Below are 41244 nucleotides of genomic sequence, written 5' to 3'. Positions count from 1 at the left end.
TTGACTCTTTGGGGATGTAGCAAAATTGTCTACGCGATCGCAGAAAAATTTGACACAATTCACTATTTATGGGGATGTCATTCTGGTGTGAGTGAGTGAAAATTCCATCAACAGGTTGAGTTACAAAACTTTTTGTTTAGCATAGGATTTGAGATACTGCAAGAAGCTAGGGCGTGTTGTGCTTGGCAATATTTTGTAACGCGCGTTAGCTCAGTTATCCTGCCTGATAAATCTGCAACAGGAGCTTGACCGTATGTACTTCTCACTCTGGCCTGGTAGACCATATCCTCTGGGAGCAACCTGGGATGGTAAGGGTACAAACTTTGCTCTTTTTTCTGAACATGCTACAGGAGTAGAATTGTGTCTGTTCGATCAAAAAGGGCGAGAAACCCGATTAGAACTCAAAGAAGTCACTAACTTCACCTGGCATGGTTATGTCCCTGGTATTGGCCCTGGTCAAAGGTACGGTTTTAGAGTACACGGCCCTTTTGCTCCTGAAGAAGGACATCGCTTTAATCCCCACAAACTATTAATTGATCCCTACGCTAAGGCAATTGATGGCGATGTGCGTTTTGGTGAAGAAATTTTTGGTTATTGTTGGAGTGATCCAAGCCAAGACTTAGGATTTTCTGACCTTGATGACGCTCATTTAGTTCCCAAATCTGTTGTTGTCGATGAGTCTTTTGATTGGGAAGGAGACGAATTACTGCAAGTTCCCTGGCATGAGACGATTATTTATGAAACTCATGTCAAGGGATTTACAAAGCTACACCCGGAAATTCCCCCCAGGCTACGCGGAACCTACGCTGGACTCGCCCACCCGGCGGCGATTTCTCATTTGCAATCTTTGGGTGTGACGGCAGTGGAATTAATGCCGATCCATCATTTTCTCGCATATCCCGGACATTTAGTAGACAAAGGTTTAAAAAATTACTGGGGCTACGATTCTCTTTCCTACCTAGCTCCCTATTCTGGTTATAGCGCGAGTGGTTCTCTGGGGCAGCAGTTGAGAGAGTTTAAGCAGATGGTGAAGGCATTACATAATGCTGGGATAGAGGTGATTTTGGATGTGGTGTACAATCACACAGGTGAAGGGAACCACATGGGACCTACTTTATCTCTGCGTGGTATTGATAATGCTGCTTACTACCGCCTAGTTGATGGCAATTGCCGTTACTACATGGATTTTACTGGTTGTGGTAATTCTCTCAATGTCCGCCACCCCCAAGTGCTGAAATTAATCATGGATAGTCTACGCTATTGGGTGTTGGAATGCCATGTTGATGGTTTCCGTTTTGACTTGGCATCGGCACTAGCACGGGAATTATACGCAGTCGATCGTCTGGCAGCTTTCTTTGATATCATTCACCAAGACCCAGTGATCGCAGATGTGAAATTAATTGCCGAACCTTGGGATGTGGGTGAAGGAGGCTACCAAGTAGGCGAATTTCCACTGTTGTGGTCGGAGTGGAATGGTAGGTATCGCGATACAGTGCGGGACTTTTGGCGTGGGGAAGACAGCCGCATGGCAGAATTTGCTTATCGGTTTACAGGCAGTTCTGATTTGTATCAGTTTAACGGTCGCAATCCCAGTGCCAGCATTAACTTTATCACCGCTCACGATGGTTTTACTCTTTATGACTTAGTAAGTTACAACGAAAAGCACAACGAAGCCAATGGCGAAGATAACCGAGACGGAGAAAGTCACAACCGTTCGTGGAATTGCGGTGTGGAAGGGGAAACAGATAACTTAGAAGTATTGCGTCTGCGGCGAAAGCAACTCCGGAACTTTTTGGCAACCCTGTTTCTTTCCCAAGGCGTACCCATGTTAGTAATGGGTGACGAAATGGGGCGATCGCAACGCGGTAACAACAACCCCTACTGTCAAGATAACGAAATTTCCTGGCTCGACTGGGACTTACAAGAAGAAAACGAAGCACTGTCAGATTTTACCCGCCAATTAATTGACTTACGTCGCAGACATCCTGTGTTCCGCAGACGTAAATGGTTCCAAGGGCGTGCTATTCACGGTTCTGGTGTGCATGACATCCTGTGGTTTAACCCCGACGGTGGCGAAATGACCGAGGAACAATGGAACGATGGTTTTACCAAAGCGATCGGTATTTTCCTCAATGGCGAAGAAATAGCCACACCAGGACCAAGGGGTGAACGGATTATTGATGATAGCTTTTTGTTATTCTTCAACGCCCACTACGAAATGGTGGAATTTCAAATTCCCCACAGACTACAAGATTGGGAATGGCTGACTATTATCGATACTACCAAACCCCGTTTTGTGCAACGCGGTAAACGTTACATAGAAGATAAACCTGTACAAGTAGAAGCGCGATCGCTTGTCATGTTGCAACGTCTGGGCAAAGTTTCTCGTGATGATGAGGATTAGTTTGTTGTTTGTTGTTTGGAACAATCAACGATCAACAACCAACCACCAACCACCAACCACCAACCACCAACAACTAACATGCATATCGGCTCTCAATATTTAGGCGATCGCACTTGCAATTTTACCCTCTGGGCACCCTTAGTTGACGAGGTTGCTGTTCACCTTGTCGCCCCAGCCGAAAAAATTATCCCCCTGCAAAAGGATGAATGGGGTTATTGGCACGGAACTGTGAATAACGTTGAGCCTGGTTGTCTCTATTTTTACCAGTTGTCTGGTCAAAAAGACACAGCTGATCCCGCTTCTCGTTCTCAACCAGAGGGGGTTCACGGGCCTTCGCAAGTGGTTGACCACAGCAGCTTTACTTGGAATGACAGCGAGTGGCGAGGAATTCCCTTAGAGCAAATGGTCATCTACGAATTGCATGTAGCCACTTTTACTCCAGAAGGGACGTTTGAGGCAATAATTCCTCGGATTTCCGAATTGCTGGAGTTAGGGGTGAATGCGATTGAAATTATGCCTGTTGCTCAATTTCCAGGCGATCGCAACTGGGGTTACGATGGCACTTTTCCCTACGCAGTGCAAAATTCCTATGGTGGCGTTGATGGTTTGAAGAAATTGGTTGACGCCTGCCATCAATATGGTATGGCTGTCATTTTAGATGTTGTATATAACCATCTTGGCCCGGAAGGAAATTATCTTTGGGGATTCGGTACTTATTTTACTGATCATTACAAAACACCTTGGGGTAGTGCAGTTAATTTTGATGGCCCTTACAGTGATGGGGTACGGAATTACTTTGTCCAAAATGCCCTTTACTGGTTAGAAACTTTCCATATCGACGCTTTACGTCTCGATGCGGTCCACGCCATCTATGATTTTGGGGCTAAGCATATTTTGGCAGAGATTGCCGCAGCTGTTGCTAAAGTTTCGCAACAAACCTATAAACGCTACCTGATTGCCGAAAGTGATTTGAACGATCCCCGGATTATCCGTCCTCCCCAGGTGGGTGGTTACGGAATTGACGCCCAGTGGAGTGATGATTTTCACCATGCTTTACATACTGTACTAACAGGAGAAAATCAAGGATACTACAAAGATTTTGGTCAATTAGAACAGCTTGCCGAAGCCTATCGCCACAGCTTTGTCTACGCCTGGGATTACTCCCCCCATCGCCACCGTTACCACGGAAACGATGCTAGTGATTGTCTTTCTCAACAATTTATCGTGTGTTCTCAAAATCACGATCAGGTAGGTAACAGGATGATGGGCGATCGCCTTACCTCCCTCATCTCCTTTGACGGGTTAAAATTAACTGCGGCAGCTGTGCTGTTATCTCCTTATGTTCCCTTGTTGTTTATGGGTGAAGAATACGGCGAGACTGCTCCTTTTCTCTACTTTGTGAGTCATAGCGACCCTGACCTGATTAAAGGTGTAAGGGAAGGTAGAAAAGCAGAATTTGCTGCTTTTTTTGAAGTTTATGGTCAAGAAGCACCAGATCCACAAGCAGTAGAGACAATGGAGCGATCGCGCCTCAATTGGGAAAAGCGTCATGAGGGCAAAAACCGGATGTTATGGTTGTTTTATCAAAAGTTACTCGAACTGCGCAGAACAATTCCTGCACTGGCTAACTTAGATCGCAACAACCTAGAAGCATCGGTAATAGAACCAGAGAAAGTTTTACAGCTGCGGCGGTGGTGTGACGATAACCAAGTGTTATGCTGGCTGAACTTTAGCTCAGAAGTTGTTAAGATTAAAGCAAATATACCTAGTGGAACCTGGAAAAAACTACTCGACTCGGCTGATCCCGCTTGGGGTGGTGATAATTCCCCATTACCCGAAATACTAAACGGCGAATCCCAGTCAGCATTTGCACTTCATCCTGAGAGTGTAGTTATTTACTGTCAATAGTCATGTGTTGTTTATTGTTTGTTGTTCGTTGTTTGGTGTCGTAAAAACCACTAAACCCTGTAGGGGCGCAAGTATTTGCGCCTTTAATAGCAACCAACAAACAACCACCAACAAAGAACCATTTAGGAATCATGCAAATACCTATAGCAACATACCGGATACAATTCACCCCTAGTTTTGGTTTTGAGCAAGGTAAAGCGATCGCTTCTTATCTAGCAGAGTTAGGAATTTCAAATTTATACGCCTCCCCTATTTTGACAGCGAAAAAAGGTAGCACTCACGGTTACGATACTGTCAATCCCAACGAAATTAATCCAGAATTAGGTGGAAAAGAAAAATTTGCAGAATTAATCGCAGAACTCAAGCATCTTAACATCGGCTGGATACAAGATATTGTCCCTAACCACATGGCTTTTGATAGTCAAAACCACATGCTTGTAGATGTTCTCGAAAATGGTTCTGACTCTCAATATCGTGACTTTTTTGATATTGATTGGCATCATCATTATCCCGAAAATCAAGGTAAAGTACTTGCACCTTTTTTAGGGAAATTTTGTGGTGATTGCTTAGAAAGTGGTGAATTACAACTCCAATACGAAGAAAATGGTTTAACTATTAATTACTACTCACTCAAATTTCCCATCCGCATCGAATCTTACTCTCAAGTTCTTACCTACGATTTGGGACGTATACGGGATAAATTAGGCAGAGATCATCCCGATTTCATGAAACTTTTGAGTGTTCTCTACATGTTGAAATACATTCCATCAGGAGAGGAAGGTAGAGAACGCTACGACCAAATTGTGATTATCAAACGCATGTTATGGGAACTGTGGAATGATAGTCCTGAAGTCAAGAAATTTATTCAAGAAAATATTTGTGTTTTCAATGGTGAACCCGGAAAACCTGAAAGTTTTAATCATTTAGAAAACCTACTCAACGAACAATTTTTCCGCCTTGCTTACTGGAAAGTTGGCAATGAAGAACTCAATTACAGACGTTTTTTTACTGTTAATGATCTAATTTCGCTCAAAATCGAAGATGAAAAAGTTTTTGACACCACACATTCCTGTATCTTAAAATTAGTTCAAGAGGGAACAATCAGCGGATTAAGAATTGACCATATTGATGGTCTTTATGATCCTACCCAGTATCTTAATCGACTACGTGAACATGCTCCGGAAGCTTACTTAGTTGTGGAAAAAATTCTTGAACCTCATGAAGAATTGCCCATCAATTGGCCAATTCAAGGCACAACAGGTTATGACTTTCTCAATCAAGTAAATGGCATTTTCTGCCAACAATCAACAGCAGCCGAATTTGATACTATTTATCAGCGCTTTTTGGGTAGAAAAGTTTCTTGTGAAGAATTAATTGACCAAAACAAAAGGTTAATTATTAGTAAACACTTAGCAGGAGATATTGATAATTTAGCTCACTTACTCAAGCAAATTTCCGGTCGCTATCGCTATGCTAGCGACTTTACTATGTATGGGTTAAAAGCTGCGTTGGTAGAAATTTTAGCGCTGTTTCCTGTTTATCGCACCTATATTAATAGTGCTGGGGCTAGCAAAGCAGATCGGGAATATATTCAGCAAGTAATGACGCAAGCTAAAAAGAATATTCCCAACTTCCTCAACGAATTAAGCTTTATTGAAAAGTTTCTTGTCCTTGACATTGACGAACACCTCTCCCCAGAAGATCAGGAACAATGGTTGCATTTCTTGATGCGGTTACAACAATTTACCGGACCATTGATGGCTAAAGGTGTAGAAGATACAGTTTTATATGTCTACAATCGCCTGATCTCCCTCAATGAAGTTGGTTCTCATCCTACACATTTTGGTATTTCTCTAGAAGATTTTCATCTGTTTAATCAACAGCGTTCTTCTCAATGGCCCCATGCGATGAATGCAACTTCCACCCACGATACTAAACGTGGTGAAGACATGCGCGCACGTATAAATGTTTTGTCGGAAATTCCCCAAGAGTGGGAAAATCATCTCAAACAGTGGCGGGAAATCAATGCTCCCTACAAAGAAACTATTGATGGACAGGATGTACCAACTCCTAACGATGAATACTTTTTCTACCAATCGTTGATCGGTGCTTTTCCCTACAACGACGAAGAATATCCTAGCTTTGTAGAACGGATGCAACAATATATTATTAAGGCAATTCGTGAAGCCAAAGTCCACACAGAATGGATTAAACCAGATACAGCTTATGAAAACGCCTTCACCAATTTTGCCGATCGCGTCTTGAAAGATCCTCAGAAAAACCCATTTCTCGAGGCTTTCCGCCCCTTCCAGCGCAAAATCCAACACTACGGCATTTTAAATTCTATCTCCCAGACTTTAGTGAAAGCTACTGTCCCGGGTTTGCCAGATTTTTATCAAGGATCGGAACTTTGGGATTTGAGTATGGTAGATCCGGATAACCGTCGTCCGGTGGATTTTGACATCCGCAAACAATATCTGCAAGACATTAAAACCAAAGCAGCACAAGACATATCAGGTTTAATAACAGAACTACTGCAAACCCCAGAAGATGGACGAATTAAGCTATTCCTGACATATAAACTTTTGCAAGCAAGGCGAGAACACTTAGATGTATTCCAAAAGGGAACCTATGTCAAATTGTCAGTCGCAGGTAGCTTAAAAAGCCATGTTGTGACATTTGCTAGAGAATTACCAGACAAGAGAATAATTGCGATCGCTCCTCGTTTTCTCACCTCCCTAGTTAAAGAAGGCGAGTATCCTTTAGGTGAACAAGTTTGGCACGAAACCCGCATTGTTCCTCCTCCTGGTTCCTCTGATGTTTGGTATGACGCCATCACCGGACAGAAAGTGCAAGGCGAAGATACCCTCTGGCTGCGGGAAATTTTGCAACAGTTCCCCGTAGCATTGTTGGTTAATCAAGCAGAAGCAGCATTACAAGAAACAGAAGGTAACAAATAGGAGACGAAGTAAAACAAGTTATCTTGTTTCCACACAGAGTATTATTGTTGCCATGCTCTGCGTGGAAATTTTTCAGAAAAAAGGCGTTGCAGAGAAAGCAGGATGTTTTTGAATTGTTGTAAGCTGAAATCCTGCACTAGGCCATATCCCGCCTAATAGCACATTTAAGAGAAGTAATTTTACGTGGTGTACTGGAAATTCCTCGCGAGCAAATTATTGGTATATCTGTATTTTTAGTAGTCTTAGGAGTAATTCTCATCGCCATTTTGAACACATTAAAATTAATCAACCTAAAAGCACAGAAATAACTACGCAATTATTGACTGAAAATTCCCTTTCTTCAGATTAATTGTAAATACAAATACAGCAATTATCCTCAATTTAATCTATTTTATTTACCTGATTGTATCCACCAAAAAACATCAAGTTCGATAAAAAAAATCAGGTAATTTTAACATTTAAAATCGCTAGATAGTTTGCAATGTGCTATGCTAACGTTAGGGGAATTAAAAAGTATGGGTTACAAGCACACTTTCTTATAAACAAAAAGACAGTGTCAAAGATGTATCACCCTTGTGTAGATAAAGAAGACGCTGCAACAACTCGATAAAAGTAGGTTATGTTACCTGATTTATGCAGTAAATTTTAAGAGTCAATAGTGATATTGAGCGTAAATTTTGAACTATTGACTCACTTAATAATTTACAACTCCTAACTTCAGGAGAGGATTGTTAGAATGAAAATAGCCTTCGCAACCAGTGATAGAGTTCATGTTAATGCTCACTTCGGATGGGCACAAGAAGCAGATATTTATGAAATCTCAGATACTGGTTATAAATTTATAGAAACCCTCAAATTTGCTGGTAGTTCTAATAAAGATAAAGATGCTGAAAGTGAAGATAAAACAGCATCCAAGATTGAGGCATTAGCTGACTGTACTATTGTCTACGTGGCATCAATTGGTGGTATTCCCGCTGCTAAGTTAATTAAAAGAGGTATTATGCCAGTCAGACCACAGTCAGATAAAGAAGAGATTATCAGTATTCTGAATAAATTAGTGCAAACTCTCAAAGGTAATCCTCCACCGTGGTTACGTAAAGCCATACAAAAAAGTTAATTGATATGATATCTGTCAATTTGCGATCGCTTTCACATTTGTAGCGAATGTTGTTGTGTTCATAAACAACCTCAAGACGTTGGTTATAAATCGGCTTTTTGGAAGGCGATCGCCAATCAGCATCTACCAAGCGAGACAATGTTCGCAATCGCGTTTGGAAAAATTTTTCCATTTTTCAGGAGTGTGTCGATTAGGGGGTCTAGAACCCTCTTCCTGTAATCATTCCAGATGTGAACTCTTTCCATAACACTTCCCCTCAACGGGGACGAAAACCATTTACGGTTGTCACATTTCCACTAGTATGACATCGTTGTGTAATATAAATCACAAAATGGCGTTGCAGAGAAAGCAGGATAATTTTATTTTCTTTTCTAATTGAAAAACTCAATTCTTGGCGTTCTTGGCGTCTTGGTGGTTCATTTTCTATCCCCTTTTTACACAATCCCACAAAAAATAAGTAGTAAATATTTGTCACCTCATTAGATAGAAATAATTGTACCCGCACTTCTTTAATGTGAGGCAAGAGGCAATAGTATCAAATCCGGCTAATTATTCGATTATTGCTCTACTGTGCAGAAATTTGCTTTCGGCATGGGCGACGATGCTCAAATGAAAGCTTGTGCTGATTTGTGTCGTCGTTGTGCAGAATCCTGTCAGCGGACGTAGTAGTGGAATTTACGTTACCACATTGCCTACCCCAGAAAATATTCTGCCAGGAATTGTGACAACTATTGTTCCGGGTAAAAAAGCCAAATTAGTCCTAGCGTCAGCAAATGCTCGAGATTTAGTTTATTTGAAAGAATTAATTGAAGCAGGCAAACTTCGGACTGTGATTGATCGTACGTATTCCCTGCAAGATTTAGCCGCTGCTCATACTTATAGCGAAAGTGAGCGTGCTGTAGGGAAAATAGCGATCGCAGTGATTTAAGAGTGAAATCATTTTATGAATGCCGAAACAACATCTCGCATACCTGTTGCTTTAACTATTGCTGGTTCAGATAGTGGTGGTGGTGCAGGAATTCAAGCGGATTTACGTACCTTTGCTTTTCACTGTGTCCACGGTACGAGTGCAATCACTTGTGTTACAGCTCAAAATACTTTAGGTGTTACCAGAGTAGATGCGATACCACCAGAAGCTGTGATTGCCCAAATGCAAGCTGTATGTGAAGATATCGGCGTGCAAGCAGCAAAGACAGGAATGTTGCTCAACAAAGAAATTATTGCAGCTGTCGCCCAGCAAGTAGAAGCTTTACAAATTCACAATTTAGTTGTTGATCCTGTAATGGTCTCAAGGGCGGGGGCGCAATTAATTGACGATGAGGCTGTGAATACACTTTGCCATACACTCATACCTCTAGCTGCGATCGCTACACCGAATCGCTACGAAGCCCAGATTTTGAGCGGTTTAGAAATTAACACTCTAGATGATATGCGCAAGTGCGCCCAAATTATTCATGAGAAATTCAAAGCTAAAGTGGTACTAGTCAAAGGTGGTGGGATGTCGGGAAGTGGACGGGGAGTCGATGTTTGGTTTGATGGACAAAAACTCGAGACTCTCAGTGTTAAACAAGTAGAGACAAAAAATACTCACGGTACTGGTTGTACTTTATCAGCAGCGATCGCAGCTAATTTAGCGCGTGGCGATGACTTATTCACCGCAGTGCAGCAGGCAAAAGAGTATGTTACCAATGCTCTATCCTACGCCCTAAATATTGGTCAAGGGCAAGGCCCTGTCGGACATTTTTACCCACTGTTGCTAACAACTAACTATTAACTAATTCCATCAGATAGAATGGGAGATGCTGTCTTTAATTTTAATTAGTAACAGACTCAATGGCAAAAAAGAGCATGATTGAGCGCGAGAAAAAACGCGCCAAGTTAGTGGCAAAGTATGCTGCCAAGCGGGAAGCTTTGTTAGAAGAGTTCAGAACTACAGAAGATCCAATGGAGAAGCTGGAGATTCACAGAAAAATTCAGCAGCTACCCCGCAACAGCGCACCCAGCCGCCGTCGTAACCGTTGCTGGGTTACTGGTCGTCCCAGAGGAGTTTACCGCGACTTTGGACTATCTCGGAACGTTTTGCGGGAATGGGCGCACGAGGGTCTTTTACCTGGTGTAGTTAAGTCTAGTTGGTAGTTAGTTGGTTGTTGTTAGTTGTTAGTTGTTGGGAAACCACTAAACAAACCAAACAACAACGAACAAAGTATTATTGTCCACAGCACTTATCAATTCCCAGACTTTCTAGGAGTAGATCGCTAACGGCGTTGGCGATCGCAAACTCTCCATAAAAACTTTTGGAAAAATCAAATGCCTGCATCTCTGTGACAATAGCAATTACCAGAGAACCAAGGTCATTTTCTCCTTCCATCCGTTGCCGAACAAATATCTGTGCTGCACGTTCGGCAATGTTTTGGTTAACTGCTTCTGGAATAAATTCTGCATCTAGCCACCCCTGCAAACGTTGCTTTAACCATTCGCCTTCAAGCTCCGGATTTTGGGATGGTGGCAGGGTAATAGGTGGAATAGGTTCAGTCATCTTCTTTATTTTAAAACGCAGAGTGGCGCTCAGGAAATCCCAGAGGAACGCAGGGGATGATTGATAGCATCTATAAGAGTGTTCCTCTCGTTTTTTATTTTTGTGTTATTTATGCAATATGATATCGCCAGTATCATTCAAGGCTATGCCCAAGGTTATTTTCTCATGGCTGATGAAGATAATTCCTTGGGTTGGTATGGAAGTCGCGATCGTACTCTGATTCCTTTGGATGATCGATTTCGCTACCCCAAGTCACTACGACGTGTCCTGAATCAACAGCGGTTTACCGTCGCGGTTAACCGTGATTTTGCAGCTGTCGTCGAAGGTTGCGCTAACCGAGAAGTAACTTGGATTTCTTCAGAATTAAAGGATATATACTGGCAGCTATACCAAACAGGTTGGGCGTACAGTTTTGAAACTTGGCAGGAAGACGAACTTGCTGGAGGAATTTTAGGGATTGTTGTTGGTGGTGCTTTTATTGGGGAATCGATGTTTTATCGCATTCCCGATGGTTCTAAAGTGGCACTAGTGAAGTTAGTAGAAAGGTTAAGAGAAAGGCAATTTGTGTTATTTGATGCCCAAATGATGAACCCCCATTTAGCAAGATTTGGGGCTTATAGAGTGGATAATAAAGAGTATCAAGAGTTACTTTATAAGGCTTTATATCGCAAGTGTTCTCTTGTTTAAAATTTTTATTTTGTCATATTTTGCTCACAATTATAGCTAATACTTTATGGTAAGTAATTCAACATAATTAGTTACATATAGCCATCCTATCTGCAAAATTGAGAATTGAGAAAACCAGATCCCCGACTTCTTTAAAAAGCCGCTGATCTTGTTGTTATAAATTATTTTTTAATGTCTATTATCTCTGATAAACTAAAGTCTTTTACTTCTTTAGGTAGATGAAGAACATGTCTTTGGTGTGGATACTTGTGTAAACATACTTCTTGTAAATAATCTCCAGTAAACGCAACTATATATTTGCTCGTTTACCAATTAATAACATAGTGGAAAATGGCCGTCATGAATTATTTGGCGAACTGTTAATTTGACCTTAAATTCATCTCCTCAACAACATTATTATTACTTCAGGGTCTATTGTCTATGCTTGCAAACATTTGTACTTTATTTGAAGGTGATTATCATTACGGTGTAGGGGTATTAGTTAATTCTCTTTACAATCACGGCTTTCGCGGTGTAGTCTGGGCAGGATATCGAGGCAATTTACCTCCTTGGGCAAATTCTATTAAAGAAGGTGAAGGATATCAAGAGTTTTATGTGGCAAAAGATTGTGTAATTCGATTTATCAAGCTCACCACTTCAATATTTTTTGCTAATTACAAACCTGATTTCATGGTGCAACTTTGGGAAAATTATTGTCCAGAAGTTGAAGCATTATTTTATTTTGATCCTGATATTGTCAATAAACGTTGTTGGGATTTCTACCTTGATTGGGTTGAGCGTGGTATTGCCTTATGTGAGGATGCTTATGATTATATGCCTGCCAATCATCCCTATCGGATCGTTTGGAAAGAACTTGCTGAACGCTACGGTTTTTCTTGCCAACGTCAACTAGATCGCTACTATAATTCTGGTTTTATTGGTGTAAAGCAAAGCCAGAAATCTATACTTTTGTTATGGCAAAAATTATTACATATCTTTGAAGAAGCAGGTTATATCAATCTCAAGGATTTTTGTCTTGCTTTGAATCGTTATCCCTATTTCCAAACTGATCAATGTGTCTTGAACTTGGCATTAATGTTAAGTTCTGAACCACTTAGTACTGTGAGTCGGATGGGAATGGATTTTGGTGGCGTTAGCGTAGATATCATGTCACATGCGTCGGGAAGCCAGATCAAGCCTTGGCGAAAACAACTGATTTTTAAAGCCTTGGAAGGATCACCACCAACATTGACAGATAAAGCTTATTGGCAAAACACGCAAACACCAATGCAACTTTATTCACCTTGGCAATACTACCAGAAAAAAATTGCTCTCCGGTGCGCTGCTGGGATTGGGCGTTTTATTCGTCGCTCTTAATTTATACTGAATTCACCCGATGTTCTGTCACTAAAGTCAAACTCACCCATTCTCCTTTATCGTTGTAACTACGAATCATGCGTTGACGGAGATTTGCTGTAATTAACCAACCCACCTCCAAAAATAAGGGTTGACGAAATTGCACTTTTAATGGTGAAGTGGCAGAAGCACCATCGGGTAACAGCAAGACTTGCACCTGTTTTTGCAAGTCTTGACTAAATGTAAGAATAGAACCGTTGATTGTAGCGGTGGAAGTAATTGTGCGATCGCCAAACGAAAGACTTTGGACTAAACTTCCAGAACTGTCTAGTTGCAATTGCATTTTGGTAGAGTAACGAGCAGGCGATCGCCAATCTGGATATATCGTCACTGCTTCGCCTTGCCATTCTCCTAACAATGCTTCTACTGCTAAAGCAGGGCTTTGTATAGCTGGGGTTCCGGCTAGATGTTCGCGGATGAGGGTAAATTGTTCTAATTGACCATTTTTATCAAACAACTGTACGAGGCGCAAACGGCGATTTTCATAAATTAATCCTAATTCTGCTCCAAATTCAGAAAACGGCCCTAGCTGAATCGTACCTTGAGAAAAAGCACCATTCTCAAAAAATAATACACCCCGCCCTAAAGAACTGTATTCTAAGACTTTTTCATTTCCATCTAAGCGAATAATTTGACGAATTGTTTGATTATTATTTAACCCTTTTAAAGACACAACGCTAGGTGTATCTGCGATTATTTCCCCGTGAGGAGATACACGAGTAAATGAACCTCGCCATTCACCAAGATTTTTGAGCAAACATTCCCATTGAGTCATTTGTTAGTGGTTAGTGGTTAGTGGTTGGTTGTTGGTGAACAGTGAAAAAATTAACCTGATAATAGATAACTGATAACAGACAACTGGTTATTTGACTAACTTTTCGCAAATTTTTGCACAGCAAATAAACTTCCTATTAATCCTACCGTTGCACCAAAGTTTAGAAGAATAAAGGGTAATAATAAAGTTTGTAACGGAGTCAGTTGTAAACCGTTGGTGAGAAATTTGATAAATTCGGGTTGATTAGCCAGTAAATGTCCCAGGAACTGTTGAACAATGCTAATAAAACTCCAAGCGATCGCACCTCCAACCAAGCCAAAAGCAATTCCCTGCAAGATAAACGGTAGATAAATCCAAGCGGAAGTTGCTCCCACTAGCTGCATGATTTCAATTTCTCGGCGTCGCGCCATAACTATTAATCTGATAGTGGTGGTAGTAACAGCGATCGCTGTTAAAGTCAAAATTATAGTAATTGTTAGTGTCACCCAGTTTAAACCTCGATGCAACTGAGAAATCCTTCTGACTGCTTCATCTACATACTGAACTGCATCTACACCATGCAACTTTGCTAGTTGTGTTGCTAAGGTTGGTACTACCTCAGAGTTACGCGCTTTCACCTTCAATTCATCCACAAGCGGATTTTCACCTAGCTGCTGAGTAGCACCTTCGATATCAGAAATTCCCAGTTCTTTAACTAACTTCTGCCAAGCTTGTTCCCTAGTAATAACTTCTATGTCTGCAACCTCTGGGATTGTTGACACCAACGGTTCAACACTTTCAGCACGCGCATCCGGATCAAGATACACAGATACTTCCAACTGACTACCGAACTGATAAAGTAATTTTTCTACTTGCCAGGAAGTTTGTAAACTCAAACCGAATAAAAATAATAACACAGTAACAGTACTGATAGCAGCCCAATTCATCCAGCCACCGCGCTGCAAACCAATCAAGGTTTCTTTCAGCAGATAGTCAACCTTTGTCAGTATTTTCAACATTATATAACCTATCGTTTATACAAAATAATCAAACTCTATTATTAGTCATTAGTGATTTGTCAATGGTCAATTGTCATTGGTTTAGTGGTAATTGGCTAGTGGTCATTGGTTGTTATTGACTCCTCACACTCCTCACACCCCCCACACTCCCCACACCCCTCACATCCCTCACACCCCTCACACTCCCCATCTCCCCACCTCCCTACACTCCCACAGATTGCTAAGATTGAATAAAGCGGAATCATTTCCAATCCATAATAGGTGAGATAAAAAAGAATGCCTTCGGAAGTCGCTGTTGAGAAGAAAAAGTTACAAAATCCGCCCTTGGAACTGCATTACCTTGGCGATCGCGTTTTGCGCCAAGGGGCCAAGCGCGTTACTAAAATAGACGAAGAAATCCGCAAACTAGCACGGGAAATGCTACAAACCATGTACAGCCAAGATGGTATTGGTTTGGCTGCACCCCAAGTCGGAATTAATAAACAAGTTATTGTTATTGATCTTGAACCAGATAACCCAGCCAACTCCCCACTAGTGTTGATTAACCCTACTATTAAACAGGTGAGTCGGGACATGTGCGTTGCTCAAGAAGGATGTTTGAGCATTCCAGGAGTTTACATGGACGTCAAGCGTCCTGAAGTTGTAGAAATCTCCTACAAAGATGAGTATGGACGTCCTAAAACACTGAAGGCTTCAGATTTACTAGGACGCTGTATTCAGCACGAGATTGACCACCTCAACGGTGTAGTATTTGTAGACCGTGTAGAAAACTCTTTGGCTTTAGCGCAGGAGTTATCCAAGCACGGCTTCTCCTATCAAGCTGTCAAATCAGTCGTGTAGGATGGTGTGCTTGTGAACGTCATAACTCCCAAAAGTGGTTTATTTTTAGCCTGTTCTTGCATTAGTGCGATCGCAGGAGTAGGTTCTATTTTTGAACTTACCTCAGGTCAGCCTGATTTAGGTACTCAAACCACCGCCATTATTTTAGGGTTAAGCATACCCCTAACAGCACTATTTTTCTTTGTCGCAGTCAAAGATGCTAAAGCAAATTTAAATAAGTAAACATCAAAAACTAGTATTCATAAGGAAAAGGAAAAGGAAATAATTATCCTTTTACCTTTTACCTTTTATTTTTCCAACTTCTCTTTACTTCCTATCGCTTCACCTATCTGTATTTTCTCAAAACAAGATAAGTACTTCACTATAAGTGAAATATAGTCATCCCTATTAAATTTTACTTCGTGTCTTAGTGTCTTGGTGGTAAAAAAGATTATCTTTGAACCACAAAGACACTAAGGCACAAAGAATTTAATAGTTTTTCGCTTGGTTTGAGTTCGTTTTTCACGAATTTAAGATTTTATTTATTTTTTTAGAGCAGAATTTTTGCGAAATCAATCAGACAGTTATTGTATTCATGAATTACGAATGAACTTAATAGTTGTACTTTATTTAAATTTAGCAGCAGATAACTTAACTATATTCGCTTGCAACGATTTTAGCTAAAAAAATTACTTGTGAAAAATTGGTGCGAAAGTGACTTATCCTGCTAAGATCTTGCAGCAATTGCACTGAAATTGAGGTAAAAATGAGACACGAAAAAATTTCTCCCGGATTGCTATTGGCTTATGAGGACTATCAAAGAGAAGGAAAAGAAGCTTTAACCACGCACAAGCGATCGCTCGGGATAATTGCCCCGAAAAATAGTGTTAAGCCAACCCGTAGTGTCGTTTTTATCTACTGTGATGAAAATGCTGATTTGAGCCATTTGTCACAATACGGTATTGAAATTAACCAAAGTACAGGTACTGTTAGGACGGCATATTTACCCATAGATAGTTTAGATGTTTTATCTGAAGAATCTGCTGTTGAAAGGATCAAACCATCTCGTAAATTAAAATTACGGATGGACGCAGCACCGGAGAAAGTAAAACTGCCGGAGTTTAAGAATAATACTGGATTGACTGGTAAGGGGGTAGTTATTGGGGTCATAGACAGTGGTATTGATCCAAAACACCCCGCTTTCGCAGAACGTATCTTGAGAATTTGGGATCAAACCATACCAGGTCCAGGAGTAGCAGAAGGTGGTTATGGAGCCGAATTAACCGGAACCCAGCTGACAATTTCCCAAGACACAGACGGTCATGGTACTCACGTTGCAGGTATAGCCTCTGGCTTGGATAGTACCTATGGTGGTGTAGCACCAGAAGCAGAATTAGTAGTTGTGAAAACTGATTTGCAAGATGCTCACATTGCTGATGGTGTTCGCTATATTTTCCGAGTCGCAAGTGAAATGGGACGTCCAGCAGTTGTGAACCTCAGCTTAGGTGGACACGCCGACGCCCACGATGGTAGTGACTCTCTATCAAAAATTATTGATGCTGAATCCGGACCGGGAAGGATTGTTTGCTGTGCTGCGGGTAACGAGGGTAATGACAATATTCACGGTCAGACAACTGTTAGCAGCAAAACCTTGGGAACTATGCGCTTTAGTGTTCCCTACAATCAAGTAGGTATTATTTGGTTAAACGGTTGGTATTCCCGTGATGGTCAGTTGGAAATATCTCTACGCAGTCCCAACGGATTTGTGACTCCTTTCCAACCAATTATTTCTAATGGCAATCCCTCAAAACAATACAACCTACCAGATGCACGGGTAGAAATTGTCACCCCAGGACCAGATCCAGTCAACGGGGACTATAACTTCTTCGTGCAAATTCGAGGCGGAGGTTTTATATTTAACCAACCTGTACCAGGTGGAGTTTGGCAATTACGAGTACGCAACACCTCCGGAAATAACGTACGCCTAGACGTATGGACATTAGATGAGGCCGCGTCGGTATTTTTTACAGGTAAAAGCATATCCGACACGATGAAAATTGGTTCACCAGGCGCTGCCAGCACTGCAATCACAGTAGCTTCTTATACTACTAAAAATAAATACACTGATATTGATGGTATTGAGCGGCAAGTCGGTTTAGAGTTGGATGATATTTCTGACTTTAGTAGCGAAGGCCCACTGCGGAATGGTTCCCAAAAGCCTGATGTGGCAGCACCAGGAGCGATGATTGTTTCTGCTCTTTCGTCTACTGCCAACTTTGATCGATCAATGATGGTGAACTCTAAATTTGCAGCCTTAGCTGGTACGAGTATGGCAACACCATTTGTTACTGGCTTAGTAGCACTGTTGCTGCAACGTGATCCTAATCTTACCCCAGAGGCTGTGAAAGATTTGCTACGTCAAAATAGCTCTATTCCTGGACAAAATGCAGGAACCTTTGATAAGAAATGGGGTTATGGATTAATTAATGTGGAAAATTTGTAGTTTCAAAGGCTGAAATAATACATCTGCCAAAAAGTAGGGAATTCTGCTTTGGCTGGTAGTTTGTGTCATTGGTTTTGATGAGGTGCGAGATCCCCGACTTTTTAAAAAATTCGGGGATCTAGCCATGGCAACTCCTGAGAACTTCCTGAGAACTAATGATACAGACCAGTAGTGAAACACGTTATCCATAAATTAATTCAGTTAAGAGGTGAAGGGTAAAAGGTAAGGATTTTCTCTATTCCTTTAACTCTACCCCTTTAACCTTAGCTCTTTTCCCCACAAGAAGTTAAATCTCTAATTAGTTATAGAAAATCATATTATCGAGTCTATACAAGGGTAGGCGCGTCAAGTTTATAAATCTGATAGGTTGTTTTTAGGACAGGTTATTTTGAACCTGCCTTTTGTCCAATAAATTAAGCTTACTCTAAAAGAATTAAGACACTACGAAAGGGAAAAAGGTTAAAGGGCCAACGGCAAGAACATCAATTCCTTTAACCCTTCACCCTTTCCCAATATGGTGTTACAGGGGATTTTCAGATGAATTATAAAAAGCTAGATGCCGCCCTTGCTATGGCGCTCAATCAAGTCCAAGATCCAGATGAACGTAGTTTAGTGGTTTTCATCCACACCCAACCAGTAGCGGATAATTCTAATGCGGCTGCTATCTTGGAAAATCTCGGAATAAGTGGAATTACGGAAAAAAAAGACGTATTTTCTGCTACTTTATCTGTTAATGAAATTGCTAAACTTTCAGAACAGTCTTGGGTGCAGTATCTGAAACTATCGCAAAAGTTGCGTTTGGTGGATAGGCAATGGGATCCGAAGAGTATCAGTGTTAATAAATATTAATATTAATTGATACATCTAGCTTCATTTTGTAACACATGTCGTATTATTTATCTCCGGCAGCAGTTTGTAAAGTTGACTAAACTTAGTTTTCAATACCCCCTTACCAGCTGCCGCAGACAGTCCTAAACTGTAGTTGAGAGTTGAAAGGCAGTCGGGAGCAAACTTGTGAAAAAAGTTTTAGCAATCATTCTCGGTGGCGGTGCAGGAACCCGCCTTTATCCGCTCACCAAACTACGCGCAAAACCAGCGGTGCCCTTGGCGGGTAAGTATCGATTGATAGATATCCCTGTCAGTAATTGTATAAATTCCGAAATTTTCAAAATATACGTCCTGACACAATTCAACTCGGCTTCTCTGAATCGCCATATTGCTCGTACCTACAGCTTTGCTGGCTTTACTGAAGGGTTTGTGGAAGTCCTCGCGGCACAACAAACCCCAGAAAACCTCAGCTGGTTCCAAGGTACAGCCGATGCGGTTCGTCAATACCTATGGCTGTTTGAAGAATGGGATGTAGATGAATATTTGATCCTATCCGGCGATCATCTGTATCGCATGGACTACCGCCAATTTATCCAACGTCATCGGGAAACTGGAGCTGATATTACTCTCTCAGTTATACCCATTGATGAACGTCGTGCCTCAGACTTTGGTTTGATGAAAATCAACGAGTCTGGCAGGGTTGTTGACTTCAGCGAAAAACCCAAAGGCGAAGCTTTAAAGAAAATGCGGGTTGATACTACTGTTTTAGGCTTAAACCAAGAACAAGCCGAACAGCAGCCATACATCGCCTCCATGGGAATCTATGTCTTTAAAAAAGATGTTTTGATCAAGTTGTTGAAAGAAGCTTCCGAAAGGACTGATTTTGGCAAAGAAATTATTCCTGACGCCGCCAACGATTACAACGTTCAAGCTTACCTATTCAATGACTATTGGGAAGACATCGGAACAATTGAAGCGTTTTATAATGCCAACCTGACTTTAACTCAACAACCTCGCCCGCCTTTTAGTTTTTACGATGAGCAAGCGCCGATTTACACTCGCGCTCGTTATTTACCTCCCAGCAAACTGCTAGATTGTCATGTCACCCAATCAATCATTGGCGAAGGTTGTATTCTCAAAAATTGCCGCATTGAAAACTCGGTGTTAGGAGTGCGATCGCGCATTGAATCTGGCTGTATCATTCAAGATTCCATGATTATGGGTGCAGACATGTATCAGCCATTTGCTGAACGCCAGTCTGACTGTGACCACCGTAGTGTGCCTTTAGGTATCGGTTCTAACACCATTATTCGCCGTGCCATCATTGACAAAAATACTCACATCGGTTGTGATGTGCAAATCGTTAACAAAGATAATGTCCAAGAAGCCGAGCGCGAAAGTCAAGGTTTCTACATCCGTAGTGGCATTGTCGTTGTACTGAAAAACGCCGTTATTCCTGATGGGACGATAATTTAGTATATTTAGTTGTTTGTTGTTTGTTGGTAGTTGTTGGGAACAAAGAACTAATTAATTGTTTGTTGATTGTTGGTAATTGTTGAGAACAAACAACTAATTAGTTGTTTTTTGGTTGTTGGTAGTTGTTGGGAATAAACAACAAACAACAAGCAATAAACAACAAATAACAAACAACAAATAACAAACAACAAATGACTAATGACAAAACTCTTCTTACTAATTGGTCTTCCTGGTAGCGGTAAGTCAACCTTGGCAAAACAATTAGTGACACAATGCCCCCAGAGGCGACTGGTTTCTACCGATGCTATCCGGGGGCAATTATTTGGTGATGAGGCAATCCAGGGACCTTGGCTACTGATTTGGCGAGAAACTGAGCGGCAATTTCAAAGGGCGATCGCTACAGATAGCACAGTAATTTATGATGCTACTAACGCTCAGCGACGCCACCGCCGTGAAGTCATTACCTCAGCTCGCAACATTGGTTTTACTCATATTACCGGGATTTGGGTAAAAACTCCTGTTTGGCTATGTTTAGCACGTAATCAAAGACGGGAACGTCAAGTACCAGAAGATGTGATTTTTCGGATGTATCGTCAATTGCGCGATGCTCCTCCTAGTTTAGAAGAAGGACTAGATTGCCTAATTTGCTATTCGGGGACTTCACAAAGTACGGAAATTGCCCTCACCTTTTCAGCAACAACCGAACTTGAATTTATTTAAGGTTTGTTAATTTAAAATCAGAGTTAATCTGCCTAGAATTCTGCCTAGTGTAGAATACCGAACCTCATATTTTACAAAAAAACATAAAGTAAATACTAGAGGAGTATTGTAGATGGCTACAACCGATTTTAAAGATTATTATGCTGTTCTGGGAGTTAGTAAAACTGCTAGTGCAGATGAAATTAAACAGGCTTTTCGGAAATTAGCTCGTAAATATCACCCGGATGTTAACCCTGGCAATAAACAGGCAGAAGCACGCTTCAAAGAAGTGAACGAAGCTTACGAGGTTTTGTCAGACCCAGACAAACGCCAAAAATACGATCAATTTGGTCAATACTGGAAACAAGTGGGTCAAGGCAACCCTTATGGTGGCGGTGTTGGCGTTGATATGGGTGGCTTTGACTTTAGTCAATACGGTAGTTTTGATGATTTTATTAATGAATTATTAGGACGCTTCGGTGGTGGTAGTACTCGCGGTACAAGGCAATCCTATAGTTACCGCACTTCCACTGGCGCTGGACCTGGTGGTTTTGGCGGTTTTAATGACTTTGGTTTCCAGGATGCTGGTGTAGGTACTGCCCAAGATACTGAAGCTATAATTTCTTTGACTTTTTCGGAAGCGTTTCATGGTGTACAAAAGCGCTTTAATCTTGGTAACGAAACTATTGATGTCCGCATTCCCGCCGGCGCCAAACCTGGTACTCGTCTACGGGTGCGAGGTAAAGGTCAAATTAGCCCTCTCACGCAACAACGAGGCGATTTGTACCTGAAAGTTGAGCTTCAGTCTCACCCCTTCTTCCAGTTTGAGGGTGATAACTTGGTGTGCGAAGTACCAATTACACCAGATGAAGCGGTTTTGGGCGCTTCAATAGAAGTACCCACTCCTGATGGTAGCGTAAATGTCAAGCTACCTGCTGGAGTGCGTTCTGGTCAATCCCTGCGTTTACGTGGTAAAGGCTGGCCCCAACCTAAGAGTGGACGTGGTGATCAGTTAGTGAAAATTGCGATCGCCACTCCCAGAGACATCAGTCAACAAGAGCGGGAGTATTATGAAAAAATCCGCGCTATTCGTACCTATAACCCCCGCAGTCATTTACAGAATATTAGGCTGTAATATATTGTTGGTGGTTGGTTGTTGGTGGTTGGTAGTTCAAATAACAAACAACAATTAACAACCAACAAGCATCAACCATTAACTCCTCTCAGGCTGATACTGTGCCATTAAAGCTTGCATACGAGATTTAAATGCTTCAATCGCTTCTGGGGTAGGATGGGTAGTTTGCCAAGCCGGACGCTGCATTAAGCTTTTTACCCATGCCCTTAATTTGGGGTTGTCACTGAGAGAAAAACCCAATATCGGCAAAATAGTCACTGCACAGCTGGCAACAATGTCTGCTAGAGTCAATAGTTCACCACTAAAATAAGGATGATGACCTAACAAGCTTTCAAAAAATTTCAGTACTGTAGCTATTTTCTGGTTTGCCGCTTCTATTTTTTGTGAGTCATCACCACCAGCAAAACCCATCATCTGATTGATTAAAGGTGTCATTGCCGGCATTAGTTCATTAACTGTTACCATTTCCACCATACGTACCTTAGTCAAAGCTTTGGGATCTTTGGGTAACATTGCTGGGGTGGGGTATTTTGCTTCTAAATAATCTAAAATTGCCAGTGATTCCACCACCGTAAAGTCATCATCTAGCAAAACTGGAATGTGGTGGAATGGATTTAGTGCTAAAAATTCCGGTTGTAACTGATCACCATCTAATCTTAATTCTACTAATTCAAACTCAAGTTGTTTCTCTAAAAGTGCTATCCAAACACGACGAGAATTTGCCGAAAGTGGTTGGTGATACAGTTTGAGCATAGAAAATTATTTTTGCTATTAGCTTTTAACTATTGCATTATATTGCTCTAGCAATTTTTCTACACTAGCATTGTGGTCTAGGAAAGAAAACAAGTGCTTATAACGCAGTCTACCTTCTTGATCTAAAACGAATTGTGCTGGTAAAGGCGCTCCCAAAGCTTGCCCAACATTATAGGTGCGAAACACTCGGCAGGTGGGGTCACTCAGTAATGGCATCTTTAAGCCTAAATCTCTTACAACTATTTGACTTTGCCGTTCATCAGTACAAGTAACCATTAAAACTTCTATGCCCCGATTTTGAAATTGTTCATAGTTTTCGTTTAAGGATTTGATGTGTGGGTAGCAAAAGGGACAATATTGTTTTTCTGTAAAAATTCGCGTAAAAGCAAGTAATACTGGTTGTTTATTTCTGTAATTTGATAATTTTATTAAAGTATTATTGGTTATATCTGGCAGTTGAAAATCTGGCGTTAAAAATCCTAGTGGTATTTGATTGGCAGCAGGAATCGGTAAAAAATTTCGGAAAAAGCGCTCATTAAATAAACCGCTAAAATCAGTTGAAATTAACATGATTTTCTCCCCAATAAAAATATCAAAACTATTACATAAACAAACCACAGATAACTGACAAAATGACACCGATTAATTTATATCCGTGTGCATATCGTGTATATCTGTGGTCACCTTAACTTATCTGACTGATCTGAAATCTTGCATCGGATAGATTGGGTAGGCCAGAAGCCTAACACCAATCCAGGTCGGAATAAACATTCCGAAGGTCAAATTGTTGATCTGGGAAATCCCGTGACCTACACAGCAGCAAAGTAAACTTTAGACTTTACCGGGTCGGGAATCATTGTCTGATCACCAGGCTTCCAACCAGCAGGACATACTTCATCAGGGTGAGATTGGACGTACTGAATAGCTTGTAGTGTCCGCAGTGTTTCATCTACGTTACGACCAAAGGCGAGGTTGTTGATAGTCGCGTGTTGGATGACACCATCTTTGTCAATGATGAACAGACCACGCAAAGCTATGCCAGCTGCTGGATCAAGGACGTTGTAAGCAGTGCTAATCTCTTTCTTAATATCGGACACAAGGGGATAGTTAAGATCACCAACTCCTCCAGACTTGCGATCGGTCTGAATCCATGCTAGGTGTGAAAATTCGCTATCAACGGACACACCGAGGATTTCTGTGTTAATCTTTTTAAATTCTTCGTAGCGATCGCTAAAAGCTGTGATTTCTGTTGGACAAACAAAGGTAAAGTCTAGGGGATAGAAAAACAAAACAACATACTTACCGCGATAGTCGGAAAGTTTAATTGTTTTGAATTCTTGATCTACCACAGCAGTTGCTGTAAAGTCGGGAGCTGATTGACCAACACGGAGGCATCCTTCTGTAGACATATACTAATTCTCCTTGGAAATTATTTTCGTCTAGTAGTCCACCAAAGTTTCTTTGGGGAGTGGGAAAATAACATCGGTAGTGAGGATTTTTATCCTCTAACCTTTAGCCTTTACCCGACCAATACCCTGAATTTTGGGTTGGCTAAGTACTAGCTGCCCGCTCATCTTAGGTGTACAGGTAATACTTACCTGTCTACGCCCTGACAGCTTAATTACGAACTGTTACAACTATATCATACTCATAACGATTTTGAGTAGCAAATGGCCGATTTAGATACAAGAGAATGGTTGCTCACGAATGGCTTGGGAAGTTTTGCCAGTGGTACGGTTTCTGATGTCCGCACTCGTACTTATCACGGTTGGTTATTTGCTGCGACGAACTTGCCTTCTAGACGCACCCTACTGTTTTCGCATCTGGAAGCTAGCCTGGAACTACCAAAGCAAGTTATAGCATTGGGGACTAATTTTTGGGGTAGTGGTCAGATTGATCCGGCAGGTTACGAACTGCTACGTCATTTTAATATTAATCCGGTTCCTAAATGGGTGTGGGGTGAAGACGACTGGCAGCTAACAAGACAGTTGGTAATGCCCCACTTTTGTAGAGGAGAGAGGGAGGTGGGGAGATGGGGCGGTGAGGAGAAAAACTTCACCCCATCTTCTTGTAATCGCCTTTTAATTCAATATCGTTATGAAGGAAAGGATGAGGGCATTTTGAGGTTGCGACTGTTGATCGCCGATCGCGATTTTCACGACCAGCAAAAAGCCACTCCACAGTTACAGTTCTCACAATTACTAGGTCAGGGACAAGTCTGTTTGCAAGGGATCAACTCAGGAGTGTTTGGTACACCCTGGCACTTGCGCTGGACACGAGGCAATTATCAACCAGACGGATTTTGGTATTGGAATTACCATTTACCAGAAGAGACACGGCGAGGATTAAGCGATCGCGAAGATCTCTACAGTCCTGGTTATTTAACAGTTACGCTTTTACCAGGAGATGTAGTCACTCTAGAAGCCAAGGTGGGTTTTCCCGACCTCTTACAAAGCCCCCTCACTGACGATACCTTTGCAGAAGTTGTTGAGGCAGAACAAGACCGACTCTCTTTAGTATTTGGATGGGAACAGGAAGAAGTGGGGAGATTGGGAGATTGGGAGAACCGGAGGTGGGGAGAAAAAAGCACTCCATCATCTTTCCCAATTTGGCAGCAATTACTAAAGGCCAGCGATCAGTTTGTTGTTTCCCGCTTCTGTGGTGCTGAACCTACTGTAATAGCTGGTTATCATTGGTTTAATGACAGGGGACGTGATACCTTGATTGCTTTACCAGGTTTAGCGTTGCGGACTCAGCGTTTTGATTTGGCAAAAGGACTTTTACAGAGTCTTGGACGTCACTGTCGCCACGGTTTGATCCCCAATATATTTCCTAGTTTAGAAAATGAACCTGTTTACAATAGCATTGATACGGCTCTGTGGTGGATTGAAACCTTGGGGCTATACCTAGAAGCGACACAAGATTGGCTGTTTTTAGCAGAACAATACTCAGTAATACAGCAAATTTATAAAGCCTTCATTGGTGGTACACGCTACAACATTCAAGTAGATTCTACGGATGGTTTAATTGGTTGGGATGCTCGTGGTGTTGCCTTAACTTGGATGGATGCAGTAGTTGATGGACAACCAGTAACACCCCGCCGTGGGAAGCCAGTCGAAATTAACGCTCTATGGTACTCAGCTTTGTGCTGGGCTTCTCGGTGGGCAGAAATCTTGAGTGAGCAAGAAACTGTCGCCGAACCAAGTCGTTTCGCCAAGCAGGCTCGACGTTACAGCCAGCAAGCCCAACAAGTCAAAGACTCACTCCAACAGTTCTGGAATTCCCAGCTAGGCTACTTATATGACACTATAGAGCCAGACGATCATCGTAACTCTCAGGTTCGTCCAAATGCCGTGATTGCGCTTTCCCTTGCCCACTGCGCCTTTTCTATTGAACAGGGGCGTCAGATATTACAGTTAGCTACTAAACGCTTACTCACACCCTATGGTCTTCGTACCCTTGACCCGGGTGATCCCGAATACATCGGCAAATATATGGGTCATCCACAACGGCGCGATCGCTCTTACCATCAAGGTACTGTTTGGTGTTGGCTAATTGGCCCTTTTATCCGAGCTTGGAAACGTTTCTGTACTACAGAACCTTTGCCTTTTGACTGGCAACCTCTGCTAGAACACTTTCTGGCTGACGGTTGCCTTGGCTCAATTTCGGAAATTTTTGATGGTGATGAGCCGCACACACCCAAAGGTGCGATCGCTCAAGCGTGGTCCGTTGCTGAGGTACTGCGCCAGCTTGAGAATTGAAAATTTAAAGTGGATTTTAATTTTTAATGGCTCAGGTGTGATTCGAACACACGACCTAGGGCTTATGAGTCCCCCGCTCTAACCTACTGAGCTACTGAGCCAAACTTTTCTCACCGATTTCTAAATATAGCATACTAGTTTTGTCATGGCTAGTCCTACATACTTAGAAATTTTGAAAATATTGCTGTTTATTTAGTAATCAATACTTTTCGGATTAGCATTCTTTATCTGGCTTGTGGACTAAGAAAAGGGAAAGGGGAAAGGTTTGAATTTACCCTTTTCCCCTTTCCCCTTTATCCTAAAGTTATTGTGTTGGTAGTTGAGTGTTAAATTACCAAACAACGAACAACAAACAACTACCACCAAAAACTATATGCGTTGTTGTGGCGGCAAGAAAGCCATAGGATTGACTGCGCCCTTGCCAGTTGGATGGATTTCAAAGTGGCTGTGGGGTCCGGTGCTGAAGCCAGTACTACCCATTAAAGCAATTGTGTCACCTTGCTCTACCCGTTGACCGACACGTACTAAAACCTTGCTGTTGTGACCATAACGAGTCAAACTACCATCAGGATGCCGGATATCCACAAGATTACCGTAGCCACCATTGTTCCAACCAGCTTTTTCTACTATACCACCAGAGGAAGCATAAATCGGTGTACCAACACCGTTAGCAATATCAATTCCTCTATGCATCCTTCCCCAACGCCAACCATAGCCAGAGGTGAGGACTCCTTTGGCTGGCCAAATATAGCCTGTAGCTGTAGGTGTGATTTCTTCAATTGGCTTAGGCAGATATGTATCTACTGCGGCCAATGGTGGTAATTCTGGAGAAACTTGAGTTCCTCGCTTAGCATTAAAAGACTGAGATACATCACCACCCATACTAGGTGTTGCTACTTTCTGAGTTTGATTGCTAGCAAATTCTGGATTAATCGGTTCTTTATTCTGTCTTGTGGTAGTGTAGGTTAATACCCTTGGTCTAGGAACGGGGATTGATACTGCTACTGGATTAGGTTTGTTAACTGAGGTTGGTACTACTACGTTGCTACTGGGTCTAGAAACCGGAATTGGGATCGCGACATTGTTAGGTTGGGCAACTGGAATTTGTACAGCAGCAGTGTTATTGCTAACTTCCTCTACCACAGTTGTATTACCAGACTGTTGAGCGCGGTATTTTGCTCGTAATCTTTCAATTTCCGCTTTTAAGCTGTTTAGGCGTGGATTTGTGTTTTTAGCATTCTTTGATTTGGTTGCATCTTGTTTCCTAGCCAGCTGCATTTCGGTAATTGCTGTTGGAATGGGGGTATCACCACCCATGCCATAGGCGTTTTCTGTGGCAGGAACAGTTGCTGTTTTATTAGTATTTGTTGTTGAATCAGTGGAATAATATTCTGTGTTAACTGTATTGGCTTGAATTTGGTTGTTTAAGGGTGATGAGCCAATTCCAGGGGTGCTGGTATCAGCAATAACTGAATTAGGGCTAGGATTGGTAACTTTGGGATTACGGCTCAATTCAAAAGTACTGGGCTTAACTGCTACTGGTGCTGTGGTGGCTGCTTTGTCTACCTTTGTAGTGGGAATATTCAGCTTTTGATTGATTTTTAGTTGATTGGGGTTACTAAGATGATTTGCCTTAGCTAATTCTGAGACTGATGTACCATAAGCGCGTGCGATCGCTGCTAACGTATCCCCTGGTTTGACTTCATAGGTAGCACTAGCTGATGAGGTGACGACTTTTGCTGTTGCTACTGTTGATGTAATAACTGGGGTGTTAACTGTTGGTGTTGCAGCTGTTGTGGGTACATTCACTACATTTTTTTGCTTTAATCTAGATACAAGGCTAGCTTGGCTGGCATCGCTAGTTGTTTGTGACTGTACTGTAAAAGTGCTGCTTGTGTTTGCCTGTGAAGTTGGATTAGCAACTTCTGATGCTGGTTGAGCTTGATTTGTGACAACTTTGGGTAATTCTGTAGTTCTTTGAGATCGCAGTTGTGCCAGGCTGGCTCTTAAACGGTCTGATTTTTCCTGTAAGCGGTAGAGTGCAAATTCTTGCTGCGCTTTCAGTTGGGCATTTACTTCGCTGCTCACTGTCTTATCTTCTACCACTGTCTGCGGTTGAGCAGCAAAGGATGTGGTTTGATTGCTGGTTACTTCATAACTATTAGATAGTGTTTGTATGGGTGTTTGTGTATTGCTGTTGTCATTAGGAACACCCACCCTGTTTGCGATTGGAGCTTTAGTTGGTACTACAACTGGCCCATGAGTTGGCACAGTTACTCCATTGGTGACAATCTGCCATTTTGCCCCAAGCCCAGGCATCTGTGAAATTGCTGTTGGTTCAACTAAAACAGGATTTTCAGGCTGACTTACTGACGATTCGGTCTCGGACTCTAAATGATTTGTACGAGCTATTTTTAATTCGGCATCAGCAGTCGCAGGAAGTGTTGAGGCTGTATTTTGATTACCTACTGGTTCTGCAGCAAGGGCTTGATCGCTTTGTCGAGTCACCAAAAGGCTAGTCGCCCCCATTGAGATTGCCAAGCCAATCATGGCGGCTTTTGTTGGTACCAGGCGGTGGATTCGTGAATTAACTGGGTTTTGCTGTTCCACCGGTACTTCCTCGCTTTGGGTGTTTTCTAACACAGCCTTCTCTCTTTTTTTCAATGCTCGTTTCAAAGACGACCTCCTATGAACACTAGCGCTTAACTGACCTCGATGATTAAAGTCGAGTACTAGTCAATGATTTGGATCACATTAAACAGTAGATCAAGATCACATTGAACAGAGATACTTAGGCAAGATTAACTTGCTTCTTTAATTTAGACAAGTTCACATTTTGAAAATTTAGTAAAAAATTAATTTTTCTGCGACTTGTCTGTTCACTGTTCATAACTTACAATGTCTTGCTCTTTAATAGCTGTCTCAAAACTTACTATTGGGACTGATTGGAAGAGCGAACAACCGCTGTAGATAACTTTTATCTTCAAAGGTTTTTCACCTAATCCGTCGTCACAACAGGAGACTTTACGCTGATTATTCCCTAAAACACAACCGTACTAACTCTCAGGCATGTTTACGCTCCTAAAACCAATTTAACGGTTATGTAGTCGCTCAAATGGTTGATATGACATCCTTTCAGTTTTTTAGTTCCTCAAATTAAAAAAGTCAAATTCACGAAAATCTATCGTTAGATTCAGCAAATCTCTCTTCTGCTATATACAAATTTCTTATAGATGATTGTAGCTTTTTCTAAGTATTATTACTGTGAGTTTGCCGAGTTTTCAAGAAATTAGTATAGGATTTGACTTTTTTACAAAGGTAGCTATAGGGTTTTCTCTAAAAATTTATGAACTAAAGATTAATTTTTTGTTAATTTTCAAGTATTTTTACTCAAAAAGTAAACTTTTATACATTGTGTATTCTGTGATTCATTCTAAATAACCCAACTGACGATGCGCTTCAAATAAAGCTACTGCCACACTCACAGAAAGATTCAAACTGCGAACTTTGGGTTGGCTCATGGGAATGTAAACAGTGGCATCACAACTGCTAATAACTTCTGGCGGCAAACCTGTAGTCTCACTGCCAAACAAGAGCCAATCATCAACTCGATATTGAAAGCTAGCATAGTTATAATTACCGCGTACACTGAAGCCTAGCCGTCTTCCTCCTCGTTGCTCATGTAAGGTTTTAAATGCTTCTAGAGATTCGTGATAATGCAGTTTGACATAGGGCCAGTAATCTAGACCGGCTCTTTTAAGATAGCGATCGCTAATTTCAAATCCTAAGGGACCAACCAAGTGTAGTTCTGTACCTGTTGCAGCACAAGTACGAGCAATATTACCTGTATTGGGTGGTATGAGGGGATTAACTAGAACTACCTGAGGCATTTTCGGGTGGCTTTACAGTATCTTTAAAAGTAAAGTATCAAAAAGTTTAGATCTACCTATTGATAGACGCGACTTATAGCTTTTGTTAATATTTTTCAACCTACCACAATTGATTAGAAATTTAAAACAAAGCAAAGGATACTCCCAAAATCTGTTCTGAGAGTAAGTATGGGGTTATTTTTGAGAGAATGAATTTTATTCCCAAAGACAGATGCCATTTCCTACAGATAGAGGATGGGGCGTCAACTCCCCTAGTGGAATTAAAGGGGAAGGGAAAATGGGTAATAGGAGTAAGAATCAGCCCCTCAAAGACGAGGGTACAAGCCTTTTACTTTAATTGATCCAGGTGAAAGAGAAAAATTTGAAACATCCTGTTCAAATCCCCCAATTTTAATTATCGGCATGTCTCTATCGCCTGTTGTCTATTCTCTATTTTCTGCTAAAGCTGATTGCTCAAGCAGCAAGGGAGGCACATAATTTATCTTCTAGTTCTACTTCACGTTCTCGTACAGCACGAATAGCCTGAATAATTGTGCTTTGAGCGCTGAAACCAACAGCATATAGCTGTAACCATTGTTGGGCTTCATTACCTTCACGGAGAATTTTCTGTAGAGGTGAAAGGAAACAACTGAAGCCGTTTTGCTTAGCAAGCGACCAAACTTCCTGATAAAGTTCAGCAATCCAATCTCTAGCAGTGATTTTTCTGCCATCTTGCCAATGCAACAGTTGGGCATCAAGGCTAGAAGTAGCCGCAGCTATTTCGTTGTTAGCAGTCAAGGAGATGAGTTCTTCAGGAGAAAAAGTACTTAGAGTTAAAGGATCAAGATGGGGATTTTCAATGAGCTGTAACAGACGTGCTTCTAGTAAAGCAGTAATTGCTAATAAAGATATGGGATCTGTCACTAAATCGCAAATTCGCAATTCCAGCCGATTTAAATCATAAGGACGGTGATCGCCATTTGGTCTTACCGATACCCACAAATGCCGAACATTTTGCATTGTTCCTGCGGCTAGCTGTTGTTCTACCCATTGAATATGATCAGCATGGCTGGTAAATAACGGCACATGGGCAGGGGTTTGTGGGAATACACGCCAGCGGGTAGAATGAAAACCTGTGGCTTTGCCATCTAAAAAAGGAGAAGAAGCGCTCAAAGCAAGAAATAACGGTGCTTCTACCCGGATGAGGCGACAAGCCCGCATCAGCAGTTCCGGGTCATCAATGCCGATATTAATATGCACACTAGCCGTAACTACTTTTGCGCCATAGGTTTGCTCGATATAAGTGTGATAGGGATTTGTGGGATCAGAACGAACAAAGCGATCGCTACCACCTAAAGACAACGTGCTACCAGGAATAAGGGTATAATTGCCCAATTGCTGAAGGTACTCGCGCAACTTCAGGCGGGGACGTAGGATGGCACACAATAATTGGTCATAATTACGACTAGGTACAGTAATATACTCTACATTCCTGCTATCAGGCTCTCGTACATATCCATCCAAAGACGTAGTAATCTTGTCAGAGAGACCGACGATTTCACCATCAGGTGTACCTGTGTACATTTCTATCTCAAAGCCTTTTAATAGCACCTTATTTTTCTCCTCGGCTCTCCTTACTCTTAAATTGTATCCAATGAGACGCTTTTTTGCATCGCCTCCGTAGGAGGAGTTAGTGGTTAGGAATCAGTGAACAGTTATGAGTTATCAGTTATTGATAACTGAATAAATGAACTACACTCCTCAGCGATCGCCGACATGAGGATCGACACCTGCATCATAGAAAATCAAGTCTGGCTTTACCTCAGACAACAAATCTGGCAAATATGCGGCTAAAGTTTGTAGATAGGCATCATCTTCCATACAAATGGGAAGCGGGACATCCAAATCACTCTTTTGTTTTGTACCAGGAAAATTGACTTCGCAGTGCATCGAAAAAGTAAAAACAGTGCGATCATCTTGAAAAATAAATGCTGTTCCATCCCCTTGATGCACATCCAAATCTACTATCAAAATTTTTTGGACTAGTCCTAGCTTTTGCAAGACACGAGAGGCGATCGCTAAATCATTGAAAATGCAAAAGCCAGAACCATAACTGGGAAAAGCATGATGAGTACCACCAGCAGTATTGCAAGCTAAACCGTGACTAAGTGCTAACTTGGCAGTCAAGATCGTACCACCTACCGCTACACAGGTACGATTTACTAGCGCTGGACTCCAAGGTAAACCAATACGCCGTTGAGCTTTTAAATCCAAGGTTCCTTCATAGTAAGCTTGAACATATTCTGGTGTATGGACTAACTCTATTAATTTCTGTGGAGGACGCGAAAGAGTTAAATGCAGTTGCGCTGCGAACTTTTACTTTGTTAAAGGCTTGATTAATCATCGCTGCAAATTGGGCGTGAGTCAGTTGTTCATCGGCACGAAAAGTACCATCGGGAAAACCTTCGATCATTTCTAACGCTGCTAACTCAGCAATGTTTGTATCTCATCTCACACCGTTTTATAGGGTAAAAATTTATGGGTTATATAAACCTTTGCGTATTTATCCCAAGCTACAAATAAAACTAACAGTTGAAAATTTTTCTTTAAGTAAAATCACGTCTTAATTTAAGATATAAAAAGCACTCTTAACTCTTGCTTCAGGTCAAGAGGCGATCGCTTTGTTTTCCTTAAATCTGTGAAGTCTGAGAAAATTACTATATAAAGAGAATGCTTTACGAATCTTCATAATGACTGTAAACACACAGCAGCTACCAACCACAGCTACTTTTGAAAAACACCTTTGGACTTGGCAAGGTTACAAAATTCAGTATACTGTCCTGGGTACAGGCAAGCCCTTGGTTTTAGTACACGGCTTTGGTGCTTGTATTGGCCACTGGCGAAAAAATATCCCAGTTTTAGCCGATGCTGGCTACCAAGTATTTGCCCTTGATTTATTGGGCTTTGGTGGTTCAGAGAAAGCGCCTATTGATTACACAGTGGAAGTCTGGGTAGAACTACTTAAAGATTTTTGGATAGCCCATATTAACCAACCCGCTGTATTTATTGGTAACTCTATCGGCGCACTCTTAAGCTTGATGGTATTAGCCGAACATCCAGAAATTGTTGCAGGTGGGGTGTTGATTAACTCTGCGGGGGGTTTGAGTCATCGTCCCCACGAATTGAACCCACCGCTACGAGTTGTGATGTCTGTTTTTAATAAATTAGTTGGTCATCCAATTACCGGGAGTTTCGTATTTAATCGCATTCGGCAAAAACATCAAATTCGCCGGACTCTCTACCAAGTTTATCGCGATCGCCAAGCTGTTACGGATGAATTAGTAGATATGCTTTATACACCATCTTGCGATCCAGGAGCGCAAAAAGTCTTTGCTTCCATCCTCACAGCACCTCCTGGTCCGACTCCGGCGGAATTATTGCCGAAAGTCCAACATCCTCTGCTAGTAATTTGGGGTGCTGACGATCCTTGGACACCAATTACTGGTGCGAAAATTTACGAGCAAGCGCGGGATAATGGTAAAGATATCAAAATTGTTCCCATACCTGGTGCTGGGCATTGTCCCCACGATGAAGTGCCTGATGTGGTGAATTCCCAGATTGTGCAGTGGTTACAGGATTCTGTATTCACTGATTATAGCGCCCTTAACTAAAGTTGGAGCTTAATCTTTAGTCAGCCTTTAGCTGACTATTATAAATTTTTTAACCCGCTGAAGTGGGTTAAATCTGAACTTCCCCAATTGACATGTAGATGGAGTACACTCTCCCTAATCTTCTCCATTTTCGGGGAGGGTTAGGGAGGGGTTCTCCTGTACCTTACTCAGATGAAATCTGCTGTACCTCCAGTCCCTCTGGTGAACTGGCGGAGAGGACGGGGTGAGGTTTTATCATGGCAAGGTTCGTGAATTTTTTCATTGGGACTGGATGGTTGCTATTTCTATCTCCAGTAAAAAGCGCAAATTTTACCTAAAAGATATAAAAATTCAAACTCTGGATGATATGTTTGCAGAGATTGGGACAAAGTAAATATTCATTCAGAATTAGAATAGCCATCATTTTTCAGAATCAAGCTCTGACTTTCGTTAGAGGGATAATTGTTTTTTTACAGTTAGTCTTGTATTTGTGTTCAAAAAACTGTCTTGGTTCAGAAATTAGGTTGGTTTTTATCGAATTTCTCTACTAACCTATAACTTTAATCTATGAGGCTAATTGTACTTAGAAACTAAGTTCGGTTTCCAAAGAGGTTAGTCTATTTTGGAGTGAGCCAATGATAGCTATCTCAAAACTATGAAAAATTAACTCACGGGGTATACTCATGATCAATTTGATTTCTAATACGCTCGCTCGTGTCAGTTCTTTGTTGAAGGGACTCCAGGTCAAGCGTTTTTTGGCTGTTGTGATGCTTGGTGTTCTCCTCTTAACCACCAATACCTATGTTACTCCTGGTGATAACAAGGCTTTAGGTAAAGAAGTTCGCGATCGCGCCCACTTGAATGATACCCAAAGACCAAGAACAGTAGGCGAGTGGCAGAAAGAAGCTGAGGAAGTCAAAGGTAATCCTGTTGAAAGAATCAAAAGAATTGGGGAAGATTCAGCAGAAGCCTTTAGAGATTTTGGTTCTGGTTATGTAGAAGGTGCGAAGAAAATTGGTGAGCAAGCAAAAAATAGCGCCGTAGACGCAGGTAAAGAGGCTGCTAAACAAGTGCGACGCTAAGTGTCTGTTGAAACTAGTAATTAAAATGTGCGATCGCACATCAAATTTTCAGGCGTTGCTGAATTTGGTCATGAATTGTGTTTGTCTACATTTTGTAGAGACGTAGCAATGCTACGTCTCTATCGTGTGAATATTGAAATCTGCACTGTGTAAAATCAGTGTAGATTCCAGTCATAAATAGGCGAACTAATTACCATCCATTATCGCCATCATCGTATAAGTTTTCACTTTCAGTAGGGCTATTGTAAGGGAGTCGCGGGTTATCAATAACACCTGAGTGAATAACTTTTCCCTTTTTAATTTTTACATAAATCTCTTGCTCGTATAGAGAACCAAAGCCCACGCCACGATGATGAAGAAGTTTCCCTTGAGGAATTTTGATCACCCCACTGAACCATTTAGCACGAGTGGGAGTTTTGCCAAGCATTTTGTAAAGACCAAATATATCTACAAGATATAATTGACCTTTGTTGATTTTCCAAGTCCCGATAGGTAGCCGCCAGTAAGCAGTTGAGAATACCAAGGGATGATCGTTACCTATATTTATATCTTGCTCATTTAACTTCATCACTGGATTTTGCTCAGGCAATGGAATACAAAACGACATTGGTATTATTTCGCCATAGAAGTTAATTCTCTCACAAACCTGAGCTGTCATAATTAATCTCCTCTGTTAGTTATCTCTGCGTGCTTGTCGTAAAGCTACACGCTCATCTGGGAGATTTCCTAATTCGGATTTAGATTTACTCAAAATTCTTTAAAAATGCCATTATAGTTATGGTACTAACATACTGGAGATAAAATCACGGTTTACGCACGTCCTTTAGCACGGCTAATTGAACAATTACAACGCTTACCGGGAGTAGGCCCAAAAACTGCCCAAAGGCTTGCGTTGCACATTTTGAAGCGTCCGGAAGCAGAAGTTGAAGCTTTAGCACAAGCTTTAATCGAAGCCAAAAAGCAAATTGGTTTGTGTAAAGAATGCTTTCATCTTTCGGCTGAACCTGTTTGTGAAATTTGTCGCAACCCCAGTCGTGACAACAGTACTATTTGTATAGTGGCAGACTCCCGCGATGTAATTGCTTTAGAAAAAACTAGAGAGTACAAAGGTAAGTATCATGTTTTAGGTGGAGTAATTTCCCCAATTGATGGTATTGGACCAGAACAATTGACAGTCCAACCTTTAGTGCGGCGTGTCAGTCAACAAAAACCCAAAGAAGTAATATTGGCAATTAGTCCGAGTGTAGAAGGAGAGACAACGACACTGTACGTCGGTCAGTTACTCAAGCCATTTACCAAGGTGACGCGCATTGCTTTTGGTTTACCTGTGGGTGGCGATTTAGAGTATGCTGACGAGGTGACGCTAGCGCGGGCCTTGGAAGGGCGGCGAGAGTTAGATTAGGTTTATCAGTTATCAGTTTGATAATATTCACTGATAACTGATTTGCTCAAGCTCCTCGAGTTAGCTGTAGACTTTGTTGTTGCACCACTTCTTCATATAACAGTTCTAACTGAGCAATATTAGTGCTAAGAGTGTAGCGTTCTAATACTCGCTTTCTAGCTTTTTGCCCCAGTAAAGCTGTTAACTCAGGGTGGTCTTGGAATAATGGTAGCAAGGTTCTCAGTTGGGGTCGTACTGATTTAGGATTAAGAATTACACCTGCTCCCTTTTCTAGCACTTCTCCATCGGCTCCAACATCAGTGGCTAAACAAGCGACTCCACAAGCCATAGCTTCTAATAATGACAAAGATAAACCCTCTACTAAGGAAGGTAAAATATATACATCTGCACTCCGTAGAATCTCTATGCGTCGATTTTCATCAGCGACAAAACCTAACCAGTGAATGCCATTATCAGAGTTATAAAAAGGTTCCAAAGAAGACTTGAGGGGACCATCACCGACGATCAGTAACTTGCTTCCTGGGGCCATTTCTGCTTGCTTCCAAGCGCGCAGCAGAGCTTCAACGTTTTTTTCTGGAGCTAACCTTCCCTGGTAGACAAACAAGCGATCGGCATCAAATTCTGCTTTAACTTGAGAAATACCAGGAGAATATTTATTAACATCCACGCCATTGGGAATAACGGCAATATTTTCTGACGGTACACCCATACGTGCTAATAATTCGCGCTGTATTTGGGAAAATACAATCACGCGATGGTAATTGCCCAAAAAAGGCGCGTAGAGTTGATAGGCCAAAAGTTGGGTTCCTGAAACCAGCTTGGCTCCTTTACCTGCAAACGGTGTGTGGAAAGTAGCAACTAGTGGTAAGTTTAACTCCTCACAAATTTCCGGCAAAACAAAGTCTAGGGGAGATAAGGTGAGGGAAGCATGAACTATATCTGGTTTAATTCGCTTCAGCGATTGAGTCAGGACCTTAGTCGCTCTAAAGGTGGGAATAGTATAAACCTGCGACTTATAAATGAAAGGTAAAGGTACCTCTTGACAATTTGGCCAATTGTCAAGTTTGGATTGTTCTTGAGCAAAATGCAGGAAACTAACTTGGTGTCCCTGCTCTAGTAAAGCATTTGTGATCTCTCGACTGTAGGTAACATTGCCACAAAAGGGCGATTTTTTTCCAATCCAAGCTATACGCATTCTTTAATTTATTATTTATTAGGAAAGCGGGTTTAATTTATCAGCTTTTTACCATTATTCTGATGTTTTTTGGTTTTTACTGTTTTTGGCTTGTTGATTAATCATAAATCACAGCCAGTACCCACTTAACATACAAAATTTTATGTTTTTTATTTAAATATGATTATATTTATTTGTTTTATTTATAAGTCGCTCTTTTAGGACAAAATCAATACAGACCAACTAGACGCCAAAGTTGCGCCTAGCTTATGTAGACTTGATCCCTAGCTACTGGTATCCAAGATTTTATTATGCATATAAGCTTAACACAAAAGTATTAATCTCTACTAGAAAAGGAAATATACCAGTTTAATAAACCACCTAAGAAAACGATCGCTGCCAATCCAAAGAATACTACTTGTAACCCAACGAAGGTTTCTGCTACGCCTGCTAATGCCAAGGGTAAAGTTAGGGCAATATTAATGACATTATTCTGTAAGCCAAAAACTTTTCCCCGCATTTCTATGGGTGTTTCTGTTTGAATAGCCGTTTGCATGGGTATACCTACTAATGCCCCAAAAATACCTAAAGACATTACTAATGGCAAAACTGCCCATAACTGTTGTGTAAATACTGATAGACCAATTAGGGATGCAACCATACCAACACAGCCAATAAGACTTAACTGAGTATAGGAGAAGCGTTGCCCAAATTGACCTAGCATTACTGCTCCCAGCGCAATTCCAACACCACCGGATGCTAATAAAAAGCCGAATTGTTCTGGTTTTAAGTTAGGAATTACTTCTGCCATGCGGACAGCAAGAACTGTTAAAGCTGCAAATACAGAAAATAAGATAATTAATTGAATCAGAGCGTTGCGGAGGCGGTGATTTTTCCCCAAATAACGCAGACCATCCCGCAGATCGGCAAAAACGTGTGGAGATTCCTTTGTGGGTGGGTGGGGTTTTTCGTTAGTTATTAGTAATAACAAAATTAATCCAGCGATCGCATAACTACCACCCACAACTATTTCTTTTCCAAGTCCGTCGCTACCACCAAGGAGTAACCACAAGCGATCGGCTGCTGCTAACAGTGGTTCACCAATGGCGAACCCAATAATCACCGACGCCATCATGGTGGTGGTGTAAAGAGAATTAGCTGAGAGTAAATCCTTTTCTTTTACAACTAAGGGAATTGCTGCTTGTTCGGCTGGTGCAAAAAACTGCGTCAGTGTCGAGACCAAAAAAGTTATGCCTAAAATGATCACAAAACCCACAGGTAACATTGCGATCGGTTGCCAATCCTGAGTTAACCAAAGTAGTGAGGGAATGATCAAAACTAGGATACCGCGCCAAATATTTGTTCCAACCAGTACCATCTTTTTCGACCAACGGTCTACAAATGCACCTGCTAGGGAACCAAACAATACAGCTGGTATAGTAAAAGTTATCATCAGTGCTGACACCCAAGCACTAATAGTTTGTGCGCCTGTCTGAAAATGAGTATTGATCAAGGCAATCATCAGCACCAAATATACTTTATCTGCCAGTTGACAGAAAACTTGACCACCCCAAAGAGCTAAAAAATTAGGGTTTTTCAATACTGGCCAAAATCCGTATTCCTGGGCATTATTTGCAATTGCTTGTGTGTCTACAGGTTTTTTTTCTGCATCTGACTTTTCTGATACAGATGCATTTGGTTCATTGGAGTTAGTTTCCGTTGACACATCGGTTAGGGGTGCTGCCGATGTACAATTTTGATCGTCTTGAGAAACGTCTTTTGCAGACATTTCTTGATAATGAATTTGGTTGGATGTAGTATCGCGAACCGCACTCAGGTGATTTAGTAATTTTGGGGTTGATGTTCTATTGTGTTTTTTGACATGGCTTGGCGATATTAGCAGGATTCTTGTATTCAAATCAGACGATTGCATCATGGTTAGCAGCAAAATAAGAATCAATCAAGGCAGCAGAACGAATAGGACGACCAAAATGATACTGAGCATACTGACGTAAAATTTGCTCAACAGATAACCAGCTATTTTTTTCAGCTGCATCTAGCATTATCTCTGATTGCGACAGCTGCTGGAGTATAGACAATTCTTCAGCATCCAAGCGCTTAGAAAGTGCTGGTATTTCTTGGTGATGGTTGATGGTTTCGTAGGCTTGGTTCTTCTGTGATGGGTGACTCGGGACGTCCACTGCGTTGCGGGAGTGGGGATTAGGGGTGGTGGGATGATGGGGTGGTAGGGTGAAATCTTTTTGCCCGTCTCCCCATCGCGCCTTCTCCACTTCCCCCTGCTTCTTCAAGCGTTCCCAAGCTGCTAAACAAACAGTTCCACCAGCACTGACGCTGAATCCAACTCGCCAGTGGGGATCTTGAAAATCTGGTTTCAAGGTGCGTCCAGTTAAACAACAAATTTGTACTTGTGGTGTCAATCCAGCCAAAGCCAAAAGCTGAAATAGTCCATGTGTCAGATGAGCTACAACGCTGGATGCTGTGCTAGGTAAATTTTCGAGTCGTTCTAGATGTTCATTTAGTAACTCATATAATTCTGGTTGGGGGTGTTCGCTTAAAGCCTGACATAGTGCGATTTCCGCTAAGTATTGGCTAGCAACTAGCTTTACCAAGTCCTGAGCCAGACCTGGGTAAGATTTTACAGTTTGAGCTTGTGTAATTTTATCTAGCGATCGCCCCTTGGCAATCAACAATTCATTTACAACAAACATTCCACTCCTACCACCCAAGCTGGAGTTGTGTTTGCGAGAACCAGGGGCAATTACACGAATTAGACCAAATTCTTGTGTCAAAACGGTCACGAGGCGGTCTGATTCGCCAAAAGCCTGAGCTTTAAGATTAATACCAGTAGCCTTATAAGTTCTACTCATTTGTCCTTTGTCATTATGTCTTTTGCCATTTGTCCTTTGTCTCTTGTCATTTGCCACAACTAGTAATTATTAATCAATGACCATTGACTAATAACCAATGACTAATGACTAATGACCTAATGACTAATGACTACTCTTTTCCAGCGTATCGCGCTGTCTTAGTAAATCGACACTATAAGATGTTCCTAATCTAGTAGCGCCCGCCAGAATTAAATCTAGGGCTTGGTCAATTGTGCGAATTCCCCCCGAAGCTTTAATTCCAACTCTTTCCCGTGCAACCTCCTTGAGAAGTCGCACATCGGCTACTGTTGCACCTCCATTCCAACCTGTACAGGTTTTAATGAAAGCAGCCCCCGCATCCATACATATTTCCGTAGCTAGCCTTTTCTCGGCATCCGTCAGTAGGTTGGTTTCTATTATTACCT

36 protein-coding genes, 1 tRNA gene and 2 pseudogenes (1 of these 39 only partly in view) are annotated in these 41244 nt (G+C 41.5%); 20 read left to right on the top strand and 19 right to left on the bottom strand.

Features of this window, described 5'->3' with window-relative positions:
• The first annotated feature begins 253 nt into the window (after positions 1-253).
• The 4 genes from glgX (at position 254) to nifX (ending at position 8389) form a co-directional block, all read left to right on the top strand.
• The gene (glgX, locus tag UYK_RS0101320) at positions 254-2404 is read left to right on the top strand and encodes a glycogen debranching protein GlgX (protein WP_009455289.1); all 2151 of its coding nucleotides are present in this window, start codon (positions 254-256) and stop codon (positions 2402-2404) included.
• A gap of 78 nt (positions 2405-2482) precedes the next feature.
• On the top strand, positions 2483-4312 hold the full coding sequence (treZ, locus tag UYK_RS0101310; protein ID WP_009455288.1) for a malto-oligosyltrehalose trehalohydrolase: 1830 nt from the start codon (positions 2483-2485) through the stop codon (positions 4310-4312).
• A gap of 131 nt (positions 4313-4443) precedes the next feature.
• Entirely contained in the window at positions 4444-7272 is a 2829-nt protein-coding gene (treY, locus tag UYK_RS0101300) for a malto-oligosyltrehalose synthase (protein ID WP_016870763.1), read from the top strand.
• Positions 7273-8008: 736 nt separating this feature from the next.
• Positions 8009-8389 (top strand): nitrogen fixation protein NifX, encoded by a 381-nt coding sequence (gene nifX, locus UYK_RS0101295; RefSeq protein ID WP_009455286.1) that lies wholly within the window; start codon positions 8009-8011, stop codon positions 8387-8389.
• Here the strand turns inward: nifX and UYK_RS25860 are convergent.
• Both UYK_RS25860 and UYK_RS0101290 read right to left on the bottom strand, forming a co-directional pair.
• On the bottom strand, positions 8340-8561 hold the full coding sequence (locus tag UYK_RS25860) for a hypothetical protein (RefSeq protein WP_009455285.1): 222 nt from the start codon (positions 8559-8561) through the stop codon (positions 8340-8342). The genes nifX and UYK_RS25860 overlap by 50 nt on opposite strands.
• Positions 8562-8645: 84 nt before the next feature.
• Positions 8646-8912, bottom strand: a complete 267-nt coding sequence (locus tag UYK_RS0101290; protein ID WP_016870762.1) for a hypothetical protein — start codon at positions 8910-8912, stop codon at positions 8646-8648.
• Positions 8913-9050: 138 nt separating this feature from the next.
• On the opposite strand from UYK_RS0101290, the pseudogene UYK_RS0101285 reads away from it, so the two are divergent.
• From UYK_RS0101285 to rpsN, 3 genes and pseudogenes are all read left to right on the top strand, one after another.
• Positions 9051-9317, top strand: a pseudogene (locus UYK_RS0101285) (zinc-binding dehydrogenase); the annotation flags it as partial.
• A 15-nt stretch (positions 9318-9332) separates the two neighbouring features.
• Complete coding sequence (gene thiD, locus UYK_RS0101280) at positions 9333-10163, top strand: bifunctional hydroxymethylpyrimidine kinase/phosphomethylpyrimidine kinase (protein ID WP_009455282.1); 831 nt, start codon at positions 9333-9335, stop codon at positions 10161-10163.
• A 59-nt stretch (positions 10164-10222) separates the two neighbouring features.
• Entirely contained in the window at positions 10223-10525 is a 303-nt protein-coding gene (rpsN, locus tag UYK_RS0101275; protein WP_026086322.1) for a 30S ribosomal protein S14, read from the top strand.
• A gap of 70 nt (positions 10526-10595) precedes the next feature.
• Here rpsN and UYK_RS0101270 read toward each other — a convergent pair whose 3' ends face one another.
• Positions 10596-10925 carry a hypothetical protein gene (locus UYK_RS0101270; protein WP_009455280.1) on the bottom strand — a complete coding sequence of 110 codons (330 nt, stop codon included), beginning with the start codon at positions 10923-10925 and terminating at the stop codon, positions 10596-10598.
• A gap of 111 nt (positions 10926-11036) precedes the next feature.
• Between UYK_RS0101270 and aat the strand changes: the two genes are divergently transcribed.
• Both aat and UYK_RS0101260 read left to right on the top strand, forming a co-directional pair.
• Complete coding sequence (gene aat / locus UYK_RS0101265) at positions 11037-11612, top strand: leucyl/phenylalanyl-tRNA--protein transferase (protein WP_009455279.1); 576 nt, start codon at positions 11037-11039, stop codon at positions 11610-11612.
• A gap of 420 nt (positions 11613-12032) precedes the next feature.
• On the top strand, positions 12033-12968 hold the full coding sequence (locus tag UYK_RS0101260; protein ID WP_009455278.1) for a hypothetical protein: 936 nt from the start codon (positions 12033-12035) through the stop codon (positions 12966-12968).
• Between the two features lies 1 nt (position 12969).
• Here the strand turns inward: UYK_RS0101260 and UYK_RS0101255 are convergent, their stop codons facing one another.
• Together UYK_RS0101255 and UYK_RS0101250 are read right to left on the bottom strand one after the other, a co-directional pair.
• Complete coding sequence (locus UYK_RS0101255; protein ID WP_009455277.1) at positions 12970-13782, bottom strand: DUF3598 family protein; 813 nt, start codon at positions 13780-13782, stop codon at positions 12970-12972.
• A gap of 95 nt (positions 13783-13877) precedes the next feature.
• A complete protein-coding gene (locus UYK_RS0101250; RefSeq protein WP_009455276.1) occupies positions 13878-14780 on the bottom strand; it encodes a cell division protein FtsX in 903 nt (300 codons plus the stop codon).
• Between the two features lie 276 nt (positions 14781-15056).
• Between UYK_RS0101250 and def the strand changes: the two genes are divergently transcribed.
• The 7 genes from def (at position 15057) to UYK_RS0101215 (ending at position 22240) form a co-directional block, all read left to right on the top strand.
• A complete protein-coding gene (gene def / locus UYK_RS0101245; RefSeq protein WP_009455275.1) occupies positions 15057-15620 on the top strand; it encodes a peptide deformylase in 564 nt (187 codons plus the stop codon).
• A gap of 12 nt (positions 15621-15632) precedes the next feature.
• Positions 15633-15842, top strand: coding sequence for a hypothetical protein (locus tag UYK_RS0101240; RefSeq protein WP_009455274.1), 210 nt, complete (start codon positions 15633-15635; stop codon positions 15840-15842).
• Positions 15843-16365: 523 nt separating this feature from the next.
• Entirely contained in the window at positions 16366-18102 is a 1737-nt protein-coding gene (locus UYK_RS0101235; protein WP_009455273.1) for a S8 family peptidase, read from the top strand.
• A gap of 537 nt (positions 18103-18639) precedes the next feature.
• Entirely contained in the window at positions 18640-18951 is a 312-nt protein-coding gene (locus UYK_RS0101230) for a hypothetical protein (protein ID WP_009455271.1), read from the top strand.
• A 165-nt stretch (positions 18952-19116) separates the two neighbouring features.
• Positions 19117-20406, top strand: coding sequence for a glucose-1-phosphate adenylyltransferase (locus tag UYK_RS0101225; RefSeq protein ID WP_009455270.1), 1290 nt, complete (start codon positions 19117-19119; stop codon positions 20404-20406).
• A 198-nt stretch (positions 20407-20604) separates the two neighbouring features.
• Entirely contained in the window at positions 20605-21126 is a 522-nt protein-coding gene (locus tag UYK_RS23930; RefSeq protein ID WP_083893685.1) for an AAA family ATPase, read from the top strand.
• 112 nt (positions 21127-21238) lie between these two features.
• Entirely contained in the window at positions 21239-22240 is a 1002-nt protein-coding gene (locus UYK_RS0101215; RefSeq protein ID WP_009455268.1) for a DnaJ C-terminal domain-containing protein, read from the top strand.
• Between the two features lie 78 nt (positions 22241-22318).
• Here the strand turns inward: UYK_RS0101215 and UYK_RS0101205 are convergent, their stop codons facing one another.
• The 3 genes from UYK_RS0101205 to UYK_RS0101195 form a co-directional block, all read right to left on the bottom strand.
• Positions 22319-22993 carry a glutathione S-transferase family protein gene (locus UYK_RS0101205; protein ID WP_016870760.1) on the bottom strand — a complete coding sequence of 225 codons (675 nt, stop codon included), beginning with the start codon at positions 22991-22993 and terminating at the stop codon, positions 22319-22321.
• Between the two features lie 18 nt (positions 22994-23011).
• Positions 23012-23563: a peroxiredoxin family protein gene (locus UYK_RS0101200; RefSeq protein ID WP_016870759.1), complete on the bottom strand. Its 552-nt coding sequence runs from the start codon at positions 23561-23563 to the stop codon at positions 23012-23014.
• Positions 23564-23802: 239 nt separating this feature from the next.
• Positions 23803-24402 (bottom strand): peroxiredoxin, encoded by a 600-nt coding sequence (locus tag UYK_RS0101195; RefSeq protein WP_009455265.1) that lies wholly within the window; start codon positions 24400-24402, stop codon positions 23803-23805.
• A 261-nt stretch (positions 24403-24663) separates the two neighbouring features.
• On the opposite strand from UYK_RS0101195, the gene UYK_RS0101190 reads away from it, so the two are divergent.
• Complete coding sequence (locus tag UYK_RS0101190; protein WP_009455264.1) at positions 24664-26754, top strand: amylo-alpha-1,6-glucosidase; 2091 nt, start codon at positions 24664-24666, stop codon at positions 26752-26754.
• Positions 26755-26781: 27 nt separating this feature from the next.
• On the opposite strand, the gene UYK_RS0101185 is transcribed toward UYK_RS0101190, so the two are convergent.
• From UYK_RS0101185 to UYK_RS27060, 6 genes and pseudogenes are all read right to left on the bottom strand, one after another.
• Positions 26782-26855: transfer RNA gene (locus UYK_RS0101185), tRNA-Met, on the bottom strand.
• Positions 26856-27123: 268 nt separating this feature from the next.
• Entirely contained in the window at positions 27124-29430 is a 2307-nt protein-coding gene (locus UYK_RS0101180; protein WP_009455263.1) for a peptidoglycan DD-metalloendopeptidase family protein, read from the bottom strand.
• Positions 29431-30182: 752 nt separating this feature from the next.
• Positions 30183-30644 (bottom strand): tRNA (cytidine(34)-2'-O)-methyltransferase, encoded by a 462-nt coding sequence (locus UYK_RS0101175; protein ID WP_009455262.1) that lies wholly within the window; start codon positions 30642-30644, stop codon positions 30183-30185.
• A gap of 453 nt (positions 30645-31097) precedes the next feature.
• Positions 31098-32234: a glutamate--cysteine ligase gene (gene gshA / locus UYK_RS0101170; protein WP_009455261.1), complete on the bottom strand. Its 1137-nt coding sequence runs from the start codon at positions 32232-32234 to the stop codon at positions 31098-31100.
• 153 nt (positions 32235-32387) lie between these two features.
• A pseudogene (locus UYK_RS23925) lies at positions 32388-32969 on the bottom strand (histone deacetylase family protein); the annotation flags it as partial.
• On the bottom strand, positions 32905-33096 hold the full coding sequence (locus UYK_RS27060; protein ID WP_016870756.1) for an S-layer homology domain-containing protein: 192 nt from the start codon (positions 33094-33096) through the stop codon (positions 32905-32907). The pseudogene UYK_RS23925 and the gene UYK_RS27060, both read right to left, overlap by 65 nt.
• 277 nt (positions 33097-33373) lie before the next feature.
• Between UYK_RS27060 and UYK_RS0101155 the strand changes: the two genes are divergently transcribed.
• Positions 33374-34294, top strand: a complete 921-nt coding sequence (locus UYK_RS0101155) for an alpha/beta fold hydrolase (RefSeq protein WP_009455259.1) — start codon at positions 33374-33376, stop codon at positions 34292-34294.
• Positions 34295-34956: 662 nt separating this feature from the next.
• Positions 34957-35355 (top strand): hypothetical protein, encoded by a 399-nt coding sequence (locus UYK_RS0101145; protein ID WP_016870754.1) that lies wholly within the window; start codon positions 34957-34959, stop codon positions 35353-35355.
• 190 nt (positions 35356-35545) lie between these two features.
• Here UYK_RS0101145 and UYK_RS0101140 read toward each other — a convergent pair whose 3' ends face one another.
• Positions 35546-36013: a hypothetical protein gene (locus UYK_RS0101140; RefSeq protein WP_009455257.1), complete on the bottom strand. Its 468-nt coding sequence runs from the start codon at positions 36011-36013 to the stop codon at positions 35546-35548.
• A 177-nt stretch (positions 36014-36190) separates the two neighbouring features.
• On the opposite strand from UYK_RS0101140, the gene recR reads away from it, so the two are divergent.
• Positions 36191-36757, top strand: a complete 567-nt coding sequence (recR, locus tag UYK_RS0101135) for a recombination mediator RecR (protein WP_026086321.1) — start codon at positions 36191-36193, stop codon at positions 36755-36757.
• A 46-nt stretch (positions 36758-36803) separates the two neighbouring features.
• On the opposite strand, the gene UYK_RS0101130 is transcribed toward recR, so the two are convergent.
• The 4 genes from UYK_RS0101130 to deoC form a co-directional block, all read right to left on the bottom strand.
• Positions 36804-37952: a glycosyltransferase family 4 protein gene (locus tag UYK_RS0101130; protein WP_009455255.1), complete on the bottom strand. Its 1149-nt coding sequence runs from the start codon at positions 37950-37952 to the stop codon at positions 36804-36806.
• Between the two features lie 316 nt (positions 37953-38268).
• Positions 38269-39864, bottom strand: a complete 1596-nt coding sequence (locus UYK_RS0101125; RefSeq protein WP_016870753.1) for an MFS transporter — start codon at positions 39862-39864, stop codon at positions 38269-38271.
• A complete protein-coding gene (gene recO / locus UYK_RS0101120; protein WP_009455253.1) occupies positions 39851-40819 on the bottom strand; it encodes a DNA repair protein RecO in 969 nt (322 codons plus the stop codon). Before recO ends, UYK_RS0101125 begins: the two co-directional genes overlap by 14 nt.
• 123 nt (positions 40820-40942) lie before the next feature.
• Positions 40943-41244, bottom strand: the 3' portion of a protein-coding gene (gene deoC / locus UYK_RS0101115) for a deoxyribose-phosphate aldolase (protein ID WP_009455252.1). The gene runs 388 nt beyond the window's last position; 302 of the gene's 690 nt are visible here — the last part of the coding sequence; its start codon lies beyond the right edge, outside the window; it ends in the stop codon at positions 40943-40945.

Origin of the sequence: Fischerella thermalis PCC 7521 (assembly GCF_000317225.1) — a bacterium.
Taxonomy (GTDB): domain Bacteria; phylum Cyanobacteriota; class Cyanobacteriia; order Cyanobacteriales; family Nostocaceae; genus Fischerella; species Fischerella thermalis.
The sequence above is the reverse complement of the archived record's forward strand: the minus strand, read 5'-3'. Positions and strand labels throughout refer to the sequence as shown.

Coding starts and splice junctions, on each gene's coding strand:
- glgX (WP_009455289.1), top strand. CDS start 254: ATGTACTTCTCACTCTGGCCTGGTAGACCATATCCTCTGGGAGCAACC.
- treZ (WP_009455288.1), top strand. CDS start 2,483: ATGCATATCGGCTCTCAATATTTAGGCGATCGCACTTGCAATTTTACC.
- treY (WP_016870763.1), top strand. CDS start 4,444: ATGCAAATACCTATAGCAACATACCGGATACAATTCACCCCTAGTTTT.
- nifX (WP_009455286.1), top strand. CDS start 8,009: ATGAAAATAGCCTTCGCAACCAGTGATAGAGTTCATGTTAATGCTCAC.
- UYK_RS25860 (WP_009455285.1), bottom strand. CDS start 8,561: ATGGAAAAATTTTTCCAAACGCGATTGCGAACATTGTCTCGCTTGGTA.
- thiD (WP_009455282.1), top strand. CDS start 9,333: ATGAATGCCGAAACAACATCTCGCATACCTGTTGCTTTAACTATTGCT.
- rpsN (WP_026086322.1), top strand. CDS start 10,223: ATGGCAAAAAAGAGCATGATTGAGCGCGAGAAAAAACGCGCCAAGTTA.
- UYK_RS0101270 (WP_009455280.1), bottom strand. CDS start 10,925: ATGACTGAACCTATTCCACCTATTACCCTGCCACCATCCCAAAATCCG.
- aat (WP_009455279.1), top strand. CDS start 11,037: ATGCAATATGATATCGCCAGTATCATTCAAGGCTATGCCCAAGGTTAT.
- UYK_RS0101260 (WP_009455278.1), top strand. CDS start 12,033: ATGCTTGCAAACATTTGTACTTTATTTGAAGGTGATTATCATTACGGT.
- UYK_RS0101255 (WP_009455277.1), bottom strand. CDS start 13,782: ATGACTCAATGGGAATGTTTGCTCAAAAATCTTGGTGAATGGCGAGGT.
- UYK_RS0101250 (WP_009455276.1), bottom strand. CDS start 14,780: ATGTTGAAAATACTGACAAAGGTTGACTATCTGCTGAAAGAAACCTTG.
- def (WP_009455275.1), top strand. CDS start 15,057: ATGCCTTCGGAAGTCGCTGTTGAGAAGAAAAAGTTACAAAATCCGCCC.
- UYK_RS0101235 (WP_009455273.1), top strand. CDS start 16,366: ATGAGACACGAAAAAATTTCTCCCGGATTGCTATTGGCTTATGAGGAC.
- UYK_RS0101230 (WP_009455271.1), top strand. CDS start 18,640: ATGAATTATAAAAAGCTAGATGCCGCCCTTGCTATGGCGCTCAATCAA.
- UYK_RS23930 (WP_083893685.1), top strand. CDS start 20,605: ATGACAAAACTCTTCTTACTAATTGGTCTTCCTGGTAGCGGTAAGTCA.
- UYK_RS0101215 (WP_009455268.1), top strand. CDS start 21,239: ATGGCTACAACCGATTTTAAAGATTATTATGCTGTTCTGGGAGTTAGT.
- UYK_RS0101205 (WP_016870760.1), bottom strand. CDS start 22,993: ATGCTCAAACTGTATCACCAACCACTTTCGGCAAATTCTCGTCGTGTT.
- UYK_RS0101200 (WP_016870759.1), bottom strand. CDS start 23,563: ATGTTAATTTCAACTGATTTTAGCGGTTTATTTAATGAGCGCTTTTTC.
- UYK_RS0101195 (WP_009455265.1), bottom strand. CDS start 24,402: ATGTCTACAGAAGGATGCCTCCGTGTTGGTCAATCAGCTCCCGACTTT.
- UYK_RS0101190 (WP_009455264.1), top strand. CDS start 24,664: ATGGCCGATTTAGATACAAGAGAATGGTTGCTCACGAATGGCTTGGGA.
- UYK_RS0101175 (WP_009455262.1), bottom strand. CDS start 30,644: ATGCCTCAGGTAGTTCTAGTTAATCCCCTCATACCACCCAATACAGGT.
- UYK_RS27060 (WP_016870756.1), bottom strand. CDS start 33,096: ATGATCGAAGGTTTTCCCGATGGTACTTTTCGTGCCGATGAACAACTG.
- UYK_RS0101155 (WP_009455259.1), top strand. CDS start 33,374: ATGACTGTAAACACACAGCAGCTACCAACCACAGCTACTTTTGAAAAA.
- UYK_RS0101145 (WP_016870754.1), top strand. CDS start 34,957: ATGATCAATTTGATTTCTAATACGCTCGCTCGTGTCAGTTCTTTGTTG.
- UYK_RS0101140 (WP_009455257.1), bottom strand. CDS start 36,013: ATGACAGCTCAGGTTTGTGAGAGAATTAACTTCTATGGCGAAATAATA.
- UYK_RS0101130 (WP_009455255.1), bottom strand. CDS start 37,952: ATGCGTATAGCTTGGATTGGAAAAAAATCGCCCTTTTGTGGCAATGTT.
- UYK_RS0101125 (WP_016870753.1), bottom strand. CDS start 39,864: ATGCAATCGTCTGATTTGAATACAAGAATCCTGCTAATATCGCCAAGC.
- recO (WP_009455253.1), bottom strand. CDS start 40,819: ATGAGTAGAACTTATAAGGCTACTGGTATTAATCTTAAAGCTCAGGCT.